The following is a 57,671-nucleotide window of genomic DNA, read 5'->3' on the forward strand; positions in this document are numbered from 1 at the left end:
ATATGTGGACAGTAAGCTGTTTGCAGATACACCCAAAAGCGATCATCGTCTGTGATGAGCCTGCAACGATGGAGTTGAGAGTAAAAACAGTGAAATATTTTCACCAGCTAGAGGCGGAAATTCTTAATGAGTTCGCCAGTTAGTACTTATTCAGGCGCTTAGGAGATCAGAATGTACGCTTTAACTAACTGTATTATCTATACCGGGCACGAAAGACTGGACGGACATGCTGTCATCATTGCAGATGGTTTGATTAAGCAAGTCTGTCCAGAAAATGAATTACCGGAGGATATTGAAAAACACGATTTACACGGTGCAAATCTCTCTCCCGGATTTATTGATCTGCAAGTCAATGGCTGTGGCGGTGTCCAATATAATGAACGGCTGGAATATATTACGGAAGAGACGCTGTGTACCATGCAGGAAACCAATCAGTGTCACGGGTGTACCAGTTTTCTGCCAACGCTTATTACCAGCCCTGATGAACTGATGATTAAGGCCATTGAAGTGATGCGTATCTACTTAGCCAATAATCCTAATCAGGCACTTGGACTACATCTGGAAGGGCCTTACATCAATCCAGTAAAAAAAGGGACTCACAATCCGGCTTATATACGCAGGCCAACACCTGAAATGGTCAATTATCTGTGCACTAATGCCGATGTGATCACCAAAATTACTCTTGCTCCTGAGATGGTCGAAGAGCAGTGCATTCACCAATTAACTGAAGCGGGTATTATTGTTTCTGCTGGTCACTCCAATGCAACTTATGAAGAGGCCCGGCGAGGATTCCACAATGGCATTACTTTTTCTACCCACTTATATAATGCCATGCCTGCCATTTCCGGCCGCCAACCCGGATTAATCAGCGCTGTTTACGATACCTCTGAAGTCTATGCCGGCATTATTTGTGATGGCATGCATGTATCATGGCCAAATATCCGTAGTGCCAAGAGATTGAAAAATGAAAAATTAGTCCTTGTGACAGATGCCATCGTTCCTGCCGGTCTTGCTCCAGCGACAAATACTCTGGAGCAATTCACCTTTGCTAATAAAACAATATATTATCGTGATGGATTATGTGTTGATGAACATGGCACACTAAGCGGCTCCTCAGTCACAATGATAGAGAGTGTCAAGAATAGTGTTGAACATGTCGGTATCGCTTTGGATGAAACATTGCGGATGGCAACCCTTTATCCAGCCAAAGCCATCGGTGTTGATAAACACCTCGGTACGATTGAAACCGGCAAAGTCGCAAATCTGACCGCATTTACACATAATTTCAAAATCTGCAAAGCCATAGTTAACGGAAACATAATCAACAAAGATATCGATAATGGAAATGCAGTCGAACTATCGTGAGTATAAGGCCTGATGCGTAACCATATTGCACAAAAACAAATCGGTAATATTGATCTGGTTAAACAGCTCAATAGTGCGGTGGTCTATCGTTTGATAGACCAACATGGCCCAATATCCCGTATTCAAATTGCAGAAGAAAGTCAGCTTGCTCCCGCCAGTGTCACTAAAATTACACGTCAGTTATTAGAACGCGGCCTGATAAAAGAAATCGACCAGCAGGCTTCTACTGGCGGACGCCGGGCTATTTCTATCGTTACAGAAACCAGTCGTTTTCATACTATCGGCATACGGCTCGGACGCCATGATGCGACAATCGCATTATTTGATATGAGTGCCAAACAATTAGCCGAAGAGCACTACTCCGTACAGGAGAGTACACAACAGGAAGTCGAAAAACGGATTATCTCTGCCATTGAGAATTTCATTGCTAAAAATCAGCGGCGGATCCATGAACTGATCGCAATATCAATCATTCTTCCCGGCCTGGTGGACCCCGATAACGATATCATTCGCTACATGCCACACATAAAAGTAGACAATTGGCCATTGGTACAAAATCTACGGAAACATTTCAATATCTCCTGCTTTACCGGGCATGACATTCGCAGCCTTGCGTTGGCAGAACACTATTTCGGGGCCACCCGCAATTGTGAAGACTCGCTTCTGGTACGCGTTCATCGTGGTACAGGAGCGGGAGTTATCGTCAATAATAATATCTTACTCAACAAACGCGGTAATCTGGGAGAAATAGGTCACATCCAAATCGAACCACTGGGTGAACGTTGCCATTGCGGTAATTTTGGCTGTCTGGAAACTATTGTATCTAACTCAGCAATAGAGGCTAAAGTACAGCATCAATTACGGCAGGGATTTCCAAGCAAATTGACCTTGAATAGCTGTACTATTCATGACATATGCCTCGCAGCTAATCAGGGAGATCCTCTGGCAGTCGAAGTTATCAGGCAGGTAGGACACAATCTTGGTAAAGCTATTGCCATCGCCATTAACTTCTTTAATCCCCAGAAAATAGTTATTGCTGGTGATATTACGGAAGCTGAGCAAATTCTGCTGACTGCTATCCAAAGCTGCATCAACACACAATCGTTAAAAGCCTTCCGTGAAGATCTTCCCGTCGTTGTTTCCGAACTAAATCACTGTTCCGCAATTGGTGCATTTGCCTTAACGAAGCGTTCGATGCTCAATGGTGTACTGTTGCAACATCTTCTTGGAGGATAATTTCACCAACCCCGTTGGTTTTATCATCAATATGATTACAAGCCAAACAAACAAGCGATATTATGCATATTTTTTAAAAAAAGCAGTTGACGCATTTGTCTGATATACGCATAATGCGCCCCGCACCGCCGATGAAGGCAAAGCGAAAAAGATGGCTACGTAGCTCAGCTGGTTAGAGCACAGCACTCATAATGCTGGGGTCACAGGTTCGATTCCCGTCGTAGCCACCATCTTTGCGGGAGTGGCGAAATTGGTAGACGCACCAGATTTAGGTTCTGGCGCCGCAAGGTGTGCGAGTTCAAGTCTCGCCTCCCGCACCACTTTCTTCATTGGTTGTACTTAAATCGAGTTGAACTGGCGTTGTTTTGGGTTTAAGTTTTAGTGTGTTATTTTCAGGTGGGGTATCGCCAAGCGGTAAGGCACCAGGTTTTGATCCTGGCATGCCCTGGTTCGAATCCAGGTACCCCAGCCATACTACTGAAAACAACAATAACTAAAGCGTGGATCATCAGGAATAACGAGCTGGTAACAACAAGATTTTAATGAGAATACTCAGGTGGGGTATCGCCAAGCGGTAAGGCACCAGGTTTTGATCCTGGCATACCCTGGTTCGAATCCAGGTACCCCAGCCATATTCCTGAATGTTTTCATAAAATTTACGGTTAACGTAAATGGCTACGTAGCTCAGCTGGTTAGAGCACAGCACTCATAATGCTGGGGTCACAGGTTCGATTCCCGTCGTAGCCACCATTTAAAATTCAGTTGGGGTATCGCCAAGCGGTAAGGCACCGGATTCTGATTCCGGCATTCCCAGGTTCGAATCCTGGTACCCCAGCCAAGATTTTCAAAATGTTAACTGAATTGAAAGCCACCGACAGGTGGTTTTTTTGTTTTTCTGCCGCTAAACTTCCCCTATATCTTCATCAAACAGCACTTAATACACGTTATTAAAATATGGCAGGTCATAGATTAAACAATAAACACTTGCTTAAGTCCCATTACGGGACTACTGTGAAGATTATGAAGATAATATCCGTTGCATCACTGAAAGCGTTTTGGGAAAAACATCCAGATGCTGAACAACCACTAAGGGCTTGGTTTGACGAGGCAAAAAAAGCCTCATGGAAAACGCCAGCTGATATTAAAGCTCAATACCGCAATGCGAACATCCTGAAAAATAATCGCGTGGTATTTAACATTAAGGGAAACGATTACCGCCTGATAGTTTCCATCTTTTACCCCGCAGGTTGGGTGTACGTTAAATTTATCGGTACGCATAAACAATACGATGCCGTAGGTGCTAACAGCGTAGATCTGGAGTAAACAATGAATATTAAACCCATCAGAACAGAGCAGGATTATCAAGGCGCACTGAAAGCGATAGCACCATTATTTGATAATCAGCCTGAAATGGGTACACCTGAATTCGATTACATGGAAGTCATGGTGTTATTAATTGAAGCCTATGAAAAAGAACATTATTCAATAGACCCACCAGACCCCATTGAAGCCATTAAATTCAGAATGGAGCAATCCGGTCTGACAGTGAAAGATTTAGAACCAGCAATTGGTAAATCTAACCGTGTTTATGAAGTTCTCAATAGAAAGCGCAATCTGACATTACCCATGATCCGAAATTTACACGGCATGTTTGGAATACCTGCCGATGTTTTGATAAAACCAACAAATAAAACCCCATAAAGGGAACCCACATTTGGGCTAACGGAGCATTTGCAAAAAAATGCTCCTGCCCTCAAAAGTATTTGATAAAAAACAACAATCACACGCCCAACGCATATTTCAGCACCAGTTTTTTCATCACACCTGAACGTTGTGCTGCCATCAATGCCAGATTGCGCATGGTTTTCAATCCCGGCAAATCATGGCTGAATGCCGTGTGAAAGAGATCCATTCCCGCCTGCATAACCAAATTATCCGGCATCCTGCGACGTTGATAGCGCTTCAGTACTGCCAAAGAATCCCACTCTTCATGCAAGTCCTTAGCATTGATCAATACCTCAAGCAGAGTATCAACATCCCGATAACCCAAATTTACCCCCTGCCCCGCCAATGGGTTGATAGTATGAGCGGCATCTCCCAGTAAAACCAAACCTTCGCGTACATAATCGCTGGCATGATGGCGAGTCAGAGGAAACGCCCCTGTAGTAATCGGCGTTACTTTGCCTAAACGGGCTGGAAATGCCTGAAATATTTCCCGTTCAAGTTGTGTCATTGACATCGCCTGTAACTGACGAATACGAGCGGGAGAGTCATACCACACTAATGAAGCCCATTGTTCAAACAGTGGCAGGAAGGCTCTAGGGCCGGAAGGAAAAAATTGCTGCCATGTTATGTCTTGCTGAGGCTGTTCAGTTTTGACTGTAATCAGCATACATGACTGGCGATATTGCCATCCCCTGCTACCGATACCAGCCAATTGCCGAACCTGCGAGCGCGCACCATCAGCACCAACAATTAAACGTGAGTTTAATTCCGTGCCATTAGTCAATTCAACTCGCCATGTTTTATGATCATGTTGCCGATGCATCGATTTCAATGCCGCTGGACAAAAGAGCGTGAGGTTGGGATACCGTTCAAATTCCTGCCACAATGCCAATTGCAAGATACAATTTTCTACCATGTACCCCAATTCTGGTAAACCAAGACTTTCCGCATCGAAAATCACATTGGAGTCATTCTGTTCCCACGTTTCCAGAGTCCGATAGGGAGCGCTACGCATCCGTAAGACATTTTTCCATGCCCCCAACTGCTTCAATAAATCCACAGAAGCACAGCTAATCGAAGAAATACGCACATCCGGTTCATGAGCCGCATTGTAAGATGGTGGTTTCTGGTGTTCCAATAATGCAACATGCCAGCCTTCTTGTGCCAGCCCCAATGCCGTTGCTGCACCAATCATGCCTGCACCAACGACAACAATATCGAATTTCTGTTGTAGATTATTCATATTCATCACATTATTAACTTCTTGATTAAAATAGTGTACCGGAATTTTCCCTTTCCGGCTGTGAATATCCGATGTTACAGTCTGGTCACTGGTGCCTCAAATGACTACAATAGCCAGCAACATTATGATGCTAAATACACTGTATTCAATACGCTGGTTCATACACTACGTTTTTCAGTGTTGATGCATTATTTCACTGAAAACACCGGATGCACAAAATGTCGACGATAAAAAAACTGTATATCAAAACCTGGGGCTGTCAGATGAACGAATACGATTCATCCAAGATGGCCGACCTGCTGGAAACCACTCACGGTTATCAGTTAACCGATGTCGCCGAAGAAGCAGATATCTTACTCCTGAACACATGTTCAATTCGTGAAAAAGCACAAGAAAAAGTCTTTCACCAACTCGGACGCTGGAAAGGGCTGAAAGACAAAAACCCTGAAGTCATCATTGGTGTCGGCGGTTGCGTCGCTTCTCAGGAAGGAGATTACATCCGCCAGCGTGCACCCAGCGTTGATATTATCTTCGGACCGCAAACTCTGCACCGTCTGCCGGAAATGATTAATCATGTAAAAGGCACCCGCAGCCCTGTTGTTGATATCAGTTTCCCTGAAATCGAGAAGTTCGACCGTCTGCCAGAACCACGGGCTGAAGGCCCGACTGCATTCGTTTCTATCATGGAAGGCTGTAATAAATACTGCACATTCTGCGTTGTTCCTTACACCCGTGGAGAAGAAGTCAGCCGTCCTTGCGATGATATCCTATTTGAAATTGCCCAACTTGCTGCCCAAGGTGTGCGCGAAGTTAACTTGCTCGGTCAAAATGTTAACGCTTACCGTGGAGCAACATTTGACGGGGATATCTGCACATTTGCGGAATTACTGCGCCTGGTTGCAGCTATTGATGGCATCGACCGTATACGCTTCACCACCAGCCATCCAATCGAATTTACTGACGATATTATCGCTGTTTATGAAGATACACCGGAGTTGGTCAGCTTCCTGCACTTGCCGGTCCAGAGTGGCTCTGATCGTATTCTGACCCTGATGAAACGCGCCCACACCGCGCTGGAATACAAAGGCATTATTCGTCGCCTGCGTAAAGCACGCCCTGACATTCTCATCAGTTCTGACTTTATTATCGGTTTCCCAGGTGAAACCCAAGACGACTTTGAAAAAAACGATGAAATTAATTGCCGATGTTAATTTCGACATGAGTTTCAGCTTCATTTATTCAGCACGTCCGGGTACGCCTGCGGCTGATTTGCCAGATGATGTGAGTGAAGAAGAGAAGAAACAACGCCTGTACCTGCTCCAGCAACGCATTAACCAACAGGCCATGAGCTATAGCCGCGCCATGCTTGGCAGCACACAACGCATTCTGGTTGAAGGCCCATCCCGCAAAAATATCATGGAGCTTTCTGGCCGTACTGAGAACAACCGTGTGGTTAACTTCGAAGGTACACCTGATATGATTGGTAAATTTGTTGATGTCGAAATTGTTGATGTTTATGCCAATTCCCTGCGTGGCAAGGTAATCCGTACCGAAGATGAAATGGATTTACGTATCTATGAATCGCCTGCGTCAGTAATTGCCCGTACTCGTAAGGAAGACGAAATCGGCGTTGGTATTTATCAGCCCTAAATAGGCCAGCCTTGACAGGCTCTAATATAGAGATAATCAGTGACACAAATAAACCCACAAGTAGCAACACAAGAGATTTTTCTGGAACCCGCAGACAATCAGCGATTAATGAGCCTGTGTGGCCCACTTGATGACAATCTGAAACAACTTGAACGTCGACTAGGAGTAGAGATCAACCGCCGCGACAATCGTTTCAAACTGGCAGGCAAACCACTGTGTGTCAGTGCAGTAACAAGCATATTACGCCGCCTTTATGTCGAAACCGCACCTGTACATGGCGTGATACCCGATCTTGAGCCTGAACAGATCCATCTGGCAATCACAGAAAGTCGTGTACTGGAGCAGTCAGCAGAAAGCGTACCCGCCTACGGCAAGGCTGTGAATATCAAAACCAAACGGGGTGTTGTAAGACCCCGTACTCCTAATCAGGCACAGTACATTGCCAATATCCTTGACCATGATATTACATTTGGGATCGGGCCAGCAGGAACAGGTAAAACCTATCTGGCCGTTGCCGCAGCAGTTGATGCACTGGAGCGGCAAGAAATTCGCCGGATACTTCTTACCCGCCCTGCGGTTGAAGCCGGAGAAAAACTGGGATTCTTGCCGGGTGATCTGAGCCAGAAAGTCGACCCTTACTTACGTCCACTTTACGATGCCCTGTTTGAGATGCTGGGTTTTGAAAAAGTTGAGAAGCTGATCGAAAGAAATGTTATTGAAGTCGCTCCATTGGCCTATATGCGTGGACGAACGCTCAATGATGCTTTTATTATTCTTGATGAAAGTCAGAATACCACCATTGAACAGATGAAGATGTTCCTGACTCGTATTGGCTTTAACTCTAAAGCAGTGATTACTGGTGACGTAACCCAGATCGACCTGCCAAGAGGTCAGAAATCAGGGCTGAGCCATGCAATGGAAGTCTTGTCGGAAGTTGACGAGCTGAGCTTTAATTTCCTCCATAGCGAAGATGTGGTCCGCCACCCTGTAGTTGCCAAAGTCGTTATTGCCTATGAAGCATGGGAAGCGACAGAGCAGAAACGTAAACAGGCGCTTAACGAAAAGCGCAGACAGGAAGCGCAATGAGTTCAGTTATATTAGATTTACAAATCGCGTGTGAAAACCCAACAGGACTTCCTGAGGAAGTCCTTTTCCAACGCTGGCTGGAAGGCGTTTTGCCGCAATTTCAGGCTGAAAGTGAAGTGACAATCCGTGTTGTTGATGAGGCAGAAAGTCACGAATTAAACCTCATTTATCGCGGGAAAGACAAACCAACCAATGTGTTATCCTTCCCATTTGAAGCTCCGCCCGAAGTGGAACTGCCCTTACTCGGCGATTTGATTATATGCCGTCAGGTTGTTGAGAAAGAAGCGAAAGAACAACAAAAAACGGTTGAAGAGCACTGGGTACACATGGTAGTTCACGGCTGTCTTCATCTACTTGGTTATGACCACATTGAAGATGAAGAAGCGGAAGAAATGGAATCTCTGGAAACAGAAATCCTAAAAAAAATGGGTTATCCTGATCCTTATCTTGCGGAAAAAGAATAACCCCTAAGAACATTTTTATGTTAAACATTACGATCCGTACCCTATAGATTTCAGGATGCAGCCAACAAAGCTGCCACCTGAAAGACGACAGGTATCTAACTTTAATTAATGAGGAATTTTAATTAAAACGCCATGAGCGACGACCATCCTTCTAGTAACGATAGCCCTAGTCCTAAGAAAGGCTTTTTTGCACTTCTTAACCAGATTTTTCACGGTGAGCCGAAAAACCGTAACGATTTGGTTGAACTGATCCGTGATTCTGAACAGAATGACCTGATCGACCCTGATACCCGAGAGATGCTCGAAGGGGTAATGGATATTGCTGACCAACGCGTGCGTGACATTATGATCCCGCGCTCACAAATCGTTACCTTAAAACGCAATCAATCTCTGGACGAATGTCTGGATGTGATTATCGATTCAGCCCACTCTCGCTTCCCTGTGATCAGTGAAGATAAAGATCACATTGAAGGCATCTTGATGGCAAAAGATCTTCTGCCATTTATGCGCACGAATACCGAGCCTTTCAGCATTGATAAAGTGCTGCGTCAGGCTGTCGTGGTGCCGGAAAGTAAGCGGGTTGACCGACTGCTGAAAGAATTCCGTTCTCAACGCTATCATATGGCAATTGTTATCGATGAATTCGGCGGTGTTTCCGGCCTTGTCACGATTGAGGATATACTTGAACTGATTGTGGGGGAAATTGAGGACGAATACGATGATGATGAAGATAACGATATTCGTGCCTTGAGTCGCCATACTTATTCAGTGCGGGCATTGACTCAAATCGAAGACTTTAACGATGTTTTCAGTACTAATTTCAGCGACGAAGAAGTTGATACCATTGGCGGGTTGGTTATGCAGGCATTTGGACACCTGCCTTCCCGTGGAGAATCCATCAGCATTGATGGCTATCACTTCAAAGTAGCAATGGCAGATAGCCGGAAAATCATTCAGGTTCATGTCAAAATACCGGATGATGCTGAAGTTCCTGGCCTTGATAAAGATTAATAGGATCTGGATGAACAAAGCCTCATTAATGAATTGCCAGCGGCTGCGCGCTTTGCTGGCACTTTTCTTCGGAGCCAGTGGAACACTGGCTTTTTCACCTTTTGACTTCTGGCCCGCGGCCCTTATTTCTCTCTGTGGTCTGCAAATCCTGACACTTAACCGGACTACCCGACAAGCACTCTTTATTGGCTTCTGCTGGGGCCTTGGCCTGTTTGGCAGTGGTATAAACTGGATTTATGTCAGTATCGCGAATTTCGGAGGCATGCCAACCGCCGTTAATATCTTTTTGGTAATCCTGTTTTCCGCTTATCTTGCTCTTTATCCCGCTCTGTTTGCCGGGCTGCTTAACCGCTTCTTCCCGACCTCAAATGGGATAAGGTTAATCGTCGTCAGCCCTGCATTATGGCAATGCACTGAATTTTTACGTGGTTGGATATTAACGGGTTTTCCGTGGCTACAATTCGGCTATAGCCAGATTGATGGCCCTTTGAAAGCAATTGCCCCGATTTTCGGAGTAGAAAGTATCACCTTCCTGCTAATGATGAGCAGTGGCTTGTTAGTTTTTGCTGCCTTTCATAAAAAACTCTCATCTGCCATCGCTGCCATTATCTTGTTACTGCTGCCGTGGCCAATGAGACATTATCAGTGGTATACCCTGATGCCGGCAAAATCAACCGACGTAGCACTGGTACAAGGCAATATTCCTCAGGAAATAAAATGGGATCCCTCTGTATTAGGGAAAACCCTGGATATTTATCTGGATCATAGCCAGCCTTTTATCGGCAAAGTCCCTATTATTATCTGGCCAGAAGCAGCTATCCCTGATTACGAGTACAATCAGAATAATTTCCTGACCAAGCTGGATACTCTGCTCAGGCAACATAACACCAGCCTGATTACAGGTATTCCCGATGCACGTCCTGCACTGGATGGGTACAAGTTCTATAACAGTATCATCGTGTTAGGAGAAAAAACTCCTTACCAATATCCGGCGATTAGCCGCTATGACAAACATCACCTTGTTCCATTTGGTGAGTTTGTTCCTCTGGCATCATTACTGCGTCCATTGGCTCCCTTCTTTAACCTGCCAATGTCCTCTTTCAGTCAGGGAAATTATATACAACCTCAGCTTTCTGTTGCGGGACATGGAATTACCGCCGCAATCTGCTATGAAATTATTTTGGGCGAGCAAGTCCGTGATAACTTCAAACCCAGTACAGAGTTTCTGCTGACTGTTTCCAATGATGCCTGGTTTGGACATTCTATTGGGCCGTGGCAACATTTCCAAATGGCGCGTATGCGTTCCCTTGAACTGGGTCGTCCTCTGTTAAGAGGGACAAATAACGGAATTACAGCGGTAATCAAACCAGATGGTTCAATACAAGCCGAAATTCCACAATTTACTCGTCAAGTTTTGGAAACTAAAGTCACGCCAGCCAGTGGTATTACACCTTATTTCCGATTTGGTAATTGGCCAGTTTGGGGAATAACAGTGTTGTTTATTTTATTCGGATTGATAAACAACCGTCGCCAAATCTAGCTAATCATTTAGTGATATTCCAGAAAATACCCAATATAAGTCCAGAGGTTTAATTTATGCCCTGGACTTATATGTTTTTCACTTTTTCTCCTTGATAACCTCAATAAATATTACCCATCATAACTAATATCGAATATCAAATGCTTTAACAAAAGATAGGATTAAATTAAATAATAATCAAAATAAAATATTTAATCCTAAAAAGTACAAACTGTGAGCAAGATTAAAAATTATTCACCTCAAATTCACACTTAAACAAAAGTGTTTATTTTTAGTGCGAAGCAGCTCGCGAAATGAAAACATATGGTTTAAAAAAAGTAACATTATGAATTATTTTTTTACAACCCATACACAAAACAATTCAAAAAATCGTTTCTATAAAAAACAGAAGCACCAATATGTGCAAGATTTGCAAACAAACCCAACTTTGCGCAAAGCAGTTTGTAGAAAATCTGTTGTACAAAACAAACTGTACAAAATAAGTTGCGCAAAACAACCAAATGAAGGAGCTGTATATGCGTAAATTGATGTTAACCATGATGTTGCTTAGCGCGGCAGGGGCTGTCCATGCTGAGGAATTGACTGGAACATTAAAAAAAATCAAAGACAGTGGTGTTGTTGCTGTCGGACACAGAGAATCTTCTGTTCCATTTGCTTACTATGATGCTAAACAGAATGTTGTCGGTTATGCCCAGGACTATTCCAATTTAATTGTGGAGGCGATTAAGAAAAAAATTAATGCGCCCAACCTGCAAGTTAAGCTGATCCCTGTCACTTCTCAAAACCGTATTCCATTGCTACAAAACGGTACTTTTGATTTTGAATGTGGCTCAACCACTAATACCCCTGAGCGCCAAAAACAAGCTGCGTTCTCCAATACCATCTTTATCGTCAACACACGCCTGCTGACTAATAAGGATTCAGGGATCAAAGGATTTGACGATCTGACCGGAAAAAATGTCGTTGTAAGCGCAGGCACAACTTCTGAAATATTGCTGAATAAACTTAATGACGAAAAGAAAATGAAAATGCGCATTATCAGTGCAAAAGATCATGGCGATTCATTCCGTACGCTGGAATCAGGCCGCGCTGCTGCCTTCATGATCGACGATGCACTACTGGCAGGTGAACGTGCAAAAGCGAAAAAACCTGATCAGTGGATTATCGTCGGTGAACCTCAATCCAAAGAAGCTTACGGTTGTCTGATGCGCAAAAACGATCCTCAATTCAAAAAGTTGCTGGATGACACTGTTGCAGAAATACAAACTTCTGGCCGGGCAGAAAAAATGTTTGCTCGCTGGTTCAAAGAGCCAATTCCACCTAAGAATTTGAATCTGAACTTCACTCTGCCAGACGAAATGAAAGATTTGTTTAAATCACCAAATGATAAGTCTCTAAATTAATAAACCGAAGATCCCGATTTTATTGGCACGACGGGTATGAGGTAGTCGTTCCCTACCTCATTTTTTTATGCTTCAGGGAGCATGTGTATGTCAGTTGATTGGAATTGGGGTATCTTTCTGCAAGAAGCCCCTTTTGGTAATACCACCTATCTTGGGTGGATCATTTCTGGATTGCAGGTGACAATTGCTCTTTCTATCTGCGCCTGGATTATTGCATTTATTGTCGGTTCGTTTTTTGGCATTCTTCGTACTGTTCCGAATAAATTTCTGGCAGGACTGGGAACCTGTTATGTTGAGCTGTTCCGTAACATTCCTCTTATCGTCCAATTTTTTGTCTGGTATTTGGTTGTACCAGAATTCCTGCCTAAAGACCTGAGTAATTGGTTCAAGGTGGATTTGGATCCCAATATCCAATTTTTTCTTTCCTCGGTAATTTGTCTGGGGCTATTCACTGCGGCCCGTGTATGCGAACAGGTTCGTGCAGCCATTCAATCGCTGCCACGAGGGCAAAAAGCCGCAGGGCTGGCAGTGGGTCTGACACTGCCACAAACCTACCGTTATGTCCTGCTACCTAATGCCTATCGTGTCATTATTCCACCAATGACATCAGAAATGCTTAACCTGGTGAAGAATTCCGCGATTGCCTCAACTATCGGTTTGGTAGACATGGCAGCACAAGCAGGAAAATTACTGGACTATTCAGCGCATGCATATGAAACATTTACAGCAATCACACTGGCATATGTTGGAATCAATCTCGTTATTATGCTTGCAATGAGTATGCTTGAGAAAAAAGTACGGTTGCCGGGCAACATGGGGGGCCGATAAAAATGTATCAATTTGACTGGAGTTCCATTATTCCTAGCCTGCCTCTGTTGTTGAACGGGTTAATCATCACGGCTGAAATTACCACAATAGCCATTATCATCGGTATTGCCTGGGGAACGGCTCTGGCAGTAATGCGCCTTTCTTCCATTAAGGTACTGAGCTGGTTTGCCACCTTATATGTCAACCTCTTCCGCTCTGTACCTCTGGTAATGGTATTGTTATGGTTTTATTTAATTGTGCCTAGCTTAGTCCAAAATGTTCTAGGCATATCACCAAAAACTGATATCCGTTTAATCTCTGCAATGGTAGCGTTCTCGCTCTTTGAAGCAGCCTATTATTCCGAAATTATCCGGGCAGGTATTCAGAGTATTTCCCGTGGTCAGTCATCTGCGTCACTGGCACTGGGAATGACTCATATGCAAAGTATGCGTCTGGTCATCCTGCCACAGGCATTCCGTGCGATGATCCCATTACTGCTAACACAAGGCATTGTATTATTTCAGGATACCTCTCTGGTATATGTATTAAGTCTGGCAGATTTTTTCCGGACAGCAGCCAATATCGGTGAGCGTGATGGTACACAGATAGAAATGGTTCTGTTTGCCGGTTTTATTTATTTTGTGATTAGTTTTTCCGCTTCCATGCTGGTTAACTATTTGAAGAAAAGGACTATTTGATGATTTCCCTGAAAAATGTATCCAAGTGGTATGGCCAATTTCAGGTTCTGAATGACTGCTCAACTGAAGTCAAAAAAGGCGAAGTAGTGGTAGTCTGTGGACCTTCTGGTTCCGGTAAATCCACGCTGATAAAAACAGTCAATGGCCTTGAAGCTGTCCAGCAAGGTGAAATTTGGGTAAACGGAACAAAAGTAAATGATAAAGGCACAAATCTGGCTCAACTACGTTCCAAAGTTGGCATGGTGTTTCAACATTTTGAACTGTTTCCCCATCTGTCTATCATTGACAATCTGACACTGGCTCAGGTCAAGGTCTTAAAGCGTGATAAACAAACTGCGGCTGAAAAAGGCTTAAAACTATTAGAGCGTGTTGGGTTAGCAAATCACGCCAATAAATTACCTGCCCAACTTTCCGGTGGGCAACAACAGCGTGTCGCCATTGCCCGTGCGCTTTGCATGGATCCCATCGCTATGTTGTTTGACGAACCAACTTCCGCCCTTGATCCAGAAATGATCAATGAAGTACTGGATGTTATGGTTGAACTGGCTAACGAAGGGATGACCATGATGGTTGTTACCCATGAAATGGGATTTGCCAAAAAAGTTGCCCATCGCGTTATCTTTATGGATGAAGGCACTATTGTCGAAGACAGCAAGAAAGAAGAGTTCTTCGCCAACCCTAAATCAGAACGTGCCCGCGATTTTCTGGCGAAGATCCTGCACTAATTTACCTTTGTCGGCGGATAATACTTTACCGCCGACTTTAAACCATGACTAAATGCAGTAATTTTCCGTGTTCTTCCTATAACAAGTGTTGTTGCCCCAATTCCTATCCGCTATGCTATGTCATCCTAAATTTCATAAACAAACACGCTCGCTAAAAGCGTAGCTGATTACTCACCATAGGATTATCGGTGCCATGCAAGAACAATATCGTCCAGAAGACATAGAGCAACAAGTCCAGCTTCATTGGCAAGAGAAGCAAACTTTTAAAGTGACCGAAGACAGCAGCAAAGAAAAATACTATTGCCTGTCTATGCTACCTTATCCTTCTGGCCGACTACATATGGGCCATGTTCGTAATTACACTATTGGTGATGTGATCTCCCGTTACCAGCGTATGCTTGGCAAAAACGTACTGCAACCTTTCGGTTGGGATGCCTTCGGCCTGCCAGCAGAAGGCGCTGCGGTTAAGAACAAAACCGCCCCGGCTCCGTGGACTTATTCCAACATCGAATACATGAAAGACCAGCTGAAAATGCTAGGATTCGGTTATGATTGGGATCGTGAAGTCACAACCTGTACACCAGAATATTATCGTTGGGAGCAGTGGTTCTTTACTAAGTTGTATGAAAAAGGACTGGTTTACAAAAAAACCTCTGCTGTTAACTGGTGCCCAAATGACCTGACAGTTCTGGCAAATGAACAAGTTATTGATGGCTGCTGCTGGCGTTGTGACAGCCAGGTAGAACGCAAAGAAATCCCACAGTGGTTTATTAAAATCACCGATTATGCGGAAGAACTGTTAAATGATCTGGATAAACTGGAAGACTGGCCTGAACAGGTTAAAGTCATGCAGCGTAACTGGATCGGTCGTTCTGAAGGTGTCGAAATCACCTTCGATGTCGCTGATAACCAAGAAAAACTGACCGTTTATACGACCCGCCCAGATACCTTTATGGGAGCAACCTATGTTGCCGTAGCCGCAGGTCATCCTCTGGCAAAACAAGCTGCGGAAAATAATCCTGAGCTGGCTGAATTCATCAATGAATGCCGTAATACCAAAGTTGCCGAAGCAGACATGGCAACTATGGAGAAAAAAGGCATGTCAACCGGTATGTTCGTTATCCACCCATTAACCAATGAACGAATCGCTATCTGGGTTGCTAACTTCGTACTGATGGAATACGGCACAGGTGCTGTTATGGCAGTTCCAGCTCATGACCAACGTGACTGGGAGTTTGCCACTAAGTACAACCTGCCAATAAAAGTGGTTATTCTGGATAACGATGGTAACGTACCAACGGTTCAGGAAGCTGCCGTCACCGATAAAAACGCGCTGGTTAATTCCGGTGAGTTCAGTGGCCTGAGCCACGAAGAGGGCTTCAATGCCATTGCAGATAAGCTGGTTGAGATGGGAGTTGGCAAACGCAAAGTTAACTATCGTCTGCGTGACTGGGGTGTTTCCCGTCAGCGTTACTGGGGAGCACCAATTCCAATGGCAACACTGGAAGATAGTACTGTTGTACCTGTTCCTGAAGATCAACTGCCAGTGATCCTGCCAGAAGATGTTGTGATGGATGGCATTACCAGCCCAATCAAAGCTGACCCTGAGTGGGCAAAAACTACTATCAACGGCCAACCGGCTCTGCGTGAAACCGATACCTTCGACACCTTTATGGAATCATCATGGTATTACGCACGCTATACCTGCCCGGATTACGACAAAGGTATGCTTGATTCTACTGCCGCTAACTATTGGCTGCCCGTGGATCAATATATCGGTGGTATTGAACACGCTATCATGCACCTGATGTATTTCCGTTTCTTCCACAAATTGATGCGGGACGCAGGCTTAGTTAACTCTGATGAACCAGCAAAACGTCTGTTATGTCAAGGCATGGTTCTGGCTGATGCTTTCTATTACACCGGCAGCAACGGTGAAAAAGTTTGGGTGTCACCGGCCGATGCAATCGTTGAACGTGATGAAAAAGGACGCATTATAAAAGCAATGGATCAGGCTGGTCATGAGTTGATCTATACTGGCATGAGCAAAATGTCAAAATCCAAAAATAACGGTATCGATCCACAACTTATGGTTGATAAATATGGCGCTGATACCGTTCGCTTGTTTATGATGTTCGCTGCACCACCAGAGCTGACTCTGGAATGGCAGGAATCTGGTGTGGAAGGGGCTAACCGTTTCCTGAAACGTGTATGGCGTCTGGTTTATGAGCACATTAATAAAAACGCAGACAAAGGCGAATTCCAACTGTTGGACATTGCTAACTTGACAACAGAGCAGAGAGATTTGCGTCGTGATCTGCACAAAACGATTGCTAAAGTTACTGATGATATCGGTCGTCGCCAGGCATTCAATACCGCAGTTGCCGCTATCATGGAACTGATGAACAAACTGACTCGTGCACCACAGGAAACAGAGCAGGATCGCGCTCTGATGCAAGAAGCGCTGACAGCAATTGTGCGTATGCTTTCACCTATCACGCCACATGCTTGTTTCGTTATGTGGAAAGCGCTCGGTAATGAAAGTGACATTGATGTTGCTGAATGGCCGAAGGCTGATGAACAGGCGATGGTTGATGATACTAAACTGGTCATCATCCAGATTAATGGTAAAGTCCGTGGCCGCGTTACTGTACCGGCAGATGCGACAAAAGAGTACGTTCAGGAGATGGCAACCCAGGAATACAGCGTAACGAAATATCTTGAAGGCGTTAGTATTCGTAAAGTCATCTATGTTCCGGGCAAATTGCTAAATCTGGTCGTTGGCTGATATTAGCTGATAATGGGAGGCCATTCTTGTGATAAAAAGTGTGGCAGTAAATGTGATAGGAAAAAATATGCGGCATCGTATTTTCACGTTGTTGCTGGGGTTAGCGGTGCTGGTCACCGCTGGCTGCGGTTTTCACCTTCGTGGCACAACACAAGTACCAAAAGAACTTCAAACGTTACAGTTGAGTTCAAGTGATCCATACGGGCCACTGGCACGGGCAGTACGCCAGCAACTACGTCTGAATGACGTCAAAATTGTTGAACAGGCCAGTGCCTCTGTTCCGATCCTGAAACTGTTAGGTTCAAGTGAAAATAAAAAAACTGTTTCAGTATTTCAGGATGGTAAAGCAGCAGAACGCCAGCTAGTACTAGATGTTGATGCACAAGTTCTGATGCCAAATGGCAGTATCTACCCATTGCAGGCAAGGGTTGATCGCGCTTTCTTTGATAACCCGTTGGAAGCTCTGGCAAAAGATGCAGAAAATGAACTGATTCAGCAAGAAATGCGTGAACAAGCTGCCCGCCAGCTTATACGCCAACTGCTGACTGTTCAGAGTGCAGAACAGCTAAAATCTGCTAAAAAACAGCAAGCAGAAACTGTGCAAAAACAATGATCAGACTCTATCCTGAACAACTTCTTTCGCAGCTCAATGAAGGGCTGCGAAGCAGCTACCTGTTATGGGGCAACGAACCGTTGCTGATACAGGAAAGTCAGGACAACATTCGGAGAGTGGCTGAACAACATGGCTTTGTAGAGCATTTCTCGTTCTCGTTGGATAACCATACCGAGTGGGATGAAATCTTCAGCCTGTGTCAGTCACTCAGCCTTTTCGCCAGCCGTCAGTCAATGACTTTGTTATTACCTGAGAATGGCCCCAATACGGCAATGGCCGAACGTCTGACCAAACTTTCCGAATTATTGCATGAAGATATTCTGCTGATACTGCGTGGGCATAAACTAACCAAAGCGCAAGAAAACAGCACATGGTTCAAAGTAATTGGAAAAAATGGTGTCTATGTCAGTTGCCTCAATCCAGAACAAAATCGTCTTCCCCAATGGGTGGCACAACGTGCTAAAAGTATGGGATTGTCACTGGAAGATGAAGCGAACCAATTATTATGCTATTGCTACGAAGGCAACCTGCTGGCACTGTCTCAAGCGTTAGAACGCCTTTCATTACTCTACCCCGATAATCAGCTAACGCTTCATCGAGTCGAAGACGCAGTCAATGATGCAGCACATTTTGCTCCTTATCATTGGGTTGATGCTCTGCTGGCAGGCAAGATCAAGCGGGCATGGCATATCCTGAAACAACTGCGACAAGAAGATACCGAAGCAATTATTTTACTCCGCACGATACAGCGGGAGCTTATGCTGCTGTTGACACTTAAGCGTCAGGAAAAAACGACACCTTTGAAGGCACTGTTTGATCAACATAAAGTGTGGCAAAACCGTCGGACACTTCTGACAACGGCATTACAGCGGTTGTCATTGCAAGATCTACACTCGGCTATACATTTGTTAACCCAGATGGAACTGTGCATCAAACAGGATTATGGCCAATCGATTTGGGCTGACCTGGAAACACTTTCTATGCTGTTACTATACGGAAACACCCTCGGCAAAACGCACGGAAAAATATTACCAGAGAACTTCTTGAATGCTTCATACCACTAATTCATCCTTAAATTCACCGATTATTCATGCTTTATTTGGTGGCACTTTTGATCCCATCCATTATGGCCATTTGCGCCCGGTGGAAGCATTAGCAAAACAAGTGGGTCTTAAACAGGTTATTTTGTTACCTAATCATGTCCCACCGCATCGCCTTCAGCCCGAAGCTTCTCCTCAACAACGGTTGGAAATGGTACATCTGGCGGTACAGGACAACCCGCTTTTCACGGTTGATACCCGGGAATTGCAACGTCAGACACCTTCTTACACCATCGAAACATTGAAATCATTCCGTGAAGAAGTCGGGGAGCAATGTCCGCTGGCATTTATCATAGGACAAGACTCTCTGCAATCTATCCATACATGGCATCGCTGGACAGAGTTATTGGATATCTGTCATCTATTGGTCTGCTCCCGTCCGGGATATGCAAGACAACTGGCAACCCCGGAAATGCAACAGTGGCTTGAGCAACATCAAGTTGATACTCCGGCCCCATTAAGCCAGAAATCACATGGCTATATTTACCTGGCTGAAACTCCGTTATTAGACATTTCAGCAACGGATATACGTCAGCGTCATCAACAGGGTTTGAACTGTGATGATTTACTGCCTCCATCAATACAAAACTATATTGATTCACAAAAGTTATATAGCTGATAGTTAAATCATTATGTGATTTCCCCGTTGAGCCGCTTACGTTTATAGAGACGGGCATGCTATTATTCTACGTTACACAACTAATTTGATGAAATTAAGGTGATCCTTTTGCAAGGCACAGAACTACAACAATTTATTATTGATAAACTTGAAGATTCCAAAGCACAGGATATTGTTTCTATAGATGTTCGGGGAAAATCCAGTATTACAGACTGCATGGTTATCTGCACAGGTACATCAAGTCGCCATCTGATGTCAGTCGCAGACAATCTTGTTGATGACTGCCGTAAAGCGGGCATCATGCCTCTGGGTGTCGAAGGGCAAGGCATTTCAGATTGGATCGTTGTTGACCTCGGTGAAGTGATGGTACATATCATGCAGGAAGACAGCCGTCGCATGTATGAACTGGAAAAACTCTGGAGCTGAGTTTGAAGTTACAACTTATCGCTGTAGGAACAAAAATGCCGGACTGGGTGCAGACCGGCTTTATGGATTACTTGCATCGTTTTCCAAAAGATATGCCATTCGAATTAATTGAAATTCCGGCTGGAAAGCGAGGCAAAAACGCCGACATCAAACGTATTCTGGAAAAAGAAGGCGAACAGATGCTGTCGGCTGTCAGTAAAAGTAATCGCATTGTCACACTGGATATCCCCGGTTCTCGTTGGGATACCCCCCAGCTGGCACAACAGCTTGAACGCTGGAAACAGGACGGAAGAAATGTCAGTTTGCTGATTGGTGGCCCGGAAGGTTTAGCGCCTGCCTGTAAAGCCGCCGCAGAACAGAGCTGGTCTCTTTCTCCACTGACTCTTCCACATCCTCTGGTACGGATTTTGGTTGCTGAAAGCTTGTACCGGGCATGGAGCATCACAACTAATCACCCTTATCATCGGGAATAAGTTAGGTAATCTATCACCGTGAGTTCTGGTAATGGGATGAAAAATAAACGAACCCCTTTTCGCGATTATACGGCTGAATCAGCCCTTTTTATACGCCGCGCGCTCGTGGCACTTGTCGGCATAATCCTTTTAACAGGGGTTCTGATTGCCAATCTCTATAATCTCCAGATCACCCGTCACGAAGATTATCAAACGCGCTCAAATGGGAACCGTATTAAACTTGTTCCCATTGCCCCAAGCCGGGGACTCATTTATGACCGTAACGGCACACTACTGGCAGCTAACCGTACGATTTACCAGTTGGAGATTGTGCCCCAAAAAGTTGCTAATCTTGATAAAACCTTAAATGAGTTGCGTTCCATCATCGGGTTAACCGATGAAGATATTGAAAATTTCAAAAAAGAGCGGCTGCGCGCACGCCGCTTCACCTCAATCCCCTTGAAAACATCACTGACTCAGGTACAGGTTGCCCGATTCTCCGTCAATCAATACCGCTTCCCAGGATTGGAAATCAAAGGATACCAACGTCGTTATTATCCTTATGGTTCTGCTCTCACCCATGTTATCGGTTATGTTTCCAAAATTAATGACAAAGACGTAGAGCGACTCGACAAAGAGGGAATTTTGCCGGATTACGCAGCGACTCATGACATCGGCAAACTAGGTATTGAACGCTATTATGAATCGGTTCTGCATGGAAAACCCGGTTATGAAGAAGTTGAAGTCAATAACCGTGGTAAAGTTATTCGCCAGTTGCATGAACAGCCGCCACAAGCGGGCAAAGATATCTATCTGTCAATAGACTTAGAGCTACAAACTTACATTGAAGAGATACTGACAACCAGTCGTGCAGCAGTTGTCGTCACAGATCCCCGTACTGGTGAAGTTCTGGCAATGGTATCCAACCCAAGCTATGACCCCAATCTGTTTGTTGATGGCATTTCCAATAAGGATTATAAAACTCTGCTCAACAATCCCAACCTCCCATTGATTAACCGTGCGACACAAGGTGCTTATCCTCCGGCTTCAACAGTAAAACCTTTTATCGCTGTTGCAGCACTAAGTAGTGGTGTCATCACAAAGAATACAACCATCAATGATCCAGGCTGGTGGCAATTACCTAACTCTAATATGAGTTATCGTGACTGGAAACGTTATGGGCATGGTCTTTTGAATGTGCATAAATCCCTTGTTGAATCAGCAGATACCTTTTTCTATCAGGTAGCCTATGATATGGGTATTGATAGGATCTCAAACTGGATGACAAAATTTGGTTTCGGTCAATTAACCGGCATTGACTTGAAAGAAGAGGCGGCGGGTAACATGCCGACCCGGGAATGGAAACAAAATCGTTATAAAAAACCGTGGTTTCAAGGAGATACGATATCTGTTGGCATCGGTCAAGGGTACTGGACGGCCACACCGATGCAGATGGTAAAAGCCCTGATGATATTGATTAATGATGGCGAGGTGAAAACACCGCATTTTTTACTGGGGACGCGCGTAAACGGTGACATGCATCCTTATCAGCCTCCTGTCAGTGAACCAATCGGTGATATTCATTCTGGGTATTGGGAGATTGCCAAAGATGGCATGTACGGTGTTGCCAATGCACCCAATGGCACAGCACGCAGATTTTTTGCCGGTACTCCATATAAAGCCGCAGTAAAAACCGGTACGGCGCAGGTGTTCAGATATGAAACCTATAACGCGAGTAAACTTGCGGAGCATCTACGGGATCATGGGCTGATGATTGCTTTTGCTCCTTATGATAACCCAACCGTAGCGGTTTCCATTATTTTGGAAAATGGAGGAACAGGGCTACCTGCCGGCACTATCGGGCGTCAAATTCTGGATCATATTCTAATCAGGAATAATAAAGGCACTTCATCCACTGAGTCAGCAGATAAAAGTAGAAAATCGCCTACAGAAGAACCCGTTGGCGAAAGACCATCTACCCAAAAACCCGCTACCAGAACATAAGCTAATTGAGTAATGCTATGACAGAATCGCAGAAAAAAGTTCCTTTCTGGACCAGAATACATATAGATATCCCACTGCTATTATGTATTCTGGCACTGCTGGCCTATAGTCTTTTCATTATGTGGAGCGCCAGTGGACAAGACATTGATATGATGGAACATAAAATCGGGCAGGGGCTCATTGGTTTAATGGTCATGGTTGCCCTGGCTCAAGTACCACCTCGCATATACGAAAGCTGGGCACCTTATCTTTATATTGTCTGTGTCATGCTGCTCGTCCTTGTTGATGTTTTCGGGCAAATAAGTAAAGGGGCTCAGCGTTGGCTGGATTTAGGCATTGTGCGCTTTCAGCCATCAGAAATTGCCAAAATCGCTGTCCCTTTGATGGTGGCACGCTTTATAAATCGTGACCTTTGCCCTCCTTCCCTGAAAAATACAGGAATTGCATTAGTACTGATATTCTTGCCTACTCTGCTTGTCGCTGCACAACCTGATTTAGGTACATCTATCCTGATAGCGACTTCCGGGTTGTTTATCTTGTTTCTGGCAGGAATGAACTGGCGGTTAATTGCTATTGCCGTTTTACTGGTTGCCTGTTTTTTGCCGATCTTATGGTTCTTTTTAATGCATGATTACCAGCGAGCCAGAGTCATGATGTTGTTAGATCCAGAAAGTGATCCTTTGGGTAAAGGCTACCACATTATTCAATCAAAAATTGCTATTGGATCAGGTGGGTTATTTGGAAAAGGCTGGTTACAAGGCACACAATCACAATTAGAGTTTTTGCCTGAACGTCATACCGACTTTATTTTTGCTGTCTTAGCGGAAGAATTGGGATTGATCGGTGTCCTCGTCTTATTGACACTTTACCTATTAATTATCATTCGTGGCCTGTTTATCGCTGCCAACGCACAAAACACCTTCGGCCGTGTCATGGCAGGGGGGCTAATATTAATATTATTCGTCTATGTCTTCGTGAATATCGGCATGGTTAGCGGTATTTTGCCTGTCGTTGGTGTGCCTCTACCCCTGATTAGCTACGGAGGTTCAGCGTTAATTGTCTTAATGGCGGGATTCGGCATTATCATGTCGATACATACTCATCGCAAGTTATTATCCAAAAGTCTATGAGGAAGAAATTTCATGCGTCAACAATGGCTTATTCTTAGCATAGTGGCTGTACTGATCTCAGGCTGTACAACAAACAATGAAAGAGGCACTTCTTCTGTTCCGCCAATTCCAACCCGTGATGTATTGGGAGCAGAGCCTGTATATGAACCTTACCATCCAAGTGCTAACCGGGATTACAGCAGGGATGGAGAAAACTATCATATCGTTCAGGGTCCTGCCCAGTTTACTCAGACAGGCTATGCCAGCATATTTGGTGAAGAAGCGAACGGAAAATTGACAACAATTGGAGAACGGGCCAGTCCTTATGCATTAACGGCTGCTCACCCGACATTTCCAATACCAGGCTATGTACGCGTCACCAATTTAAGCAATGGACGCATGATAATCGTCAGAGTTAATGATCGTGGCCCCTACAATAAACCGGGAAAAGTGATTGAATTATCACAAGCTGTTGCCGAACGACTGAATTTGATGCCGCAAAGTCGGGTGAAACTGGATGGTATTCAGGTTGCTCCTGATGGTTCACTTTCTGGTCTGGGGACAGCGGGTTCATCTATTGTCAAACGAAGCTATGCTTTACCTGACAGACCTGTCCTTAATTCTCCATCAACCGGGGCTGTCACAAACATGACACCCGATTCTCCTGAACAGAATAGCTCAAACCAGAATCTGTCTGGAAATACAGAAAATCAACCTCCTGTACCATCAGAGAAAACATCTCCTGAATCAGCCTCAGCCACTTTTTCTGGTTATATGGTACAAGTTGGTGCTGTCAGTTCTGAACAAAAAGCCAAAGAATGGCAGCAATTATTAAGCCAGCGCTTTAATGTACCGGGACGTGTGACCCAATTCGGTCATGTTCACCGTGTTCAACTGGGGCCTTTCAGCAGCCGCCAGCAAGCAGCCCAAATGCAAAAGAAATTAACTGACCAAATGCACCAATCTTCCTTTATTGTTGCTCCCTGATTGTGTTGTTCTCTGATTAGCCTGCTCCCTGCTGATACTGGTTATTCTGTTTAATATCAGCAGGGAGAAAAAACCAAGTAAAAAAGTGCAAATCTTCGTCTCTTCCAATTTTGTTTAATGTCACGTTTTTTGTCATTTGTTATTATGTGGTTTATTATCAATGCTTCTCTCACGGATGTTATCTAACCAATCATGAAATACATAGTTACTTCTCGTATAGTTACTTCCCGTATAGCTACTTTCCGTTTTATTAGAAATGCCGCCCTGAGCATTACTCTGGCTGCCAGTGTTTCTGCATTCGCTAATACGGATGATAATTTCAAAACCATGATCCCCGGAGTGCCGCAGATCGATGCCGATGCCTATATTCTGATTGATTACAATTCAGGAAAAATATTGGCCGAAAAGAATTCAGATGTCCGTCGTGATCCTGCCAGCCTGACCAAAATGATGACCAGTTATGTTATTGGGCAAGCCCTCAAATCAGGGAAAATTGGCCCGAATGATATCGTTACGGTAGGTAGGGATGCCTGGGCAACAGGAAATCCTGTGTTCAAAGGTTCTTCTCTGATGTTTTTGAAACCCGGCGATCAAGTTTCTGTCGCTATGCTGTCCCGTGGTATTAACCTGCAATCCGGTAATGATGCTTGTGTAGCAATGGCGGACTACGTAGCAGGTAGTCAGGATGCATTCGTCAGTCTGATGAATAAATATGTTCAGAGTTTAGGACTGAAAAACACCTACTTTCAAACTGTTCACGGTCTGGATGCAGAAGGCCAATACAGTTCTGCCCATGATATGGCGCTGATTGGTCAGGCACTAATCCGCGATGTGCCGGATGAATATGCCATCTATAAAGAGAAAGAATTCACTTACAATAACATCCGCCAGCCCAACCGCAATGGTTTGCTGTGGGATAAGAGCCTGAATGTGGACGGCATCAAAACCGGCCATACCAGTGGTGCTGGCTATAACCTTGTTTCCTCTGCTACTGAAGATAATATGCGCCTGATTGCTACGGTAATGGGCAGCCCGACATTCAAAGGCCGTGAAACTGACAGTAAGAAACTGCTGACCTGGGGTTTTCGTTTCTTTGAAACTGTCTCGCCACTACGGACAGATAAAGAATTTGCTTCTGAACCGGTCTGGTTTGGCGATACTGATAAAGTACAACTGGGTGTCGAGAAGGACGTTTACCTGACTATTCCCCGTGGTCGCCTGAAAGATCTAAAAGCCAGCTATGTATTAAATAGCAATGAACTACACGCCCCTTTCGCCAAAGATCAGATAGTCGGCACAATCAATTTCCAACTTGATGGTAAAACGATCGAACAACGCCCATTGGTCGTGATGCAGGAAGTAAAAGAGGGGGGTTTCTTTAGCCGTATATTCGATTACATCCGATTGATGTTTCATCACTGGTTTGGCTGAAACCTTGAAAGCTGAGCATTGAACCTTATATTAATATACATTGTTAGAAAATAATCACGCCACGGCAGAATCCATCATTCTGCCATGGTTAATAAATCAGGAGCGCCCATGAAAACGAAATTAAATGAACTGCTTGAGTTCCCCTGCTCATTCACTTACAAAGTGATGGGTTTAGCTCAACCTGAGCTGGTGGATCAAGTTATTGAAGTGGTTCAGCACCATGCGCCGGGCGATTACTCCCCAACTGTGAAACCAAGCAGCAAAGGTAATTATCACTCTGTTTCTATTACTATCAATGCAACTCATATTGAGCAGGTTGAAACGCTGTATGAAGAGTTGGGTAAACTGGAACTGGTGCGCGTAGTGTTGTAATGAATACATAGCACTGTATGCATAATAATATAGTGGATAGTAATGCGATAGTACCGTGACAATTTCAACTTCTGCAAATTCAATTTCTATAAAAAAGCGCTGACAAAAAAGTCAGCGCTTTTTCAGCTTCCTATTCTCACCTGCCGCCACAACAGCATAATAAAATAAAGCACATCAATGAAAGCAGCAAAATCATTAACCAACAGTGGTACAGTGGGATCAAAGCTATCAACACGCTATACTGACACCCCAGTCAAAAACGCCAGAATGCTTTCGAGCACAGGATCAGAATAGGATAAATTTCCAGCCTTCCCAACAACATAGCAGCACACATCATCCATTTCGCCACAGCATCAAGATTGCCAAAACCTTGTGCTGTCTCACCATAACCGACTCCCATGTTATTGATACATGCGGCAACCGTGGCAAATGAAGTCACCAGATCATATCCCAGAAGATTCAGTGCCCAAATAAAGAAGCAACTGCAAAAAATATACAGGAAGAAAAAGCCCCAGACGGAACGAAGTACCCTTTCCTGCACCGGTGATTTACCTACTTTAATCGTTGAAATGGCGTTCGGATGAATAAGCTGATTGATCTCACTGAAACTTTGTTTTGTCAGGATCAGAAAACGCAGCGCCTTGATGCCTCCACAAGTCGAGCCAACACAGCCACCAAAGAAACTTACCGCCAATAACATCAACATCGTGTGAGGTGGCCATTGCGCATAATCTGAAGTTGCCAGACCATTGTCTGTCATCATCGAGCTGGTCATGAAAAAACCATGTACAAAAGCATCTTTCAAGCCATACATTCCAGAGCGGTACAACTCCAGCCAAATAATACAAATCACGATGAAAAGTACCAGCAGGAAAAATTGAAACTCGGCATTTTTCAGTAAGGGTTTGATACTTCTTCGTGTCAGGACAACAAAATAGAGGGTGAAGTTAACCGCTGACAATATTGAGAAAATCCCTCCCACCATTTCAATGAAGGAATTATCATAATAGCCAAGACTTTCATTGCGGGTCGAAAATCCCCCCAGAGAGACCGTTGATATCCCATGGCAAATGGCATCAAACCAGGACATCCCGGCTGCCCAGAAGCTGAACGAACATATTCCTCCTAGCAACAGATAAACTACCCATAAACTTTTGGCACTATCTGCAAGGCGAGGAGTTAATCGTTCCTCTTTAAACGGGCCGGGCATCTCTGATTGATAGAGCTTTACACCACCAATGCCGAGCAGTGGCAAAATAGCTACAGCAAGCACAATGACACCCAAACCGCCGATGAAATTGAGCTGAGCACGATAATAAAGAACGGACTTAGGCAGTGAAGAGACATTATTCAGTACCGTTGCTCCTGTCGTTGTGATACCGGATACGCCTTCAAACATGGCATCCACAAGATTGATATTCAGATTTTTATCCAGCACGAAAGGTAAGGCACTGAGTAACGAAAAGAGCAACCAGAATAAGACGATAATAAGGAATCCATCTTGAGTACTGGGCTGTGCTTTAGTTTTTCGGGTGAAATACCACCCAACACCTCCAAGGATCATTCCAATGACAAACGTTTCGAAAAACGTAAAAACACTTTTCTCTTTATAAAACAAAGCGACAAAAACAGGCAGCAACATTGAGAGGCTGTATAAGAGCACCAGAGAACTGCAAAGATGCCCAACAATCAGGAGTTGGTTTTTTCTGACCATCTGTTAGCTCAAACAGAAAACAAGAGGGAAATCGTCAAAATATATAACTATGATAATATAAAATCTAAACATATTCGTCTAATTAACATTATTATTGCATTAAGGCATTCTCTAACTGGAGAGAATCCCTTTAGGACGTTATACTGGCGGGCAATTTTTGTTAACTGATGATGAAACTTCCATTGCAACATAACACCGTTATTTTACGTCAGTTGGGTATTCAGCCTTACGAGCCGGTTTCTGAAGCCATGCACCAGTTCACCGAGCAGCGCACAGCAGAAACCCCCGATGAAATCTGGCTTGTCCAGCATGAAAAAGTGTTCACACAGGGGCAGGCAGGTAAAGCAGAACATGTGCTTGCACCGGGTAGCATTCCGGTTATTCAGTCCGACAGGGGAGGTCAGGTCACTTATCATGGGCCTGGTCAGCAAGTTATGTACGTTTTGCTCGACTTAAGACGGGCTAAAATTGGGGTTCGTCAGTTAGTCACCGCAATTGAAAATACCGTTATCGAGACATTAGCTCATTTTGGTGTTGAATCTCATGCCCGGCCAGATGCGCCGGGGGTTTATGTCAAAGGCAATAAAATTTGTTCATTGGGATTACGTATCCGAAAAGGGTGTTCTTTCCATGGCTTGGCATTAAATATTGCAATGGACTTACAGCCTTTTTTGCGCATTAATCCATGTGGTTATGCAGGTATGCAGATGATTCAGCTCAGTGAGCTCGTAGCTGGGATCACTGTTGAAGATGTACAACCCATTCTGGTACAAAAATTCTGCCAGATCTTAGGATTTCAACTCACCGATGAAAGATGATATAATTTTTTTAACATTTTTCAAAAAAATTTGAATACACTTATTGCTCCGATAAATTTGGATTAATAATCAAGCAATAAATAATAACCTGAAGAATATAACTGGAACCAGCACGATTATGAGTAAACCAATTCAGATGGAACGTGGTATCAAATACCGCGACGCAGATAAGATGGCTTTGATCCCTGTGAAAACAGTGGTCACAGAACGTGAAGCACTCTTGCGTAAACCTGAGTGGATGAAAACCAAACTTCCTGCGGATTCCAGCCGCATTCAGGGAATCAAAGCGGCAATGCGCAAAAATGGATTGCATTCCGTCTGTGAAGAAGCCTCTTGTCCTAACCTTGCCGAATGCTTTAACCACGGAACCGCCACTTTTATGATCCTGGGAGCCATTTGTACTCGCCGCTGCCCGTTCTGTGATGTGGCACACGGGCGACCAAATGCACCAGATGTAAATGAGCCGGTCAAACTTGCGCAAACTATTCAGGATATGGGTCTGCGCTATGTTGTCATCACATCTGTTGACCGTGATGATTTGCGTGATGGAGGAGCTCAGCATTTTGCTGACTGTATCACTGCGATCCGTGAAAAAAATCCATCAATTAAAATTGAAACACTAGTACCGGATTTCCGCGGCCGTATGGATCGTGCACTGGAAATTCTGACTGCAACACCTCCCGATGTTTTTAACCATAATCTGGAAAACGTACCACGGATGTATCGTCAGATCCGCCCAGGTGCAAACTACAACTGGTCATTACAACTGTTGCAAAAATTCAAAGAAGCACATCCAGATATCCCAACCAAATCAGGTTTGATGGTGGGTTTGGGAGAAACTAATGAAGAAATTTTAGAAGTTATGCGCGATTTACGTAGTCACGGGGTAACTATGCTGACATTGGGGCAATATTTGCAGCCAAGTCGCCATCACCTGCCAGTCCAACGTTATGTCAACCCTGCTGAATTTGATGAAATGAAAGAAGCAGCATTAGAAATGGGCTTTACTCATGCAGCTTGCGGGCCATTTGTTCGTTCTTCTTACCACGCTGACTTGCAAGCCAAAGGTATGGAAGTCAAATAACCGGGGCCACTACTGATGAATCTTATTCTCGCTGTATTTATCGGTGGTGGTTTTGGCAGTATCTTACGTTGGTTCATCGGCCTCCGCCTGAATAATGCCTCAGCTCCTATTGCCATTGGTACTCTGACGGCTAACTGTATCGGAGCATTTATTATCGGGCTGGGGCTGGCCTATTTCAGCAAAGCAACACATCTTGCCCCTACCTGGAAGCTCATGTTAACAACAGGGTTCTGCGGTGGATTGACAACTTTCTCTACATTTTCCGCTGAAGTGGTTTATTTATTACAAGCAGGAAAAATAAGTTGGGCACTAAGCACCATTCTGGCAAATGTTATCGGTTCATTATTAATGACTGCTCTCGCATTTACCTTATTAAATAAACTCTAAACTAAGCAGAAATTAAAAAACATAAAAAACCCGTTATAAAAACGGGTTTTAAGAATATGGGATTAAAAATTAGATCGCGACAACGTTTGCAGCAGATGGACCTTTCGCACCCTCAGTGATTTCAAATTCAACTTTCTGACCTTCAGCCAATGTTTTGAAACCGTTAGACTGAATGGCGGAAAAGTGTACGAAAACATCTTTACTACCATCTTCTGGAGTGATAAAACCGAATCCTTTAGATTCATTAAACCACTTAACGTTACCTTTAATTTTAGACATCAAACTTACCTTTAATAAAAAAGACACAAACTCCGTGTTGCATACAGTACAACAAATAATATAGTCCACTGTCTGCAACCTAGATCACGAAACATATAACAAAATGTACAAAACGCACGTTTTGTTTAATTTCATTAATTTATTCTATACGCCAATTGTCATTTCACAAATTAATTGGCATTTCATTCTAGATTGGTTTAATTTTCGTCTTTTTTTTCTTCTCATGCTCTAGCAACCACTCCTTAATATTAAGCCCGCCTGTATATCCGACTAACTTACCATCATGCCCAATTACCCGATGGCAAGGAACAATCAGTGAAATCGGATTACGTGAGTTTGCCATACCGACTGCACGACAATAATTTACCGAACCCAACGTCAATGCTAATTGTTTGTAACTCCACATTTCACCAAATGGGATATTACAGAGTTGCTGCCAGACGCGTTGCTGAAATTCAGTTCCTTGCATACTCAAAGGAACCGTAAATATCTGCCGTTTTCCTTTAAAATATTCCTGTAGCTCTTTTACACACTGCTTAGTAATAGCATTTTTAGATTCCAGTTCTTTCTTTTCATTAACAAAATAAATACTAGTGACTCCTTCATCGTTTGCAGTGATGTGTACATAAGGTTTAGGAAAACCTTCTGGAGTATTCAGGTAATGGTGATACATAAACTACCTCCATTTAATTTATTGTTAATATTTCTATACTAGCCTAAGTCTCTCTTTCATCACTTTGCAATGATGAATTCAGTTACACATCTGACAATTTGATAAAGAAACCATACCGCCTTCTGATAATAAAAATCATAGGATTACCAATAAGATATAACATCTTACTTTTGGCAGCATTCATTCAAAAAAGATAAAAATACCATATATGGATAAAAATATCGAAAAACTCACCATATATAGTACTCCTCTCATAAAGAGATTTCTGTATTGTAATCTATAAATACTCGTTTTCATTCTTCGATAAGTACGTAGATCAATAAAGAATTTTACCAGAAGAGTGATAATTTATGGCAAACACAGTTGGATTGTGGGTAATCTTATCCATCATAAAATCTACTAAAATGTTCTTATCCTACAATTATAGACAATAAATTTTTTCAAAGTAGCCACCCGACAAAAAGGCAAAAAAGACAAAAAGAGATAAATTCCACAAAAGTTTACTTTGCTCTATCTTTATGACGATAATAATTTTTTTTTTATTAAGTCAACCTTCCTACAATGAAAGTTAAAATTAAGTAAAAAATGCAGACATTTATCTGTAAAAAACTTTACCTTTTTGTTAATAATTATATCCTGGATATTGTCAACATATCTCAGCGTGCTAAAGTATAGCTTAGATAAATTATTTGCAGATTATCTGAAGTAAGCAATTAAATAGAATATACCTTTTCACAAAGCTAAATATTTATTACATGACAATTAAACTCGAAGTTAAAGATCTGTATAAAATATTCGGTGATCATCCAAAGCAAGCAGTTAAGTTATTAAAATCCAACTACAATAAAGCAGAAATATTTGAAAAAACTGGTATGGCAGTTGGCGTACAAAATGCTAATTTGGTCATCGAAGAAGGCGAGATATTTGTGATTATGGGCCTGTCCGGCTCAGGAAAATCCACACTGATACGCCTTCTCAACCGCCTGATAGAACCGACCAAAGGTCAGGTAATTATCGATGGGCAGGATATCTCTGTAATTTCAGACATTCAATTGCGCGAAATCCGTCGCAATAAAATCAGTATGGTTTTCCAATCATTTGCGCTCATGCCACATTTAAATGTGCTGGAGAATGTGGCTTTCGGTATGGAGTTTGCTGGTATTCCTAAAGAAGTACGCCAGTACAAAGCTCTCGAGGCCCTGAAACAAGTCAATCTGGAAAACTACGCTATGTCTTACCCGGATGAGTTATCGGGTGGTATGCAGCAGCGTATTGGATTAGCCAGAGCGCTCGCCAATAATCCTGATATTTTATTGATGGATGAAGCTTTTTCTGCCCTCGATCCCCTTATTCGTGCAGAAATGCAGGATGAGTTATTACGCCTGCAAGGTCAACATCAACGCACAATTATATTCATTTCCCATGATCTGGATGAAGCAATTCGCATTGGTGATCGCATCGCCATCATGCAAGAAGGGGTTATTGTTCAGGTGGGAACACCTGATGAGATCTTAAATAATCCTGCCAATGATTATGTCAAGGCATTCTTTCGGGGAGTGGATATCAGTCATGTATTTTCAGCAAAAGATGTCGCTCGTCGTCGGCCAGATGTACTACTCCATATTGCAGTAGGCTTTGGGCCTCGCTCAGCTTTGAAAATACTGGAAGATGGAGATCGAAACTATGGCTACCTGATCGATAAAAGTCAGAAATTTATTGGAGTAGTTTCAGTCAATTCCCTGCAAGATACACTGGAAAAGAAATATCCTATCGAACACGCTATCCTGGCAGAGCCAGCCGCAGTTCCAGCAGATATGCCATTGAATGAGCTGATATCCATCGTAGCCCAATCTCCCTGTGCCGTTCCTGTCGTGGGTGATGATCATCGTTATTTGGGTGTTATTTCCAAAGGAATACTGTTGCAAGCTTTAGATAAGGAGACTCCAAATGAGCAGTAATACGCCGCAATCAACACCCGATCAGACAACATTCAATGATCCCTGGCTTAACAGCACCACAGGCGATTCATTATCAAATACAAATTGGCTGGACGCCCCTACCGATAATATCTCACAGGGGCATTTTAATATCATGGAACCTTTTCAGCATAAACTCATCCCATTTGATTCGTGGGTCACCCATGCCATTGATTGGATTGTTTTGCACTTCCGGCCTTTTTTTCAAGGAATACGTATTCCGGTAGATTTTATCTTAAACAGATTTGAACAATTCTTGATGTCAATGCCAGCGCCTGTCACGATACTTTTCCTGGCATTCCTGGCATGGCAACTAGCAGGTGCTGGCATAGGCGGACTCACTTTAATTTCATTATGCTTTATTGGTGCTATCGGAGCATGGTCTCAAGCGATGATCACACTGGCACTGGTGCTCACGGCTCTGCTGTTTTGTGTCCTTATTGGACTGCCGCTTGGGATTTGGCTGGCACGCAGTGACCGAACAGCCGGGATCATCCGCCCTCTATTGGATGCAATGCAGACAACACCTGCCTTTGTTTATCTCGTGCCTATTGTGATGCTATTCGGTATTGGAAATGTACCGGGTGTCATAGTAACAATCATTTTTGCCTTACCCCCAATTATTCGCCTGACCATTTTAGGGATCAAACAGGTTCCGGTAGATCTGATTGAAGCCGCAAGATCTTTTGGTGCCAGCCCACGTCAAATGTTGTTCAAAGTCCAACTTCCCCTTGCTCTGCCAACAATTATGGCTGGTGTAAACCAGACATTAATGTTAGCACTGTCCATGGTTGTTATTGCTTCAATGATCGCTGTTGGTGGTTTGGGGCAAATGGTGCTGCGGGGGATCGGTCGTCTTGATATCGGACTGGCCGCAGTTGGTGGGACGGGTATTGTCATCCTTGCCATTATCCTTGATCGCTTAACTCAATCTTTGGGAAGAAATATCCGCACCAGAAATAACAGACGCTGGTATCACACCGGGCCAATAGGATTGTTAATTAAACTCTTATCCCTGCAAAAACTAACCTACCACAAAAATACTCAATATCAGGATGGTCAAACAGATTAATAACAGGGGGAAAAATCATGCTAATCACAACCCGATTTAACAAGCTCATAAACAAGAAAATTATCTTAGGATTCAACCTGATGTTATTGACAAGCATGTCGTTAGCTACCACGGAACTTCCCGGAAAAGGTATCAGTATACAACCTTTGCAAAGCACCATTGGTGAAGAGACTTTCCAGACGTTAATTGTCTGTAAGGCTTTGGAAAAGCTTGGTTATGATGTCAAACCAATCGAAGAAGTCGATTATAACGTCGCCTATGCCACCATTGCCTCAGGTGATGCCACATTTATGGCGGTCAATTGGGTCCCCCTTCATAATGTACAGTACAAAGCTGCCGGCGGTGATAACACGTTCTACCGTAAAGGAACCTTCGTTAAAAATGCTGTTCAAGGATATCTGATCGATAAGAAAACAGCCGAAAAATATCACATCAATAATATTGCCCAATTACGAGATCCAAAACTGGCTGAGTTGTTTGACAGCAATGGAAACGGTAAAGCAGACCTGACTGGCTGTAACCCCGGCTGGGGATGCGAAAAAGTGATAAACCATCAATTAAAGGCTTATGATTTAGAAAATACCGTGGAACAAAATCAGGGAAACTATACCGCCATGATGGCAGATACTATCGCCCGTTACCGTGAAGGTAAGTCTATCTTTTACTACACATGGACGCCTTATTGGGTCAGCGATGTTCTAAGACCCGGAAAAGAAGTGGTGTGGCTACAAGTTCCTTTCTCCGCCCTCAATGAAGGCAGTGAAATTGATACTCAATTGCCAAATGGCCGCAATTATGGTTTTCCTCCCAGCTCTATGCATATCGTGGCGAACCGGATTTGGGCTGAAAAAAACCCAGCGGCGGCGGCACTTTTTGCTGTCATGCAGCTACCTGTTGGAGATATCAACGCACAAAATATGCGTATGCATACTGGGAAAGACTCCGAAGAGGATATTGAACATCATGCCAACGGCTGGATTAATGCACATCAGAAAACCTTTGATGGCTGGCTCAATGAAGCCAGAAAAGCGGCAAAGCAAAAAGCGGCTTCGTCTTAGCCTCTTTCATAATCACACATACATTTATTAACAAATCACTTCCCCAATCACATGATAATGCCATTTTTCGATCAAATTCATTGTTCTAAATAATATTTGTTAAATAATTTAGACATTTCATATTTTCAATTTTATTATATTTTGTTAATGTTGTTTTACTATTAACAAAAAAATAAATTACCCTATGCCGATACCTGATACTCCTGTGCCCGATAACTTAACATCTGACACAGCGATAAATGACCCCGCAATACCAAGCAAGTGCTCTTCATTCATCAAGGGTATTTTTGATAGTCTTCCTATTGTCATCAGCTGTATTTTCATCTCCTTCACATTTCGCCTCAGTTCCGTCAAATTGGGATTCACTTCTCCTGAAGCAGTATCAGGCAAGAAAACTGCAATTTGGGCTTTCGGGTCAGCCGATGAAGTTTTTACTGCTGCAACAACAAAATTGATTAAAGATCAACGCAACCGGAGTGAAAACTGGATGGTCGCAATTGCCATTTGTTTATGGCTGCACTGGGTATTAGGTACGGTATCGGGCACACTTCTGGGAAATAGCCATCTGAATTCATATCCTGCGGTTGAAGCCACTATAACTTTTATGCTGTCTGCCATTCTGGCAGAAATTGTAATTGGTTGTTTAGCAGCCCTTATCCAGGCTCATATCACACAATTGGGTAAAAAATCATCCCTTCGCCCCGGAGCTAATCGAACTCCGGGTAAAAAAATGGGCAAGATAGATATTATTCTGAACAGTATTGGAGTCGCATCAATTTGCTCTCTTCTAATCCCTGATGTAATACAGGAGCACAATAAGCTTTTTCCGACTCTAATTGGCTGTTTTATCATCTATGTATTCCGCTATAAAACGCGCAGTATCATCTTTTCTACACTATCCAGATCAGCCATTTTTGGATTAACATTCAAGGTATTTATGAATTAGGTATCAATATTAAAAGAAATATGATGATAATAAATAACTATAATTGCTAAATTTAACTTTTAATATAGTATTTGTATGGTTTTTCGCAGAAGTTACTTTACCGGTTGAAACTAATAAGGTATCTAAACAATGGAAAGTTCATTCACTCCCACAGAAGAGTTGCTTAATTGCCGTGTTGCACAGCAAAAAGAGTTGAACAAAAGTTTGCCCTATCAAGAGATATTACTCACCCGCTTATCGATGCATGTCCAGAGTAAGATGCTGGAAAGTCGTAATAACATGCTGAGAGCGCAAGGAATCAATGAAACCTTGTTTATGGCACTGATGATCCTGGATACCAAAGAAAGCCGTAGCATTCAGCCATCAGAACTTAGCTCGGCGTTGGGTTCCTCTCGCACAAACGCAACTCGAATTGCTGATGAATTAGAAAAGCAAGGCTGGATAGAAAGAAAAGAGAGCCACAACGATCGCCGTTGTCTCCATCTTCATCTGACAGAAAAAGGTACAAATTTCTTGAATAGTTTACTCCCACCTCAGCATGAGTGTCTGGTTAAACTTTGGTCTGCCCTTGATCTGGAGGAACAAAAACAGTTAGAAAAATTGATGAGAAAATTGTTGACACAATTGGATAACATCGGGGATTGTTTGAAAAAGTGATTGTATTCTCCATGAACAATACCGGATCCCGAAAAATCACAATATGGCAACATGACCTAAAAAAACTTTTCTGCTAGCCAGTATCATTTGGTATGTCATATGGCCAATGATATGTCATATGGCTAACTATTATCCTCAGATAATAATCAATCCCATATAGCCCATCTTTTCCAGTAGTGTAACCCACGCTACTGGAAATGAGTGGTCTTTATGACGTGGATATATCATGCACAAGAAATATACGGAGATTCACTATGAGCCTTAGTGAGGAAAGTCCTTTGTCACCGACTTCAAATCGTCAGCAAAAGAATAAGAAACATCAACGTCGCAATATCATGATTTTTCTTACATTATTATTTTTAATTCTCGGTACGATTTATGCTGTTTACTGGCTCATCTTCTCGCGCCATCAACAAGAAACAGATAACGCTTATGCAGCAGGCAATCAAATACAAATCATGTCTCAGGTCGCGGGTAGTGTCACCACTATCTATTTTGATAATACCGACTTCGTAAAAAGTGGTAGTGTTCTGATACAGCTTGATCCCAGAGATGCTGAACTCACTCTGACAAAAGCGAAAAATGAACTGGCTACTGCCGTGCGGAAAACTCAGCAACAGATGGTTGACAGCAAAAAGTACCAAGCGATCATTGAACAGAAAAAGATTGCTCTGAGAAAAGCGCAGAATGATTTCAACCGAAGGAAAATACTTGGCAGACAAGATGCTATTGGTCAGGAAGAACTACAACATTCATATGAAAGTGTTGCACTTGCCCAGGCTGATCTGGATGTGGCCATCGAACAGTACAATAGTAATCAAGCTATCATTTTAAACACACCGTTGGAAAAACAACCTGTTGTAGAAAAAGCAGCTTCCGGGGTTCGTGATGCCTGGTTAAACTTGCAAAGAACGAAAATTGTCAGCCCTGTAGATGGATATGTTTCTCGTCGTAATGTACAAATAGGTTCTCGCATCAATATGGGAACACCTTTAATGGCTATCGTGCCAGCCACTAATATGTGGATTGAAGCCAATTTTAAAGAAACCCAACTTTCCAATATGAAGATCGGGCAACCGGCAAAAATTACCAGCGATTTTTACGGTAATGGCATCGTATATACAGGTAAAGTTGTTGGCCTTGATATGGGAACCGGTAGTGCTTTTTCTCTGCTGCCAGCCCAAAATGCCAGTGGAAACTGGATCAAAGTTGTTCAACGCTTGCCTGTTCGCATTGAACTTGAACCAGAACAACTGAAGCAGCATCCTCTGCGTATAGGCCTGTCAACAAAAGTGATTGTCGATACGGCAGATACCAATGGAATGACTTTGTCAACTACTGAGCGCATCAAACCAGCCTATCATACGAATGCCTTAATGATAGACATGTCTCCTGTAAATAAAATAGTTACTGACATCATTAATAGTAACTCTAATAATTAGTCATAAGGGGACGTCATGGTGACACGAGAACCACTTACAGGCGCGAAGCTGGCGCTACTGACCATTTCCCTCGCAATGGCTACTTTCATGTTGGTTTTGGATTCAACCATTGCTAACGTTGCCATACCGACAATTGCAGGAAATTTAGGTGCATCAAATTCCCAGGGAACATGGGTCATCACCTCTTTTGGTGTTGCAAACGCCATTTCCATTCCTGTTACCGGTTGGTTGGCAAAACGGTTTGGAGAGGTCAAACTGTTCATTTGGTCTACCGCTCTCTTTACCTTCTCCTCATGGCTGTGTGGCATCGCCAACAGCCTTGAGATGTTGATTGTATTTCGTATCATTCAGGGGCTAGTCGCAGGGCCAGTCCTTCCACTTTGTCAAAGCCTTTTGCTGAATAACTATCCTCCTGCCAAACGGAATATGGCATTGGCACTCTGGTCTGTTATGATCGTGGTTGCACCTATTTGTGGCCCGATACTGGGGGGTTATATCAGTGACAACTATCATTGGGGCTGGATTTTCTTTATTAACATACCTCTTGGTATCGGTATTATTTTTGTCTCAATGCAGATCTTACGAGGCCGGGAAACTAAAATCGAAATTAATCCTATTGATACGGTAGGATTAATTCTGCTGATCGTTGGTGTCGGTTGTCTGCAAATCATGCTTGATCAGGGTAAAGAGCTGGATTGGTTCAATTCCACTGAAATTATCGTCCTGACCGTCATCGCGGTTATCTCATTATCGTTTCTAATTGTATGGGAATTAACCGATGAACACCCTGTTATCGATCTATCATTATTCAAAGAGCGTAACTTTACTATCGGTACACTCAGTATCAGTCTCTCCTTCATGCTGTACTTCGGCAGTATCGTCCTGTTGCCACAGTTACTACAAGAAGTGTTCGGTTATACCGCAACATGGGCCGGCTTTGCAGCTGCTCCGATAGGGTTGTTGCCTCTGCTACTTTCACCACTCATTGGCAAATATGGTCATAAGATCGATATGCGTTTGATCGTAACATTCAGTTTCATTACTTATACTGTCTGTTTCTATTGGCGGGCATATGCATTTGAACCAGGGATGGATTTCGCTACTGCGGCATGGCCTCAATTCGTACAGGGACTCGCTATAGCTTGCTTCTTCATGCCTTTGACAACCATAACTTTGTCAGGTTTAGGACCAGAGCGCATGGCATCAGCTTCCAGCCTGTCAAACTTTACCCGTATATTATCAGGCTCGATTGGAACATCCATCACAACCACAATGTGGACACAACGTGAGTCCGTGCACCACTCATACTTTACGGAGAATATCAATCCGTATAACCCTAATTATCAGCAAACTTATCAACAGCTCTCCCAACTAGGTATGAATGACCAACAGATTTCAGCTTATTTGGCAAAGGGGATCACTCATCAGGGGTTGATTATTGCAGCCAATGAAATTTTTTGGCTTTCCGCAGGTGTATTCCTGGTGTTGACATTGCTGGTCTGGATGGCAAAACCACCTTTTGGTGCAGGAAATCAGGGGAGTGGAGGAGCACACTAACCCGATTTTATCCTAATGACAGGAGGCCGATTTTCCTGATAATCGTTGACAAAACTTGTTTACAAAGAACCCGACTGGCAGTCGGGTTCTTTGTTATCTATGCTCCTGGGGATTAATGAGCGTCTCCTGCCTCTCACCGGAGGCCAGCCTTTGGCCAGGCAAATTCGTTCCCGACGAATCTGTTATTCCCTTGCTGCCGCGACGCAGCTTGAAATCCATTGGGTATAAAATAAATGGTTAGTATTTAACTCACTTTATATGAGCAGTTTTTACAAACTCAGCAATTGGATTAATCAAATTCTCAGAAAATTTCAGACTTTTAGAGGGATCAGATAAATCCAACATTTGACGATTATTAGCAATTTGCAGACGATTCAGACAGCACCGTTTAATTTCTGGTGTAAGCAGTTCATATTGAATAAATTTTTCTCTAAGTTCTGGATGCTCAAGCTGATAATCCAGAATACAATCTGCTACCGCTTTCCAGAAATCTTCTTGTGGATATCCGCCCTGTTCGTCAAGAATTGCCGACAGATAGCGAAAAACTCCATCAAATACGTCAGATAAAATAGTCAATGATTTCATTTCTTCTGGCATATTCACTTTCACCCGACTCGCCTTTTCTGGCAAATCAGCATCAGGGTTCATCACCAGAATTTCTTCTGCCAAATCTTTCATAAAGATGTATTGCGGTATATGCTTCTCAAGCACCATAATGATATTTTCACCATGTGGCATGAACATCAGATCGTAAGCATACAAACAATGCAATAGCGGCAACAGATAACAGCCCAAATAGCGACGTACCCATTCATCCGTAGATAATCCTGATGCAGATATTAAAGCGGGTAAAAAAGCATTCCCCTGTTGATCATGATGCAATAATGCCGCCATCGACATCACATTCTGATCCTTATCAATCAGCTGAAGAGGATTTTCTCTCCATAACGCAGCCATCATTTTCTTATAAGGCGTATCACCATTAATGGCTTGTTCATAATAACTACTCCTAAAACCAATGCTCGCAACTTCTCTCAATAGTCGGAAACCACAACGCTGTAAAACCACATCTTTTTCTACTAAATCAAATAACCATTCATTTATACCCGGTGTTGTTGCCATATAATAAGGTGACAAACCACGCATAAATCCCATATTCAGAATAGATAAAGCGGCTTTTACATAGAAGCGTTGTGGGTTGCTACGATTAAAAAGAGTTCTTATTGACTGCTGCGCCTGATAAATATCGCTTCCCTTACCCAAATAAACCAAGTTTCGGTTAGCAAGGTCATGAGCAAATACCGATGGCAGTTTGTTTTGCCATTGCCACGGATGAAAAGGCATCAATAAATATTCTTCCGGATTAAGCCCCATAAGAATAAGCTTATTATTAAATTGAGTGACCTCCTCTTTTCCTAATTCCTGCTCCAATAGTTGCTGATAAGTAAGTTGTTCAATGCAGGCAAAATGTGCTTTGCTCTTATGCGCTGCCAACCATATCAAACGAATATCAGAAGCAGATTCAGGACTAAAATTTTGGAAATCTTCCGCATCAAAGCCAATACGCCCATTATTAGCAACAAAGATCGGATGACCTTCCATCATTTCAGCTTCAATAGCCTGGAAATCAGCATTGACCAACTCTTCTACTTTAATACCACTCCGATGATATTTAAATGCACTGCTATGTAATGTACTGGTCAATTCTTCCAAATAAGTTGGCATCACAGTATCACTAATACCAAGCTGTTTTTTAAACTCAATGATAAAAAGAATAAAATCGAGTTTAACCCAATCACCTGCCTGCATTTTTCGTAATGAATCAGCATCAATAAGCCAATGATCAAGTGCTAACCGACGTGCGCGAAAATGATAATCAACCGAATGTTCATGATTTTCTAAGTGATACTGCTGATAACCATCCTGGTCTGTGGTTTCAGTCAATAGCTCTGGCGATAACAGACATTCGTGGGCAAACTCAGAAATGGCTTTCTTCAAATGTAATCGGTTCACTTTTTGCCAAATGGCAGGGTATAAGTGCCTAACGAAAGCATCGCTGTGATTAAGAGTTTCCGGTAATTCCGCTGATTGCAACGCTATCTGGTGCTGTTCTCTCGTACAGAATGCTAATCCGGCAGTTTTGTGTGGTAATTGCACAGTTTTATGATAAACAAAACCAGCTCGTAAATTGAGGCGGTGGATTTTTTCATTTCGTATATTAGGCTCAACGACAATTCGATTAACAGCAGAATTACTGAAAATAAATGCAATAATTGTTTGAAAGATCCCCCACGTAAATTGCCTGATTTTCTTATCTGATGGCGCAACCAGTATATGCATCCCCATGTCATCCGGGAGGGCATCATAATATTGGCTAATCTGATCTTTCTGTGCCCAGTAACACTCCAGCAAGAAAACTGGTTGTTCCTGATATATTCCGATAAAAACAGAATCAGGTCGATTTTCTATTAAGTTTTTATAGAAATCTCTTACCTGCTGTTCAGTATGATCTTGCATGCCCCAATAACAAGCATAGTCCCGCTTGACCCAATCTGCGATAACCGCAATGTCTTCATCTATATCTAATGGGCGCAATGAAAACGTTCCCAAATCAGGTAAATTTTTTTCAAACGATGGGGAGACAATATTAGACATCAGCATACTCCTTCACTGGCAACACTAAATTGTTGGAATGAAATACTTTTTTCTATCACGTAATGTTCTTTTCCCGTGATTTGCTCAATCAGGCGAGAATTGCGGTAACAGGCCATTCCCAAGTCTGGCGTCACAAAGCCATGTGTATGCAGTTCAACGTTCTGTACAAAGATTTCATTGTTGTAGTCGATACTGTAATTGCGCTGCACATCATAACGACCTCGTTTATCCCAACGGATACGTTGCTGAATACCCTCAATAAATCCAGGAACCTGATATTGATATCCTGTAGCCAGAACGACTCCTTCTGTTTCCAGAGAAAACGGGGCTTCCTGTTCCTGCTGGAATAAATCCAATACAAATTTTTGTCTTGCAACTGTATTCTGGTTTTCAATTATACAATGCATTTCTCGCAATTCACTGTTGGTATATAACGAAACATTCAATTCACCATTTAACCGCTTGGTGTACATCAAATCGAAAATTTCATTAATAAGTGAGCTATTAATGCCTTTATAGAGAGATTTTTGTGAGCGATTGAGTTCTTCACGCTTATTTTCTGGCAAACTATAGAAATAATCCACATATTCAGGAGAAGTCATCTCCAATGTCAGTTTGGTATATTCAAGCGGGAAAAAACGAGGAGAGCGTGTGACCCAATTGAGTTGATAACCATAGGTATCAACGTCCTGTAACAGATCATAAAAAATCTCTGCGGCACTCTGACCACTTCCTAAAACTGTAATAGATTTCTTTTGTTGTAAGGCTGCTTTATTACTTAAATAATTTCCAGATGTTATCATCTGATTTTCAAATGGCTTGCAACACTTCGGAATATAAGAAGAAGGCCCTGTTCCTAACACCAATTTTTTTGTAAAAAATTGGTGTTTCTGCCCTGTCAAAGTGTCTGTACATTGCAAAATATAATGCGAATGAGATTCATCATAACTAATATCTTCAACCTTTGTGTTAAAACGAAGATTAGAGAGTCTTTCTGCTGCCCATTGACAATATTGGTTATATTCTTTGCGCATCAGGAAAAAATTTTCCCGAATGTAGAATGAATAAATACGTCCCTTCTCTTTTATATAATTGAGAAAACTTAATGGATGTGTCGGAGAGGCTAATGTTACCAAATCCGCCATAAACGGAGTCTGCATAGTCGAGTTTTCCAGCATCATGCCTGGATGCCAATCAAATCCTGATTTCTGATCAATAAACAGGCTAGTGATTTCTTTTATAGGCTGAACCAGACATGCCAACCCCAGATTAAATGGGCCGACTCCAATTGCAATAAAATCATAAGTCTTGGTTGTCATAATTACTCCTAATAAATACCAATTGATCAATAAACAGCTTGATGTTGATTGGATAATGAATCATCAGAAAATACGAGATCAGTCAGCAACAGGTTTCCCTGAGTGACAATACTGTCGATGATCTCTTGTAAATGTTTTACGGTTGTAGCCGGATTAAGGAACGTGAATTTCAGATATTGCCTGTCATTAATTTTAGTGCCGGCAATAACACACTCTCCTTCTCTAAACAGTGCCTTACGGATGCTGGCATTGAGGTGATCAATCGCATATTCAGAGAGTGCTTGCTTCGGAACAAAGCGAAATACCAACGTACTTAATACAGGTTGATGGGCAAGTTCAAAACATGGGTTTTGTCTCATCAAATGATACGCAGACTGCGCTGTGTCCAATAAAGTATCAAATGCCTGTCCAAGTTGTTCGGCACCAATCACGCGCAGTGTCAGCCACATCTTCAGTGCATCAAAACGGCGCGTCGTCTGAATACTTTTATTCACCAGATTCGGCGTTCCCTCCTGTTCCGCACTCAGGGGGTTCAAATACTCCGCATGGTAGGTCAGATGAGAAAAATGCTGTCTATTTTTAACGAAGAAAGCACTGCAACTTACAGGCTGGAAAAAGGATTTGTGGTAATCCACGGTGACAGAATCCGCTCTGTCTATGCCCTGAAGTAAATGAGAGTGGCGGGATGAAACCAACAGACCACATCCATAAGCAGCATCAACATGCAGCCATAAACTGTACTTTTCGGCTAAATCAGCAAGTAAAGGTAATGGATCGATACTGCCAAAGTCGGTCGTTCCCGCAGTAGCGACAATGGCAAAAGGAATATTCCCTTCATCAAGACATTGTTTAATATTTGCTTCTAATGCCTGTACAGACATACGGAATTCATCATCGCATGGAACAGAGACAACAGCGTTATAACCTAACCCCAATATCGCAGCGGCTTTTTGAGTGCTGAAATGGCTGACCGATGAGGAAAAAATACGTAGTTTATGAAAATCCGCAGGTAAACCGTGCAATTGGTTTTTGTGCCCTGGATTCCGTCGGTGACAAAACCAGTCTCGTGCCAATAGCATTGCCATCAGGTTTGATTGCGTACCACCACTGGTAAATATGCCATCTGCTTCTTTACCTAAACCAATCTTATCCAGCGTCCAATCAAGAACTTTTTGTTCTATTAAAGTCCCTCCAGCGCTTTGATCCCATGTATCTACGGATGAGTTTATGCAACCGATTATTGTTTCAGCTATCGCTGATGGCAGCACAAGTGGACAGTTAAGGTGTGCAACATATTTAGGATGATGGAAATAAACCGCATCTTTAATATAAAGATGCTGCAATTCTTCTAATGCATACTCCCAAGATCCCAATGGGTTATCTAAATTTATCTTTTTAAATAATGAAGATAATTCATTAGGTAATATTCCACTAAAAGGAGATTTTGTTTTCTGCAATATCCTTTTTAACTTAACAATTACATCGCAGGAATCTTCCAGATAGCTCCCTGCATTATCACCATTTAATAGATATTGATTAAAGTGCTTTTCTTTAAAGCCATCGCTACTTTTAAAATGATCATTTCCCGTTAAATAGGTGTTTTTGGCCAAAGGTTCGGCAAGTACTTGAGATTCTTCAAACATTATATGTCCTTACTTTCTTTTTATATAAGCTATAGCATTAATATCACAACTTATTGATCTTATAACTATGTTCATTAAATCCAGTTATATATAGCTCTATATTTTTAATTTACTATTCTTAAATTTCGACTCTAAATTCATTAGATATTCTTTTTATTTTTTTAATTCTTATCTATCTGGTTTAGCTAATTTATCCCAATAACATGATTATGAACATATATTCTATATGTTCTGGAAAAGCACCCTGCTTATTATTAATAAAAAATGAAATCTATTTGGTATATAGATGGCCGTTTAAAATTATCTTTTTGAAATATCAACTCCTCTATTAACAATTAAGTTAACAAAGTCAGAAAGAAAATCATAACCTTCTTTTAAGAAAGAAGGTAACTCAACCTAATATTATTTATGCAGTTAATTCAAGAGGACAATCATGACAATTTCCTACTCCCGGTAGTTTGTTCCTTTGACAGCAGCAACGACGCTGAATCACATTATTTCTCAGAATAACTGTCCGATACAATGGATTATCCCTGCCATCCGGTAATTTCTGTTCAAAGAAAAGGTTATTTACCAATATGTCGTATTGTTCAGCATCCATTCTTTCCCTGAAATTACTCAAATACCAATACATCACATAACCAATATTGTTCCATAACAAACGCCCATTAATTCCTTGATAAGATTCAATTTTCTCACAAACAGGAATAATATGGCGATCCAACAAAGAATAATAACGTTCCAGCAGAGATATGGGTTCTTTCATCCAGTTTAATTGGTAATAAACCATATTAGGCCTGCCACTTTCATGAAATTCAACCTGAAAAAGATGGTAATCTGCATCTACTGCTTGTGGATATTCCAACAACATTAACATAATAGGAGGAACAACCAAGCCAAAATACCATTGTGCCCATAACGAATAAAGACCTTTATTATTTGGCTTCTGTTCATTATTCCCATAGTATTCGTTTTGGTAACGTTGCATTAATATTGAGAATTCTTTTTCATTCGACCATTGATAAAAATCCATACTCTCTGATGGGATATTTTCCGCATTCACTTTCATTGATGAATTAAAGTGACTAAATGCACTGTCGAATAAATTAACAATATCGTTAATATCTATTTTTGATATCATTTGATTGGAGCTATGATTATTTTTATTTGTCATTTTACACTCTCCTGTTATATCTCGGAATAACTAACGGCTTGTCAGATTCCGGATCACGAATAATGCAACAGGCCAGACCAAATACATCCGCAATACTTTGTTCTGTGATGATTTCTTCCGGCTTTCCTTCTGCATAAACTTGCCCGTTCTTCATCATGATCAACCGCGTGGCATAACGCAGAGCCAAATTGATATCGTGTAAAACCAGTACCAGAGTTTTTCCTTGTTGATGTAAACGCTGACACAAATCAAGCATTTCAATTTGATGAGAGATATCCAGATAAGTCGTCGGTTCATCCAACAGAATAATGGGAGTTTGCTGTGCCAATGTCATGGCAAACCATGCGCGCTGACGCTGGCCACCTGACAATTCACTGACCAATTTCTGCGACATATCCCATAAATCTACTGCCTGCAATGCTTCATTGACGATACGTTCATCTTCTTCTGACCATTGCCGCAAGAAAGTCTGATAAGCGTAACGTCCACGTGAAACAAGGTCATAAATTGTTAATGCCTCAGTTATAACTGCCCCTTGCGTTAATAATGACAACTCACGTGCAACAGCTTTTGGCTTATAGCGATGGATATTTATTCCATCCAGTTGAACCTCACCCTGTTGTGGCTGCATACTTCGGCTGATTGCCCGCAACAAGGTTGATTTTCCGCATCCATTAGGGCCAATAATGACGCTAAATTCACTATCGTGAATCGCGATATTAATACCGTCAATGATCGTTCTTTTACCGTATGCCAGTGAAAGATTCAGGGCCTTAAGCCGTGAAGTCATTACAGGGGAATTCTCATCCGATGGCATTATCGTGTTCTCCTTAATTCTGCATACAGTAAATACATCAAATAGATCCCACCAATTACCGCAGTAACTAAACCGACAGGTAAACGAGCCGGAGTTGGTAATATCAGGGTAATTAAATCAGACAACAGCATCAGTAAAGCCCCAACCAAAGCAGAGCAAAACAGTGCGGCTCCTTTCGCATGTACTAATCGACGGGCAATTTGTGGTGCAGAAAGGGCAATAAAAGAAACAGGGCCGACAACTAATACTGACATGGCGGCAAAAATGACTGCCAACAATATGCTGACAATCTGGATAAGGCGTACTGGTACACCCAGTGTATTAGCGATGTCATCGCCAAAATGGGTATAATTTAATTGCCTGCCCAACCAAAACAATACGGGAGTAAAAATCACCAGCCCACTGATAAGTGTCACATCCTGCCATCCCCTGCTGGCAAGACTACCACTCAGTAATGAACGTATTTGCTGAGCCTGCTCTACGCGAATATTTGAGACAGCAAAGTCAACCATTGCCATACAAAATGCAGCAACTGCAACCCCGGATATCACTATTTTCCCGGTTTGCATTCTCCCCAGACCTGCGCCATTTCCGAGATAAACTAACAACACAGCCAGCCCGGCTCCCAATAAGGCTCCTAAAGGAATTGGCAGTACATCGGGCCAGATAAGCACCGATGCCATAATACCTACTGCGGCTCCGGCATTTATACCAATGATGTCTGGGCTACCAAGTGCATTGCGGGTAGTCAGCTGAAAAAGCGTCCCCGAAAGAGCCAGTGCTATTCCCGCTCCAATTGCTACTAATGCTCTGGGCAAACGGATCTGTAATAGAATAAATTCTTGATAAGGCGTTTCCGTTGTCAGAAAAGGGTTATCCATCCCTTCTCTGCCTGATGATAAGGTCAGATAAAAAAGCACTACCAACAACAGCAACATCGAAAATACCACTTTCCTTGTCTGCCATGATGGTGTGATAAAAACGGCCTTTCCCAATGCGAATGTTCTGACACGTGGCTGCCTGATTGGTGTTGACGAATCAATCTGCGTCATACTTCTATTCCACCATTATTTTTTGTGTCCGGTTTTTGGCAACCAGATAAAGCAACGGTGCACCAAGGGCGGCTGTAATAATCCCAACCATGATCTCCTCTGGCGCTATCAGCAATCGTCCCACAACATCCGATATCAATAGCAGGCAAGGCCCTGCAAACAGACAGTAAGGCAGCAACCAGCGAAAATCACTGCCTACTAAGGCCCGCATCAAATGTGGCGCCGCCAGACCAATAAAGGCAATTGGGCCCGCCATTGCTGTCGCTCCTGCCGCCAGCATGGTGGCGCTAAATAGGGACAATATACGGGTACGGGCAACATTAGCACCGAGAGAACCGGCGATCGCTTCGCCAAAAACCATCACATTTAATGAAGCACTGAGTGAAAGCGTCAAAACGATAGCCACCAGCAGATAAGGGATCAATAAACTTGCTTCCCTTAGTGACATGGTGCTCAAAGAACCCACTGTCCAAAAACGATAACTGTCCATAACCTGTGCATTCATCAGTATAATTCCCTTTACCACGGCAAACAGGCAGGCATTGATAGCTGCTCCTGTCAAAACCAATCGTACAGGATTGGTATTGCGGGAACCCCCGCTAAGCAGGTAGAACAATAAAGTTGATAAGCCGGCACCAATAAATGCTGTCCAAAAACGAGGCAGTTGCTCCAACACCGGAATGAAAGAGAAAAAGACCACCGCAGTCGCCGCTCCCGCATTAACGCCCAACAAACCGGGATCTCCCAACGGATTGCGTAACAAGCCTTGAGTGACGGTTCCTGCCAGTGCCAGTGCGGCTCCGGCCATTAAGCCAATCAGGGTACGCGGTTCACGAGCGTTGATAACTAAATCATAATAACTGCCTTGATCCCCCAGCCAGTAATGCTGCCAAATGGCTGACAGCGGTAGGGATTTCGATCCTAAACTTAAGCTGGCGGCGACACAAAGACAGGTCAGTAATACCATCAATACCAAACCCAATGTGAGAGATAGACGTCGCCTAGTGTTTCTCATGTTTTGCTATCTCCTGCTGCAACAACGGCATAAATCTGGGTAATCCCCAACGTAAACTCAGTAGTGAGCCATAAGACATTGACATTACGAGGGATTGATCAGTCAACGGAATATATCCTCCTTCACGGACGGCACGAATAGAGCGAAACAGGGGTTGTGATTCCGTCTGCTGACGTTCTTTTTCACTGCTATACCAGGTAACTAAAATATCTGCGCCATTCAGCAAATCAGCATTCTCCAGACCAATATTGGATGAAAAACTACCAAAAGGTGTGGTCAGAGAATCCGCCAATGGCAGCAATGACAAGCCCAGGTGCACCAAAGTATCAACCCGGGGATCATTTTTGACATAGATGGATAAAGTGTTACCTGTTGTTCCAGCCTTGATATAGGCAAAGGAATAACGCTTTATATTAGGGATCGTGCTCCCTGTCTGAGTCAGGATGGCATCCAGTTCAGCATTGAGTTTTTCTCCCTGTGGAATTTTATCCAATGCATAAGCCACCAGCTCAATCTGCTGCCGGGGGGTCGTCTGCCATGGCTTATGAGGGTAGGCAATTACAGGAACAAAATGAGACAGATGATCATAATTTTCCTGTGTAATACCTGATTGTGTTGCCAGAACTAAATCCGGCTTTAGTTTGATGATCTTCTCAATATCCAGCTCAGGATACATTTCGATAATGGCTGGCAATTTTGCGCCACGTCGTTCTATCTCCTCTCTGAACCAGGGTAAATACCCGTCTGCATCCCCTCCCCAACGGTGAGATTCAATGCCCACGGGAATAACACCAAGATCTAACAAAATATCTTCAGTACCGGTTCCCAATGCCACAATCCGCTGCGGCGGTTGGTTAATCACTGCCTTTCCCAGTTCAGTGGTAATGATTTTAGGATAGCCAGCTTTTGAATAACCGGTGGTGTCCACCGGTATATTGTTTGCTGTTGACGGTTTATCACAACCGGCTAATAAACCGACCAACAATATAAACGGCACAGCGGCCAGAATTCTGCAATGTGTTCGTACTCTTTGTATCAACATCATCGCTTACGACCCTTTACCGCTTGTTGTTTAAATGGATAAAAGCACATGGCCGCCGTCCGTCACTTTTTCAATTAGAACTTATAACTCAAGGTCGCTTCGACATTACGTGGTGCACCATAGTAGTACTGGGTGTAGCTACCGAATGAGGTGTAGTATTTTTTGTCAAACACATTATTCAGGTTCACAGTCAGGGAAAGATCTGGTGTGAACTGATAACGTCCCATCAGGTTAACCGTGGTAAAGCTACCTTGCCCATCTTCACGTTTACCGTTGGGGCTATTAAGCTCCAGCTGTGTTTTATCCTGCCAGTTAACTCCACCACCAAGAGTCAGATCATTCATTACTCCAGGTAAAGTGTAAGTAGTAAACAATTTGAACAGACGATTTGGTTTATCTGTATTGACACGCTCACCACCAGGCATAGTGGCGCGGAATTGGGTATAACCCGCGTACATACGCCAGTCATCGGTAATCTGGCCACTGACTTCAGCTTCAAAACCACGAGTTTTTACACCGTTGATTGCGTAATAAGCTCTGATCTTATCTGGGCGTGGTGGGGCTGTACTATCCAATTTTGCATAATTATTTTGACGGATCTCAAAAATCGCTAATGAATAATCAAGACCGTTATCCAGAGCGACTCCTTTCAAGCCCAATTCATAGTTTTCACCAGCAGCCGGCTTAAGAAGTTCACCTTTACGATTAATATAGCCTTCTGGGTTGAAGATTTTGGTATAACTGCCATAAACGGAGAAATCTGGTGTGATGTTGTAGACCAAGCCACCATATGGCACAAATTCATCACTGTAGCTGGCATTTTGTGGTGTACCAAAATTATCACCACGAGTTTTCCAGCTGGTAACACGTCCACCGAGGATCAATGTTAATGGATCTGCCAATGAAAGCTGAGTGACTGCATAACCTGCGGTTTGTTCAATATCACCATAAGAACCCATTGAACGAGTTTTACTCCATGTTGGTTCAGGATAACCCCATGAAGGCTGAGTAAAATCACCTATTTTTGGACAATTCCCTGACTTCATACATAGAGCTGAGTAATAATCATTCCGAAAATTCTGTTTCTGATGATTCAAACCAAAACTAGCGTGGTGAGTACGCCCCAACAACCCATAATTACCATTTAACTGCAAATCAAAATTGCGCTGACGGCGGGTTCCATCGATCAATGTCATACTACCCGGAGACATTCCCTCATTAGTTACACGATCAGGAAAACCCATTGCCCATAATACTTTTTGATCAAGGGCATTGCTGTCATAGGTGAAAGTTCCTTTTACACTCCAGCCATTATCAAATTTATGCTGCAAGCTGGTAAAAATAGAGGATGAACGAACCTTAGAAAATGCCCAATCCGGGGCATAGCTATTGCTACGCTTATAATCTGTTTTGCTGCCATCTTTAAAATAAATTGGCAATCCACCAAACATTCCACCGCGGGTATGATTGATCTGATAATCAGCACCAACGGTCAGCAAAGTATTGTCTGTCAGATCGGCTTCGATAATGCCGTAGAATGGATATTTTTCATGTTTATCGCGATCAATAAAAGAGTTGGAACGCTGGTAGGCGGTGATAAAACGCCCTCTGACTGTACCATCCCCATTTAATGGACTGGAGAGATCAAGACCAGTACGCCATTTATCCCAGGAGCCACCCCCAAGTGTAATTTCACCACGAAAATCGCGGGTTGGGCGTTTGCGGATCACATTCACCGCCGCAGAAGGTGTACCCGGCCCGACCATCAAACCCGCTGCGCCACGTACTACTTCCAGACGGTCAAACATGATGGTATCCATCAGGTTATCACCGTAATTAAAACGGATATCGTAGAAAGTTGGTACACCATCGCGCAGCATGTTTCTGACACCCATTCCCCTTGAAGAGAAAGTGAAACGATCGCTGTCAGCCTGATGAACGGTCATCCCCGTAATACGGTCTATGGCACTTTTTACGCTGTCCAGATTTTCATCCACCATACGCTGTTTGGTCATCACACTGACACTCTGTGGCGTTTCACGCGCAGACAAATTCAACCCCGTTGATGTCACCATTGAGGTAGTGTTGTACATGCCACTGTCTTCGGTTACTCCTTCATGCACCGGGGTTCCTGCTGTTACAACAATTTTATCGTTTTTTCCCTGCGCTTCTTCTGCTATTGCCGAATGATTCCCTGCAAGAAGCAGCGGAATTAAAACAGAAAGGATTTTTCTCTTGGTTAAATGATTTCGTTGCAAAATTGGGTTTATCACTCTATTCATCCTGTTATCAAAATAATTTATTGTTATGCTGACTTTATGTATTTCCAACACCTGTTGTTTTAAACCGTTTGTTTTAAACCGCTTGTTCTAAAGCGTTTGCTCTAAACCATGACGGAATATTTTTCCCGAAATGCATGAAGGGGATTGACTAATGTCCCGGCAAATTTCAGATTTTTTTCCCGATCATCAAGATCAATCATTTGCTGGTTATTCGCCATTTGCAGTCGATTTAAGCAAGTACGTACAAAGTCATGCTTAAATAGATCAAATTGGCGGAATTTTTCTATTTGGTTCAAGTGTTGTGATTGATAGTTATAAACACACTGAGCCACTAATTCCCAAAAATGTGTTTCTGACAATGCCAAATGTTTTTGCAATAACGGACTCAAATAACGGAAGAAACAATCAAAAATATCAAGGAATATATAGTTAATTTTCATATCATCCTGAATAGTGACATGTAGAAAATCAATCTCCTCAGGTAATTGAAGGTCTCCATTCAAAATAGCAATTTCTTCACCAATATCTTTCATTAACATTTTCACTGGAATATTGTTTTCCAGCACTAACATCAGATTTTCACCATGTGGCATAAAGACCAAATCATAAGTGAAGAAAGAACGTAGTAATGGTGAAAGATAAGCATCCAGATAGCGGGCTACCCACGTTTCTACAGGTAAACCAGAATTTTGTACCAAAGCAGCAATGACCGCATTACCTTCTCTATCAACATGTAACAACGATGCCATCGTCATCAGACGTTGATTCTCTTCCAAGATCGTCATTGGGCTTTCTCGCCATAACGCCGACAACATTTTTTTATGTGGATTATCTTTTTTGATAGCGGATTCGAAATAATGGTTAAAATACCCTATCGCCGCCCGTTCTCGTAATATGGTAAATCCTTTCTTCTGAAAGAAAGTATCTGCTGCTACCAAATGGTAAAGCCACTCATTAACGTGTGGTGTTGTTACCATACTATGGGGATCCAAGCCTCTCATAAATCCCATATTAAGGACTGATAGGGCTGTTTTCACATAGTTTTTCTTAGGCTGGCTAATATTGAAAAACGTGCGGATAGATTGCTGAGCCAGATAGCGATCATTGCCCTTACCGAGATAAACGATATCTTGATTAGCAATATCTGCCGCAAAACTGATAGTAATACGATGCTTCCACTGCCAGGGATGTACTGGCATCAGATAATAATCTGACAGATTTAATCCCAATTTTTGCATATATCGTTCAAACTGGGCTGGTAAATATGTTTCCAGTTCCTCTGCCAACAACTGAGAATAAGAAAGCGAAGATAATGCTGAGAAAACTGTTTTATTGCGATGTACAGCGATCCAAATTAATGTCACCGGATTTGCGCTTTCTGGTGCATATTGCAAGTAATCATCTGAGTCAAAACCAATACGACCGTTATTGGCAATAAAAACAGGATGGCCCTCAGTCATTGCCGTTTCCACAGTCTGATAATCCGCTTGGGTTAAATCCTGTGCTGTCAATCTATTATTCAGATGCTTAAAAGCATATCCATAAAGTGTGCTGGATATCTCATCAAGATAAATAGGCAGCATCTTTTCTGATATGCCAAGCAATGGATACAAGTCAATGATCAGTTGAATTGCATCCAATGGTTGTGGTTGACCGTGGTTAGATTTTCCGATTGATGAGGCATCAATATCTAAATGCTCTAGTTGGCAATCCTGAGCCTGAAAATGGTATTCAAAATTACCAATTTCAATGGAATAAGACTGTCCCTGGTGGTGTACTGGATAAATCAGTTTTTCATGAGACAATTCACGCAGTATTTTAGCTACGAGATGCCGATTTGCATGTGACCAATTTTCCTTGGTGAGATGAGAGGATTGGGAACCTAATTCAGTTTTGGTGTACAGCGAAGTCATTCAATAAAGCCCTTCATTCATATCCAATATCACACGCTGTGCCTATTGAGAAGCATGATTCGCGCAGTGATAACCTATATAATCCAGAATATTTCTATCCAGCTTTTGGGTATTAACTGTAGCTCACTAACTTACTTTACCAAATGATAATTAAAATCATTATTATTAACAACCACAAAAATATAAAGACTTTAAGTAAAGTCCAGTTAAAAGATATCCATTAAGATAATTGGGTAAATCCCATGAATGAATTATCACCATTCGATGATAAATCATCACAAGATAACAAAATCGTAGGGGTTATTCCGCTTTAGGAACAACAGCTCATCGAAAATAACCTGCTTAAATGCCATCGTGCGGCATCCTTGTCTCTCAGTGAAGTAATAACTATCCTTATTTCCTCAGTGTACTATTTTACTCATACCTGTTCGATATCACATTATTAACATTAAACTCCAATTTGAAATGAAATATTTCCAATTGAGAACCATACTTAACCCCGAACAATTGTTATAATTAGGTTAATTTAATGATATCGTTAAGTTAATCACAAATGTTCAGCCTATCAATACCTCATTCTTTATATAACAGAGGTATCACTTAGATTTTAGATACGCGGATAAATAAAAAAACGACTTTTTAAGGAGAACGCTAAATGAAAAAGGCATTTTTATTCATACCTGCACTGCTGGCGATTTCAATCAGTCCCTTTTCTCATGCTCATATCGATAAAAATGTATATGTTTATGGAGATAGCATAAGTGATACCGGAAATACCAAGGCCGAAAAGATTAAAGCAGCAAAGTCTGAATCATCTGAAGAAACAGAAAATGCAAAAAAACTCAAAAAACGTTTCACTACGGATGGCGACGACGAAAAAAATTATGCTGAATGGTGGTTAGGCCGCTGGTTAATACCCTCCGAAGAAGGTGGCACCAATTATGCCAGAGGAGGAGCGGTGGCTATCGGGGCATTTAACCCTGAAGAACCCAGCAATACGACAGACAGGCAAGTTAATGATTATCTGAAAAACAACAAAGCAGACCCCAATGGGATCTACATTCATTGGGTAGGCGGTAATGATATTAAAGTGGCTTTGATAGCTAATCAGGAGAAACTGTTTAACCTCACAGATAAATCCTCTTGGAAGCCAGATGTTATGATCAAAGAAAGTGCAAATGCTGCCGCAACACAAATCAACGCACTGGTAAAAAGCGGAGCGGGATTAATTATCGCCCCCACTGTTCCAGATGTTGGCACAACACCAAAATTATTGGAAACAGTTTTGGAATCTGGAATAAAAATGAAAGTTAACAAAAATGGTGGATGCTGAAATAGATAAAATGGGTTGGCTTACACGTCTTTTTGTCGAAAAAAAAGTCAGAAAAATTATCCAAGATGAAATGCCAAAACAAATAGAAAGCGTTTTAGATGAAATACACCTAAACATTAATCAGGCTACCCTCTCTAGTGAAGATGCCCGTCAATTAGCACTCCAGAAATTATTTGTTAAACTCAGCCAACTGGCTGAAAAGAAAGTTAAAGACATGGCTGAACAGTACAAAGAACATCTTTCGATGGCTGGGATAGATCTTGAGAATATTAAACTAGACCCTGAACAAATTAAAAACGAGCTTAGCGGCGGATATGACAAAGCCAGTACTGCGGCAACAATCCTCACCGATGCTTATAACAAGCGAGTAGATGATAAAATCAGCGAAAGTAACGGCAATATCTTGCGTGCTGATGTTAATGGCCTACTGCGTGAGGTTATGTCTAATCCACTGATCTATGGCTTCGGCAATAACCTTGGCTATGCCTGTGGCGTAGGTATCGATGCTAATAAATGCACCTCCAAACCTAAAGCCACCAAAGGGCAAGGTCCTAAAGATTTTGATGACAGCAAAGAGTTTATCTTCTCTGATGGTTTCCACCCATCACCGCTGGCGCATAAGATCATGGGCCAATATATTGAATCCATTTATATTGCTCCATCACAGGTCATGACCTTGAATCTGGTCAATCGTGCCACAGTTAAAGGTTCCCGTTCTTCCCTTGATGGTCACTTACAACAATTGCGCAACGGCGGTAATGAACAAGGGAAATTTGGCGTATTCGGTGCCTATACTGACAACCGTCATAACTCCTTTACTCTGGGTGGCGATTATCAGCTGACAGAAAACTTTTTGCTGGGTGCCCTGTACACCAATGACAAATCTGAGTATTCCCCTGCGCCCAATTT

At 42.6% G+C, this 57,671-nt stretch carries 51 protein-coding genes, 6 tRNA genes and 2 pseudogenes (2 of these 59 only partly in view); 45 read left to right on the plus strand and 14 right to left on the minus strand.

What is annotated here, in order from left to right:
- The 11 genes from nagB to BDD26_RS19045 form a co-directional block, all read left to right on the plus strand.
- Positions 1-143, plus strand: partial view of a glucosamine-6-phosphate deaminase gene (gene nagB / locus BDD26_RS18995; RefSeq protein ID WP_038259888.1) — the 3' portion only. Its footprint begins 664 nt before the window's first position; only the last 143 of its 807 coding nucleotides appear in the window; the start codon falls outside the window, past its left edge; the stop codon is at positions 141-143.
- 28 nt (positions 144-171) lie between these two features.
- Positions 172-1,365 (plus strand): N-acetylglucosamine-6-phosphate deacetylase, encoded by a 1,194-nt coding sequence (gene nagA / locus BDD26_RS19000; RefSeq protein WP_115827431.1) that lies wholly within the window; start codon positions 172-174, stop codon positions 1,363-1,365.
- A gap of 12 nt (positions 1,366-1,377) precedes the next feature.
- Positions 1,378-2,601: a DNA-binding transcriptional regulator NagC gene (gene nagC / locus BDD26_RS19005; protein ID WP_115827432.1), complete on the plus strand. Its 1,224-nt coding sequence runs from the start codon at positions 1,378-1,380 to the stop codon at positions 2,599-2,601.
- A gap of 153 nt (positions 2,602-2,754) precedes the next feature.
- Positions 2,755-2,831 (plus strand) — tRNA-Met (locus tag BDD26_RS19010).
- 5 nt (positions 2,832-2,836) lie between these two features.
- Positions 2,837-2,921 (plus strand) — tRNA-Leu (locus tag BDD26_RS19015).
- Positions 2,922-2,998: 77 nt separating this feature from the next.
- A tRNA-Gln gene (locus BDD26_RS19020) sits at positions 2,999-3,073 on the plus strand.
- An 85-nt stretch (positions 3,074-3,158) separates the two neighbouring features.
- A tRNA-Gln gene (locus BDD26_RS19025) sits at positions 3,159-3,233 on the plus strand.
- A 41-nt stretch (positions 3,234-3,274) separates the two neighbouring features.
- A tRNA-Met gene (locus BDD26_RS19030) sits at positions 3,275-3,351 on the plus strand.
- Between the two features lie 13 nt (positions 3,352-3,364).
- Positions 3,365-3,439, plus strand: a tRNA-Gln gene (locus tag BDD26_RS19035).
- A 182-nt stretch (positions 3,440-3,621) separates the two neighbouring features.
- Entirely contained in the window at positions 3,622-3,924 is a 303-nt protein-coding gene (locus BDD26_RS19040; protein WP_115827603.1) for a type II toxin-antitoxin system HigB family toxin, read from the plus strand.
- A 3-nt stretch (positions 3,925-3,927) separates the two neighbouring features.
- Complete coding sequence (locus BDD26_RS19045; RefSeq protein ID WP_115827433.1) at positions 3,928-4,302, plus strand: helix-turn-helix domain-containing protein; 375 nt, start codon at positions 3,928-3,930, stop codon at positions 4,300-4,302.
- Positions 4,303-4,381: 79 nt separating this feature from the next.
- Here BDD26_RS19045 and ubiF read toward each other — a convergent pair whose 3' ends face one another.
- Positions 4,382-5,569, minus strand: coding sequence for a 3-demethoxyubiquinol 3-hydroxylase (gene ubiF / locus BDD26_RS19050; protein WP_115827604.1), 1,188 nt, complete (start codon positions 5,567-5,569; stop codon positions 4,382-4,384).
- A 218-nt stretch (positions 5,570-5,787) separates the two neighbouring features.
- Between ubiF and miaB the strand changes: the two are divergent.
- The 20 genes and pseudogenes from miaB to ybeD all read left to right on the plus strand — a co-directional run bounded on the left by miaB (position 5,788) and on the right by ybeD (position 26,854).
- Positions 5,788-7,219, plus strand: a pseudogene (gene miaB / locus BDD26_RS19055) (tRNA (N6-isopentenyl adenosine(37)-C2)-methylthiotransferase MiaB).
- A gap of 108 nt (positions 7,220-7,327) precedes the next feature.
- Positions 7,328-8,305 carry a PhoH family protein gene (locus tag BDD26_RS19060; protein WP_244922826.1) on the plus strand — a complete coding sequence of 326 codons (978 nt, stop codon included), beginning with the start codon at positions 7,328-7,330 and terminating at the stop codon, positions 8,303-8,305.
- Positions 8,302-8,769, plus strand: coding sequence for an rRNA maturation RNase YbeY (gene ybeY / locus BDD26_RS19065; protein ID WP_115827435.1), 468 nt, complete (start codon positions 8,302-8,304; stop codon positions 8,767-8,769). The genes BDD26_RS19060 and ybeY overlap by 4 nt, the downstream gene beginning before the upstream one ends.
- A gap of 132 nt (positions 8,770-8,901) precedes the next feature.
- Positions 8,902-9,780 (plus strand): CNNM family magnesium/cobalt transport protein CorC, encoded by an 879-nt coding sequence (gene corC / locus BDD26_RS19070; RefSeq protein WP_038260068.1) that lies wholly within the window; start codon positions 8,902-8,904, stop codon positions 9,778-9,780.
- A gap of 10 nt (positions 9,781-9,790) precedes the next feature.
- Entirely contained in the window at positions 9,791-11,320 is a 1,530-nt protein-coding gene (gene lnt / locus BDD26_RS19075) for an apolipoprotein N-acyltransferase (RefSeq protein WP_115827436.1), read from the plus strand.
- A 515-nt stretch (positions 11,321-11,835) separates the two neighbouring features.
- On the plus strand, positions 11,836-12,723 hold the full coding sequence (locus BDD26_RS19080) for a glutamate/aspartate ABC transporter substrate-binding protein (protein WP_084766377.1): 888 nt from the start codon (positions 11,836-11,838) through the stop codon (positions 12,721-12,723).
- An 87-nt stretch (positions 12,724-12,810) separates the two neighbouring features.
- Complete coding sequence (locus tag BDD26_RS19085) at positions 12,811-13,551, plus strand: amino acid ABC transporter permease (RefSeq protein ID WP_038260070.1); 741 nt, start codon at positions 12,811-12,813, stop codon at positions 13,549-13,551.
- Between the two features lie 2 nt (positions 13,552-13,553).
- Positions 13,554-14,228, plus strand: a complete 675-nt coding sequence (gene gltK, locus BDD26_RS19090) for a glutamate/aspartate ABC transporter permease GltK (protein ID WP_115827437.1) — start codon at positions 13,554-13,556, stop codon at positions 14,226-14,228.
- The gene (locus BDD26_RS19095; protein WP_038260072.1) at positions 14,228-14,953 is read left to right on the plus strand and encodes an amino acid ABC transporter ATP-binding protein; all 726 of its coding nucleotides are present in this window, start codon (positions 14,228-14,230) and stop codon (positions 14,951-14,953) included. Before gltK ends, BDD26_RS19095 begins: the two co-directional genes overlap by 1 nt.
- Before the next feature lie 193 nt (positions 14,954-15,146).
- The gene (gene leuS / locus BDD26_RS19100) at positions 15,147-17,741 is read left to right on the plus strand and encodes a leucine--tRNA ligase (RefSeq protein ID WP_115827438.1); all 2,595 of its coding nucleotides are present in this window, start codon (positions 15,147-15,149) and stop codon (positions 17,739-17,741) included.
- A gap of 67 nt (positions 17,742-17,808) precedes the next feature.
- Positions 17,809-18,354, plus strand: a complete 546-nt coding sequence (lptE, locus tag BDD26_RS19105) for an LPS assembly lipoprotein LptE (protein WP_038260074.1) — start codon at positions 17,809-17,811, stop codon at positions 18,352-18,354.
- A complete protein-coding gene (gene holA, locus BDD26_RS19110; RefSeq protein WP_038260075.1) occupies positions 18,351-19,418 on the plus strand; it encodes a DNA polymerase III subunit delta in 1,068 nt (355 codons plus the stop codon). Before lptE ends, holA begins: the two co-directional genes overlap by 4 nt.
- The gene (gene nadD, locus BDD26_RS19115; protein WP_115827439.1) at positions 19,402-20,073 is read left to right on the plus strand and encodes a nicotinate-nucleotide adenylyltransferase; all 672 of its coding nucleotides are present in this window, start codon (positions 19,402-19,404) and stop codon (positions 20,071-20,073) included. The genes holA and nadD overlap by 17 nt, the downstream gene beginning before the upstream one ends.
- Positions 20,074-20,172: 99 nt before the next feature.
- Positions 20,173-20,499 (plus strand): ribosome silencing factor, encoded by a 327-nt coding sequence (gene rsfS, locus BDD26_RS19120; RefSeq protein ID WP_084766381.1) that lies wholly within the window; start codon positions 20,173-20,175, stop codon positions 20,497-20,499.
- 2 nt (positions 20,500-20,501) lie between these two features.
- Positions 20,502-20,972, plus strand: coding sequence for a 23S rRNA (pseudouridine(1915)-N(3))-methyltransferase RlmH (gene rlmH / locus BDD26_RS19125; protein ID WP_038260077.1), 471 nt, complete (start codon positions 20,502-20,504; stop codon positions 20,970-20,972).
- A gap of 36 nt (positions 20,973-21,008) precedes the next feature.
- Positions 21,009-22,955, plus strand: coding sequence for a peptidoglycan DD-transpeptidase MrdA (mrdA, locus tag BDD26_RS19130; RefSeq protein WP_115827440.1), 1,947 nt, complete (start codon positions 21,009-21,011; stop codon positions 22,953-22,955).
- Positions 22,956-22,972: 17 nt separating this feature from the next.
- Positions 22,973-24,085, plus strand: coding sequence for a peptidoglycan glycosyltransferase MrdB (mrdB, locus tag BDD26_RS19135; protein ID WP_115827441.1), 1,113 nt, complete (start codon positions 22,973-22,975; stop codon positions 24,083-24,085).
- A 12-nt stretch (positions 24,086-24,097) separates the two neighbouring features.
- The gene (rlpA, locus tag BDD26_RS19140) at positions 24,098-25,051 is read left to right on the plus strand and encodes an endolytic peptidoglycan transglycosylase RlpA (protein WP_115827442.1); all 954 of its coding nucleotides are present in this window, start codon (positions 24,098-24,100) and stop codon (positions 25,049-25,051) included.
- Between the two features lie 192 nt (positions 25,052-25,243).
- The gene (gene dacA / locus BDD26_RS19145) at positions 25,244-26,482 is read left to right on the plus strand and encodes a D-alanyl-D-alanine carboxypeptidase DacA (protein ID WP_115827443.1); all 1,239 of its coding nucleotides are present in this window, start codon (positions 25,244-25,246) and stop codon (positions 26,480-26,482) included.
- Between the two features lie 108 nt (positions 26,483-26,590).
- Positions 26,591-26,854, plus strand: coding sequence for a DUF493 family protein YbeD (gene ybeD, locus BDD26_RS19150; protein ID WP_038260080.1), 264 nt, complete (start codon positions 26,591-26,593; stop codon positions 26,852-26,854).
- Between the two features lie 253 nt (positions 26,855-27,107).
- Here the strand turns inward: ybeD and BDD26_RS19155 are convergent, their stop codons facing one another.
- The gene (locus BDD26_RS19155) at positions 27,108-28,568 is read right to left on the minus strand and encodes a TrkH family potassium uptake protein (protein ID WP_115827444.1); all 1,461 of its coding nucleotides are present in this window, start codon (positions 28,566-28,568) and stop codon (positions 27,108-27,110) included.
- A gap of 170 nt (positions 28,569-28,738) precedes the next feature.
- Here BDD26_RS19155 and lipB point away from each other — a divergent pair, with 170 nt between their 5' ends.
- From lipB to crcB, 3 genes are all read left to right on the plus strand, one after another.
- On the plus strand, positions 28,739-29,386 hold the full coding sequence (lipB, locus tag BDD26_RS19160; protein ID WP_170140444.1) for a lipoyl(octanoyl) transferase LipB: 648 nt from the start codon (positions 28,739-28,741) through the stop codon (positions 29,384-29,386).
- Positions 29,387-29,504: 118 nt separating this feature from the next.
- Entirely contained in the window at positions 29,505-30,470 is a 966-nt protein-coding gene (gene lipA, locus BDD26_RS19165) for a lipoyl synthase (RefSeq protein ID WP_115827445.1), read from the plus strand.
- 12 nt (positions 30,471-30,482) lie between these two features.
- Complete coding sequence (gene crcB, locus BDD26_RS19170; protein WP_115827446.1) at positions 30,483-30,857, plus strand: fluoride efflux transporter CrcB; 375 nt, start codon at positions 30,483-30,485, stop codon at positions 30,855-30,857.
- A gap of 69 nt (positions 30,858-30,926) precedes the next feature.
- Here crcB and cspE read toward each other — a convergent pair whose 3' ends face one another.
- Positions 30,927-31,136 carry a transcription antiterminator/RNA stability regulator CspE gene (gene cspE / locus BDD26_RS19175; RefSeq protein WP_045969514.1) on the minus strand — a complete coding sequence of 70 codons (210 nt, stop codon included), beginning with the start codon at positions 31,134-31,136 and terminating at the stop codon, positions 30,927-30,929.
- Positions 31,137-31,323: 187 nt separating this feature from the next.
- Positions 31,324-31,809, minus strand: coding sequence for a methylated-DNA--[protein]-cysteine S-methyltransferase (locus tag BDD26_RS19180; protein WP_047683160.1), 486 nt, complete (start codon positions 31,807-31,809; stop codon positions 31,324-31,326).
- 755 nt (positions 31,810-32,564) lie between these two features.
- Between BDD26_RS19180 and proV the strand changes: the two genes are divergently transcribed.
- The 8 genes from proV (at position 32,565) to BDD26_RS19220 (ending at position 40,745) form a co-directional block, all read left to right on the plus strand.
- A complete protein-coding gene (proV, locus tag BDD26_RS19185; protein ID WP_038260091.1) occupies positions 32,565-33,767 on the plus strand; it encodes a glycine betaine/L-proline ABC transporter ATP-binding protein ProV in 1,203 nt (400 codons plus the stop codon).
- The gene (gene proW, locus BDD26_RS19190; protein ID WP_038260092.1) at positions 33,757-34,857 is read left to right on the plus strand and encodes a glycine betaine/L-proline ABC transporter permease ProW; all 1,101 of its coding nucleotides are present in this window, start codon (positions 33,757-33,759) and stop codon (positions 34,855-34,857) included. The genes proV and proW overlap by 11 nt, the downstream gene beginning before the upstream one ends.
- 47 nt (positions 34,858-34,904) lie before the next feature.
- Positions 34,905-35,915 carry a glycine betaine/L-proline ABC transporter substrate-binding protein ProX gene (proX, locus tag BDD26_RS19195; protein WP_425330448.1) on the plus strand — a complete coding sequence of 337 codons (1,011 nt, stop codon included), beginning with the start codon at positions 34,905-34,907 and terminating at the stop codon, positions 35,913-35,915.
- 184 nt (positions 35,916-36,099) lie between these two features.
- Positions 36,100-36,861: an AzlC family ABC transporter permease gene (locus BDD26_RS20690; protein WP_115827448.1), complete on the plus strand. Its 762-nt coding sequence runs from the start codon at positions 36,100-36,102 to the stop codon at positions 36,859-36,861.
- Between the two features lie 129 nt (positions 36,862-36,990).
- Positions 36,991-37,518: a transcriptional repressor MprA gene (gene mprA, locus BDD26_RS19205; RefSeq protein WP_038260094.1), complete on the plus strand. Its 528-nt coding sequence runs from the start codon at positions 36,991-36,993 to the stop codon at positions 37,516-37,518.
- A gap of 254 nt (positions 37,519-37,772) precedes the next feature.
- Entirely contained in the window at positions 37,773-38,960 is a 1,188-nt protein-coding gene (gene emrA / locus BDD26_RS19210) for a multidrug efflux MFS transporter periplasmic adaptor subunit EmrA (RefSeq protein ID WP_115827449.1), read from the plus strand.
- A gap of 15 nt (positions 38,961-38,975) precedes the next feature.
- Positions 38,976-40,517 (plus strand): multidrug efflux MFS transporter permease subunit EmrB, encoded by a 1,542-nt coding sequence (emrB, locus tag BDD26_RS19215; RefSeq protein WP_115827450.1) that lies wholly within the window; start codon positions 38,976-38,978, stop codon positions 40,515-40,517.
- A 45-nt stretch (positions 40,518-40,562) separates the two neighbouring features.
- Positions 40,563-40,745, plus strand: coding sequence for a hypothetical protein (locus BDD26_RS19220; protein WP_115827451.1), 183 nt, complete (start codon positions 40,563-40,565; stop codon positions 40,743-40,745).
- Positions 40,746-40,766: 21 nt separating this feature from the next.
- On the opposite strand, the gene BDD26_RS19225 is transcribed toward BDD26_RS19220, so the two are convergent.
- From BDD26_RS19225 to BDD26_RS19270, 10 genes are all read right to left on the minus strand, one after another.
- Positions 40,767-43,172 carry a GNAT family N-acetyltransferase gene (locus tag BDD26_RS19225; RefSeq protein ID WP_115827452.1) on the minus strand — a complete coding sequence of 802 codons (2,406 nt, stop codon included), beginning with the start codon at positions 43,170-43,172 and terminating at the stop codon, positions 40,767-40,769.
- On the minus strand, positions 43,172-44,491 hold the full coding sequence (locus BDD26_RS19230; protein WP_115827453.1) for a lysine N(6)-hydroxylase/L-ornithine N(5)-oxygenase family protein: 1,320 nt from the start codon (positions 44,489-44,491) through the stop codon (positions 43,172-43,174). Before BDD26_RS19230 ends, BDD26_RS19225 begins: the two co-directional genes overlap by 1 nt.
- A gap of 26 nt (positions 44,492-44,517) precedes the next feature.
- Positions 44,518-46,134, minus strand: coding sequence for a pyridoxal phosphate-dependent decarboxylase family protein (locus tag BDD26_RS19235; RefSeq protein ID WP_115827454.1), 1,617 nt, complete (start codon positions 46,132-46,134; stop codon positions 44,518-44,520).
- 406 nt (positions 46,135-46,540) lie between these two features.
- Positions 46,541-47,308, minus strand: coding sequence for a siderophore-iron reductase FhuF (gene fhuF, locus BDD26_RS19240; RefSeq protein ID WP_115827455.1), 768 nt, complete (start codon positions 47,306-47,308; stop codon positions 46,541-46,543).
- 1 nt (position 47,309) lies between these two features.
- Positions 47,310-48,125 (minus strand): ABC transporter ATP-binding protein, encoded by an 816-nt coding sequence (locus BDD26_RS19245; RefSeq protein WP_115827456.1) that lies wholly within the window; start codon positions 48,123-48,125, stop codon positions 47,310-47,312.
- On the minus strand, positions 48,125-49,177 hold the full coding sequence (locus BDD26_RS19250; protein ID WP_115827457.1) for a FecCD family ABC transporter permease: 1,053 nt from the start codon (positions 49,175-49,177) through the stop codon (positions 48,125-48,127). Before BDD26_RS19250 ends, BDD26_RS19245 begins: the two co-directional genes overlap by 1 nt.
- Before the next feature lie 4 nt (positions 49,178-49,181).
- On the minus strand, positions 49,182-50,192 hold the full coding sequence (locus tag BDD26_RS19255) for a FecCD family ABC transporter permease (RefSeq protein ID WP_038260106.1): 1,011 nt from the start codon (positions 50,190-50,192) through the stop codon (positions 49,182-49,184).
- Positions 50,179-51,237 (minus strand): iron-siderophore ABC transporter substrate-binding protein, encoded by a 1,059-nt coding sequence (locus tag BDD26_RS19260; RefSeq protein ID WP_244922785.1) that lies wholly within the window; start codon positions 51,235-51,237, stop codon positions 50,179-50,181. Before BDD26_RS19260 ends, BDD26_RS19255 begins: the two co-directional genes overlap by 14 nt.
- Positions 51,238-51,308: 71 nt before the next feature.
- Positions 51,309-53,516, minus strand: coding sequence for a TonB-dependent siderophore receptor (locus BDD26_RS19265; protein ID WP_211305501.1), 2,208 nt, complete (start codon positions 53,514-53,516; stop codon positions 51,309-51,311).
- A 101-nt stretch (positions 53,517-53,617) separates the two neighbouring features.
- Complete coding sequence (locus tag BDD26_RS19270; RefSeq protein WP_211305502.1) at positions 53,618-55,429, minus strand: IucA/IucC family protein; 1,812 nt, start codon at positions 55,427-55,429, stop codon at positions 53,618-53,620.
- Positions 55,430-55,743: 314 nt separating this feature from the next.
- Here BDD26_RS19270 and BDD26_RS20910 point away from each other — a divergent pair.
- From BDD26_RS20910 to BDD26_RS19280, 3 genes and pseudogenes are all read left to right on the plus strand, one after another.
- Positions 55,744-55,851, plus strand: a pseudogene (locus BDD26_RS20910) (IS982 family transposase); the annotation flags it as partial.
- 233 nt (positions 55,852-56,084) lie between these two features.
- A complete protein-coding gene (locus BDD26_RS19275; protein WP_115827459.1) occupies positions 56,085-56,762 on the plus strand; it encodes an SGNH/GDSL hydrolase family protein in 678 nt (225 codons plus the stop codon).
- Between the two features lie 10 nt (positions 56,763-56,772).
- A protein-coding gene (locus BDD26_RS19280) for an autotransporter outer membrane beta-barrel domain-containing protein (RefSeq protein WP_244922786.1) crosses the window boundary here: on the plus strand, positions 56,773-57,671 show its 5' portion. The gene runs 640 nt beyond the window's last position; the window shows 899 of its 1,539 coding nt (coding positions 1-899); the start codon lies at positions 56,773-56,775; the stop codon falls past the right edge of the window.

Source organism: Xenorhabdus cabanillasii, assembly GCF_003386665.1.
GTDB classification, from domain to species: Bacteria; Pseudomonadota; Gammaproteobacteria; order Enterobacterales; family Enterobacteriaceae; genus Xenorhabdus; species Xenorhabdus cabanillasii.

What these genes read in the sequence shown, in the direction of transcription:
- nagA (WP_115827431.1), top strand. Translation starts at nt 172, where the DNA reads ATGTACGCTTTAACTAACTGTATTATCTATACCGGGCACGAAAGACTG.
- nagC (WP_115827432.1), top strand. Translation starts at nt 1,378, where the DNA reads ATGCGTAACCATATTGCACAAAAACAAATCGGTAATATTGATCTGGTT.
- BDD26_RS19040 (WP_115827603.1), top strand. Translation starts at nt 3,622, where the DNA reads ATGAAGATAATATCCGTTGCATCACTGAAAGCGTTTTGGGAAAAACAT.
- BDD26_RS19045 (WP_115827433.1), top strand. Translation starts at nt 3,928, where the DNA reads ATGAATATTAAACCCATCAGAACAGAGCAGGATTATCAAGGCGCACTG.
- ubiF (WP_115827604.1), bottom strand. Translation starts at nt 5,569, where the DNA reads ATGAATAATCTACAACAGAAATTCGATATTGTTGTCGTTGGTGCAGGC.
- BDD26_RS19060 (WP_244922826.1), top strand. Translation starts at nt 7,328, where the DNA reads ATGAGCCTGTGTGGCCCACTTGATGACAATCTGAAACAACTTGAACGT.
- ybeY (WP_115827435.1), top strand. Translation starts at nt 8,302, where the DNA reads ATGAGTTCAGTTATATTAGATTTACAAATCGCGTGTGAAAACCCAACA.
- corC (WP_038260068.1), top strand. Translation starts at nt 8,902, where the DNA reads ATGAGCGACGACCATCCTTCTAGTAACGATAGCCCTAGTCCTAAGAAA.
- lnt (WP_115827436.1), top strand. Translation starts at nt 9,791, where the DNA reads ATGAACAAAGCCTCATTAATGAATTGCCAGCGGCTGCGCGCTTTGCTG.
- BDD26_RS19080 (WP_084766377.1), top strand. Translation starts at nt 11,836, where the DNA reads ATGCGTAAATTGATGTTAACCATGATGTTGCTTAGCGCGGCAGGGGCT.
- BDD26_RS19085 (WP_038260070.1), top strand. Translation starts at nt 12,811, where the DNA reads ATGTCAGTTGATTGGAATTGGGGTATCTTTCTGCAAGAAGCCCCTTTT.
- gltK (WP_115827437.1), top strand. Translation starts at nt 13,554, where the DNA reads ATGTATCAATTTGACTGGAGTTCCATTATTCCTAGCCTGCCTCTGTTG.
- BDD26_RS19095 (WP_038260072.1), top strand. Translation starts at nt 14,228, where the DNA reads ATGATTTCCCTGAAAAATGTATCCAAGTGGTATGGCCAATTTCAGGTT.
- leuS (WP_115827438.1), top strand. Translation starts at nt 15,147, where the DNA reads ATGCAAGAACAATATCGTCCAGAAGACATAGAGCAACAAGTCCAGCTT.
- lptE (WP_038260074.1), top strand. Translation starts at nt 17,809, where the DNA reads ATGCGGCATCGTATTTTCACGTTGTTGCTGGGGTTAGCGGTGCTGGTC.
- holA (WP_038260075.1), top strand. Translation starts at nt 18,351, where the DNA reads ATGATCAGACTCTATCCTGAACAACTTCTTTCGCAGCTCAATGAAGGG.
- nadD (WP_115827439.1), top strand. Translation starts at nt 19,402, where the DNA reads ATGCTTCATACCACTAATTCATCCTTAAATTCACCGATTATTCATGCT.
- mrdA (WP_115827440.1), top strand. Translation starts at nt 21,009, where the DNA reads ATGAAAAATAAACGAACCCCTTTTCGCGATTATACGGCTGAATCAGCC.
- mrdB (WP_115827441.1), top strand. Translation starts at nt 22,973, where the DNA reads ATGACAGAATCGCAGAAAAAAGTTCCTTTCTGGACCAGAATACATATA.
- rlpA (WP_115827442.1), top strand. Translation starts at nt 24,098, where the DNA reads ATGCGTCAACAATGGCTTATTCTTAGCATAGTGGCTGTACTGATCTCA.
- dacA (WP_115827443.1), top strand. Translation starts at nt 25,244, where the DNA reads ATGAAATACATAGTTACTTCTCGTATAGTTACTTCCCGTATAGCTACT.
- ybeD (WP_038260080.1), top strand. Translation starts at nt 26,591, where the DNA reads ATGAAAACGAAATTAAATGAACTGCTTGAGTTCCCCTGCTCATTCACT.
- BDD26_RS19155 (WP_115827444.1), bottom strand. Translation starts at nt 28,568, where the DNA reads ATGGTCAGAAAAAACCAACTCCTGATTGTTGGGCATCTTTGCAGTTCT.
- lipB (WP_170140444.1), top strand. Translation starts at nt 28,739, where the DNA reads ATGAAACTTCCATTGCAACATAACACCGTTATTTTACGTCAGTTGGGT.
- lipA (WP_115827445.1), top strand. Translation starts at nt 29,505, where the DNA reads ATGAGTAAACCAATTCAGATGGAACGTGGTATCAAATACCGCGACGCA.
- cspE (WP_045969514.1), bottom strand. Translation starts at nt 31,136, where the DNA reads ATGTCTAAAATTAAAGGTAACGTTAAGTGGTTTAATGAATCTAAAGGA.
- BDD26_RS19180 (WP_047683160.1), bottom strand. Translation starts at nt 31,809, where the DNA reads ATGTATCACCATTACCTGAATACTCCAGAAGGTTTTCCTAAACCTTAT.
- proV (WP_038260091.1), top strand. Translation starts at nt 32,565, where the DNA reads ATGACAATTAAACTCGAAGTTAAAGATCTGTATAAAATATTCGGTGAT.
- proW (WP_038260092.1), top strand. Translation starts at nt 33,757, where the DNA reads ATGAGCAGTAATACGCCGCAATCAACACCCGATCAGACAACATTCAAT.
- BDD26_RS20690 (WP_115827448.1), top strand. Translation starts at nt 36,100, where the DNA reads ATGCCGATACCTGATACTCCTGTGCCCGATAACTTAACATCTGACACA.
- mprA (WP_038260094.1), top strand. Translation starts at nt 36,991, where the DNA reads ATGGAAAGTTCATTCACTCCCACAGAAGAGTTGCTTAATTGCCGTGTT.
- emrA (WP_115827449.1), top strand. Translation starts at nt 37,773, where the DNA reads ATGAGCCTTAGTGAGGAAAGTCCTTTGTCACCGACTTCAAATCGTCAG.
- emrB (WP_115827450.1), top strand. Translation starts at nt 38,976, where the DNA reads ATGGTGACACGAGAACCACTTACAGGCGCGAAGCTGGCGCTACTGACC.
- BDD26_RS19225 (WP_115827452.1), bottom strand. Translation starts at nt 43,172, where the DNA reads ATGTCTAATATTGTCTCCCCATCGTTTGAAAAAAATTTACCTGATTTG.
- BDD26_RS19230 (WP_115827453.1), bottom strand. Translation starts at nt 44,491, where the DNA reads ATGACAACCAAGACTTATGATTTTATTGCAATTGGAGTCGGCCCATTT.
- BDD26_RS19235 (WP_115827454.1), bottom strand. Translation starts at nt 46,134, where the DNA reads ATGTTTGAAGAATCTCAAGTACTTGCCGAACCTTTGGCCAAAAACACC.
- fhuF (WP_115827455.1), bottom strand. Translation starts at nt 47,308, where the DNA reads ATGACAAATAAAAATAATCATAGCTCCAATCAAATGATATCAAAAATA.
- BDD26_RS19245 (WP_115827456.1), bottom strand. Translation starts at nt 48,125, where the DNA reads ATGCCATCGGATGAGAATTCCCCTGTAATGACTTCACGGCTTAAGGCC.
- BDD26_RS19250 (WP_115827457.1), bottom strand. Translation starts at nt 49,177, where the DNA reads ATGACGCAGATTGATTCGTCAACACCAATCAGGCAGCCACGTGTCAGA.
- BDD26_RS19255 (WP_038260106.1), bottom strand. Translation starts at nt 50,192, where the DNA reads ATGAGAAACACTAGGCGACGTCTATCTCTCACATTGGGTTTGGTATTG.
- BDD26_RS19260 (WP_244922785.1), bottom strand. Translation starts at nt 51,237, where the DNA reads ATGATGTTGATACAAAGAGTACGAACACATTGCAGAATTCTGGCCGCT.
- BDD26_RS19265 (WP_211305501.1), bottom strand. Translation starts at nt 53,516, where the DNA reads ATGAATAGAGTGATAAACCCAATTTTGCAACGAAATCATTTAACCAAG.
- BDD26_RS19270 (WP_211305502.1), bottom strand. Translation starts at nt 55,429, where the DNA reads ATGACTTCGCTGTACACCAAAACTGAATTAGGTTCCCAATCCTCTCAT.
- BDD26_RS19275 (WP_115827459.1), top strand. Translation starts at nt 56,085, where the DNA reads ATGAAAAAGGCATTTTTATTCATACCTGCACTGCTGGCGATTTCAATC.